The sequence below is a fragment of the Pseudarcicella hirudinis genome (genome assembly GCF_900115665.1).
Lineage (GTDB): Bacteria > Bacteroidota > Bacteroidia > Cytophagales > Spirosomataceae > Pseudarcicella > Pseudarcicella hirudinis.
On the sequence record NZ_FOXH01000002.1, the window covers coordinates 607,369 to 657,161 of the forward strand.

38 protein-coding genes and 1 tRNA gene (1 of these 39 running past the window's edge) are annotated in these 49,793 nt (G+C 37.8%); 19 read left to right on the forward strand and 20 right to left on the reverse strand.

What is annotated here, in order from left to right:
* Positions 1-81, reverse strand: the beginning of a protein-coding gene (locus tag BM179_RS05640) for a response regulator transcription factor (protein WP_092013487.1). The gene continues 543 nt to the left of window position 1, outside the view; only the first 81 of its 624 coding nucleotides appear in the window; its start codon is at positions 79-81; its stop codon lies off the left edge, out of view.
* 58 nt (positions 82-139) lie between these two features.
* Positions 140-1,513 (reverse strand): sensor histidine kinase, encoded by a 1,374-nt coding sequence (locus BM179_RS05645; RefSeq protein WP_092013490.1) that lies wholly within the window; start codon positions 1,511-1,513, stop codon positions 140-142.
* 332 nt (positions 1,514-1,845) lie between these two features.
* Between BM179_RS05645 and BM179_RS05650 the strand changes: the two genes are divergently transcribed.
* The 6 genes from BM179_RS05650 (at position 1,846) to BM179_RS05675 (ending at position 12,449) form a co-directional block, all read left to right on the forward strand.
* Positions 1,846-3,564: a sensor histidine kinase gene (locus BM179_RS05650; RefSeq protein WP_092013493.1), complete on the forward strand. Its 1,719-nt coding sequence runs from the start codon at positions 1,846-1,848 to the stop codon at positions 3,562-3,564.
* An 82-nt stretch (positions 3,565-3,646) separates the two neighbouring features.
* Positions 3,647-7,528: a PAS domain S-box protein gene (locus BM179_RS05655; RefSeq protein ID WP_092013496.1), complete on the forward strand. Its 3,882-nt coding sequence runs from the start codon at positions 3,647-3,649 to the stop codon at positions 7,526-7,528.
* A gap of 172 nt (positions 7,529-7,700) precedes the next feature.
* The gene (locus tag BM179_RS05660; RefSeq protein ID WP_092013499.1) at positions 7,701-8,132 is read left to right on the forward strand and encodes a response regulator; all 432 of its coding nucleotides are present in this window, start codon (positions 7,701-7,703) and stop codon (positions 8,130-8,132) included.
* Between the two features lie 219 nt (positions 8,133-8,351).
* Positions 8,352-9,374 carry a sensor histidine kinase gene (locus BM179_RS05665; RefSeq protein ID WP_092013502.1) on the forward strand — a complete coding sequence of 341 codons (1,023 nt, stop codon included), beginning with the start codon at positions 8,352-8,354 and terminating at the stop codon, positions 9,372-9,374.
* A 215-nt stretch (positions 9,375-9,589) separates the two neighbouring features.
* Positions 9,590-11,623 carry a methionine--tRNA ligase gene (gene metG, locus BM179_RS05670; protein WP_092013505.1) on the forward strand — a complete coding sequence of 678 codons (2,034 nt, stop codon included), beginning with the start codon at positions 9,590-9,592 and terminating at the stop codon, positions 11,621-11,623.
* Between the two features lie 430 nt (positions 11,624-12,053).
* Positions 12,054-12,449 (forward strand): hypothetical protein, encoded by a 396-nt coding sequence (locus tag BM179_RS05675; protein WP_143095157.1) that lies wholly within the window; start codon positions 12,054-12,056, stop codon positions 12,447-12,449.
* A gap of 819 nt (positions 12,450-13,268) precedes the next feature.
* Here the strand turns inward: BM179_RS05675 and BM179_RS05680 are convergent.
* Both BM179_RS05680 and pth read right to left on the reverse strand, forming a co-directional pair.
* The gene (locus BM179_RS05680; RefSeq protein ID WP_143095158.1) at positions 13,269-13,751 is read right to left on the reverse strand and encodes a hypothetical protein; all 483 of its coding nucleotides are present in this window, start codon (positions 13,749-13,751) and stop codon (positions 13,269-13,271) included.
* Positions 13,752-14,002: 251 nt separating this feature from the next.
* On the reverse strand, positions 14,003-14,563 hold the full coding sequence (gene pth, locus BM179_RS05685; RefSeq protein ID WP_092013514.1) for an aminoacyl-tRNA hydrolase: 561 nt from the start codon (positions 14,561-14,563) through the stop codon (positions 14,003-14,005).
* Between the two features lie 152 nt (positions 14,564-14,715).
* Between pth and BM179_RS25680 the strand changes: the two genes are divergently transcribed.
* The 3 genes from BM179_RS25680 to BM179_RS05700 all read left to right on the forward strand — a co-directional run bounded on the left by BM179_RS25680 (position 14,716) and on the right by BM179_RS05700 (position 20,754).
* Positions 14,716-18,945, forward strand: a complete 4,230-nt coding sequence (locus BM179_RS25680; RefSeq protein ID WP_092013516.1) for an OmpA family protein — start codon at positions 14,716-14,718, stop codon at positions 18,943-18,945.
* A 109-nt stretch (positions 18,946-19,054) separates the two neighbouring features.
* Positions 19,055-19,828: an NIPSNAP family protein gene (locus tag BM179_RS05695; RefSeq protein ID WP_218159167.1), complete on the forward strand. Its 774-nt coding sequence runs from the start codon at positions 19,055-19,057 to the stop codon at positions 19,826-19,828.
* 173 nt (positions 19,829-20,001) lie between these two features.
* Positions 20,002-20,754: an SDR family NAD(P)-dependent oxidoreductase gene (locus BM179_RS05700; RefSeq protein ID WP_092013519.1), complete on the forward strand. Its 753-nt coding sequence runs from the start codon at positions 20,002-20,004 to the stop codon at positions 20,752-20,754.
* A 315-nt stretch (positions 20,755-21,069) separates the two neighbouring features.
* Here BM179_RS05700 and BM179_RS05710 read toward each other — a convergent pair whose 3' ends face one another.
* The 3 genes from BM179_RS05710 to BM179_RS05720 all read right to left on the reverse strand — a co-directional run bounded on the left by BM179_RS05710 (position 21,070) and on the right by BM179_RS05720 (position 24,302).
* The gene (locus BM179_RS05710; RefSeq protein ID WP_092013525.1) at positions 21,070-21,744 is read right to left on the reverse strand and encodes a TapB family protein; all 675 of its coding nucleotides are present in this window, start codon (positions 21,742-21,744) and stop codon (positions 21,070-21,072) included.
* Positions 21,745-22,001: 257 nt separating this feature from the next.
* Positions 22,002-22,805, reverse strand: coding sequence for a 23S rRNA (guanosine(2251)-2'-O)-methyltransferase RlmB (gene rlmB, locus BM179_RS05715; RefSeq protein WP_092013528.1), 804 nt, complete (start codon positions 22,803-22,805; stop codon positions 22,002-22,004).
* A 228-nt stretch (positions 22,806-23,033) separates the two neighbouring features.
* Positions 23,034-24,302: a GWxTD domain-containing protein gene (locus tag BM179_RS05720; RefSeq protein WP_177219309.1), complete on the reverse strand. Its 1,269-nt coding sequence runs from the start codon at positions 24,300-24,302 to the stop codon at positions 23,034-23,036.
* Between the two features lie 323 nt (positions 24,303-24,625).
* On the opposite strand from BM179_RS05720, the gene BM179_RS05725 reads away from it, so the two are divergent.
* Both BM179_RS05725 and BM179_RS05730 read left to right on the forward strand, forming a co-directional pair.
* Positions 24,626-25,396, forward strand: a complete 771-nt coding sequence (locus BM179_RS05725; protein ID WP_092013534.1) for a class I SAM-dependent methyltransferase — start codon at positions 24,626-24,628, stop codon at positions 25,394-25,396.
* 45 nt (positions 25,397-25,441) lie between these two features.
* Positions 25,442-26,089, forward strand: coding sequence for an O-methyltransferase (locus BM179_RS05730; RefSeq protein ID WP_092013537.1), 648 nt, complete (start codon positions 25,442-25,444; stop codon positions 26,087-26,089).
* 27 nt (positions 26,090-26,116) lie between these two features.
* On the opposite strand, the gene BM179_RS05735 is transcribed toward BM179_RS05730, so the two are convergent.
* Complete coding sequence (locus tag BM179_RS05735) at positions 26,117-28,360, reverse strand: LysM peptidoglycan-binding domain-containing protein (RefSeq protein ID WP_177219310.1); 2,244 nt, start codon at positions 28,358-28,360, stop codon at positions 26,117-26,119.
* Between the two features lie 338 nt (positions 28,361-28,698).
* Between BM179_RS05735 and BM179_RS05740 the strand changes: the two genes are divergently transcribed.
* Positions 28,699-29,265, forward strand: coding sequence for a DUF3109 family protein (locus BM179_RS05740; RefSeq protein WP_092013543.1), 567 nt, complete (start codon positions 28,699-28,701; stop codon positions 29,263-29,265).
* A gap of 67 nt (positions 29,266-29,332) precedes the next feature.
* Positions 29,333-29,653, forward strand: a complete 321-nt coding sequence (locus BM179_RS05745; protein ID WP_092013546.1) for an MGMT family protein — start codon at positions 29,333-29,335, stop codon at positions 29,651-29,653.
* A 56-nt stretch (positions 29,654-29,709) separates the two neighbouring features.
* On the opposite strand, the gene mtgA is transcribed toward BM179_RS05745, so the two are convergent.
* The 3 genes from mtgA to BM179_RS05760 form a co-directional block, all read right to left on the reverse strand.
* Positions 29,710-30,507 carry a monofunctional biosynthetic peptidoglycan transglycosylase gene (mtgA, locus tag BM179_RS05750; protein WP_092013549.1) on the reverse strand — a complete coding sequence of 266 codons (798 nt, stop codon included), beginning with the start codon at positions 30,505-30,507 and terminating at the stop codon, positions 29,710-29,712.
* An 87-nt stretch (positions 30,508-30,594) separates the two neighbouring features.
* Entirely contained in the window at positions 30,595-31,719 is a 1,125-nt protein-coding gene (gene hemW, locus BM179_RS05755) for a radical SAM family heme chaperone HemW (RefSeq protein ID WP_092013552.1), read from the reverse strand.
* A gap of 120 nt (positions 31,720-31,839) precedes the next feature.
* Positions 31,840-33,075, reverse strand: coding sequence for a M16 family metallopeptidase (locus BM179_RS05760; RefSeq protein ID WP_092013555.1), 1,236 nt, complete (start codon positions 33,073-33,075; stop codon positions 31,840-31,842).
* A 189-nt stretch (positions 33,076-33,264) separates the two neighbouring features.
* Between BM179_RS05760 and BM179_RS05765 the strand changes: the two genes are divergently transcribed.
* Both BM179_RS05765 and BM179_RS05770 read left to right on the forward strand, forming a co-directional pair.
* On the forward strand, positions 33,265-34,272 hold the full coding sequence (locus BM179_RS05765) for a glycosyltransferase family 9 protein (RefSeq protein ID WP_092013559.1): 1,008 nt from the start codon (positions 33,265-33,267) through the stop codon (positions 34,270-34,272).
* A gap of 190 nt (positions 34,273-34,462) precedes the next feature.
* Positions 34,463-35,599, forward strand: a complete 1,137-nt coding sequence (locus BM179_RS05770; protein WP_092013561.1) for a glucosaminidase domain-containing protein — start codon at positions 34,463-34,465, stop codon at positions 35,597-35,599.
* Positions 35,600-35,654: 55 nt separating this feature from the next.
* Here the strand turns inward: BM179_RS05770 and BM179_RS05775 are convergent, their stop codons facing one another.
* From BM179_RS05775 to rfbC, 4 genes are all read right to left on the reverse strand, one after another.
* The gene (locus BM179_RS05775; protein WP_092013563.1) at positions 35,655-36,572 is read right to left on the reverse strand and encodes an aspartate carbamoyltransferase catalytic subunit; all 918 of its coding nucleotides are present in this window, start codon (positions 36,570-36,572) and stop codon (positions 35,655-35,657) included.
* Between the two features lie 129 nt (positions 36,573-36,701).
* Complete coding sequence (gene pyrR / locus BM179_RS05780) at positions 36,702-37,241, reverse strand: bifunctional pyr operon transcriptional regulator/uracil phosphoribosyltransferase PyrR (protein ID WP_092013565.1); 540 nt, start codon at positions 37,239-37,241, stop codon at positions 36,702-36,704.
* 226 nt (positions 37,242-37,467) lie between these two features.
* On the reverse strand, positions 37,468-38,235 hold the full coding sequence (locus tag BM179_RS05785) for a tyrosine-protein phosphatase (RefSeq protein ID WP_092013566.1): 768 nt from the start codon (positions 38,233-38,235) through the stop codon (positions 37,468-37,470).
* Between the two features lie 224 nt (positions 38,236-38,459).
* Positions 38,460-38,990, reverse strand: coding sequence for a dTDP-4-dehydrorhamnose 3,5-epimerase (gene rfbC, locus BM179_RS05790; RefSeq protein WP_092013569.1), 531 nt, complete (start codon positions 38,988-38,990; stop codon positions 38,460-38,462).
* Between the two features lie 274 nt (positions 38,991-39,264).
* Between rfbC and pyrF the strand changes: the two genes are divergently transcribed.
* A complete protein-coding gene (gene pyrF, locus BM179_RS05795) occupies positions 39,265-40,107 on the forward strand; it encodes an orotidine-5'-phosphate decarboxylase (protein ID WP_092013572.1) in 843 nt (280 codons plus the stop codon).
* Between the two features lie 336 nt (positions 40,108-40,443).
* Here the strand turns inward: pyrF and BM179_RS05800 are convergent, their stop codons facing one another.
* The 4 genes from BM179_RS05800 to BM179_RS05815 form a co-directional block, all read right to left on the reverse strand.
* Complete coding sequence (locus BM179_RS05800; RefSeq protein WP_092013577.1) at positions 40,444-40,692, reverse strand: hypothetical protein; 249 nt, start codon at positions 40,690-40,692, stop codon at positions 40,444-40,446.
* 1,047 nt (positions 40,693-41,739) lie between these two features.
* Positions 41,740-43,785 carry a 1,4-alpha-glucan branching protein GlgB gene (glgB, locus tag BM179_RS05805; RefSeq protein ID WP_092013581.1) on the reverse strand — a complete coding sequence of 682 codons (2,046 nt, stop codon included), beginning with the start codon at positions 43,783-43,785 and terminating at the stop codon, positions 41,740-41,742.
* 143 nt (positions 43,786-43,928) lie between these two features.
* Complete coding sequence (locus BM179_RS05810; RefSeq protein WP_092013585.1) at positions 43,929-44,540, reverse strand: trimeric intracellular cation channel family protein; 612 nt, start codon at positions 44,538-44,540, stop codon at positions 43,929-43,931.
* A 219-nt stretch (positions 44,541-44,759) separates the two neighbouring features.
* The gene (locus BM179_RS05815; protein ID WP_092013588.1) at positions 44,760-45,221 is read right to left on the reverse strand and encodes an Lrp/AsnC family transcriptional regulator; all 462 of its coding nucleotides are present in this window, start codon (positions 45,219-45,221) and stop codon (positions 44,760-44,762) included.
* A gap of 203 nt (positions 45,222-45,424) precedes the next feature.
* Here BM179_RS05815 and BM179_RS05820 point away from each other — a divergent pair, with 203 nt between their 5' ends.
* Complete coding sequence (locus BM179_RS05820; RefSeq protein ID WP_092013591.1) at positions 45,425-46,381, forward strand: NAD-dependent epimerase/dehydratase family protein; 957 nt, start codon at positions 45,425-45,427, stop codon at positions 46,379-46,381.
* A 57-nt stretch (positions 46,382-46,438) separates the two neighbouring features.
* Complete coding sequence (gene kbl, locus BM179_RS05825; RefSeq protein WP_092013594.1) at positions 46,439-47,629, forward strand: glycine C-acetyltransferase; 1,191 nt, start codon at positions 46,439-46,441, stop codon at positions 47,627-47,629.
* 68 nt (positions 47,630-47,697) lie between these two features.
* Here kbl and BM179_RS05830 read toward each other — a convergent pair whose 3' ends face one another.
* A complete protein-coding gene (locus BM179_RS05830; protein ID WP_229632904.1) occupies positions 47,698-49,284 on the reverse strand; it encodes a putative maltokinase in 1,587 nt (528 codons plus the stop codon).
* A 268-nt stretch (positions 49,285-49,552) separates the two neighbouring features.
* Here BM179_RS05830 and BM179_RS05835 point away from each other — a divergent pair.
* A tRNA-Glu gene (locus BM179_RS05835) sits at positions 49,553-49,624 on the forward strand.
* The last annotated feature ends 169 nt before the right edge of the window (positions 49,625-49,793 follow it).

The following is a 49,793-nucleotide window of genomic DNA, read 5'->3' on the forward strand; positions in this document are numbered from 1 at the left end:
ACCCTCACTTCCATTAATAAGCAAAGCAAGTCCGTTCCTGATATCGGAAGTGTCTTCCACAATTGCGACTTGAATTGGCATAGAGATTTAGGTTTGTCTGATTTTAAGTAAAACTACTTTCAATATGTACAATAATCAATCACATAAAAGTAGTAAATTTCAAAAGAGTACCATTACATGGTAGTGAGCTAACCTCAAATTTTCCACCGATTTCTTCCATTCTTTTTTCCATATTCTTTAAGCCGTTGCCAAACTTCCTGGTATGAGAAGAGTCGAAACCTATGCCGTTATCCAGAATTTGTAAAGAAAAGTCATCTTTTCCAACACTCAGCTGAATTTTGACCTGCGTGGCTTTGGCATGTTTTACAATATTATTTAAAGACTCTTTGGTTACCAGAAATATATTTCTTCTGGTATGCTCAGGAAGAGAAATGGAATCTATTTTAACGGGAAAATCAAAAGAAGAGTCGATTTCAAAAGTATCCAGAAATTTGCTGGCATATTCTCTTATATAAGCAGAAAGGCTTTCAAGGTTATCATTATGCGGATTAAGTGTCCAGATAATCTGATTTAGATTGTCTACTAATTCCCTGGCTGATTCAGAAATTTTACTGAGTTGATTATCAAGTGTCTGTCCTCTTTGTCTTTTAGCTACTTCACTCAGAATAGCGATTTTTGTAAGGCCGCTTCCCAGATCATCATGCATATCTTTGGAAATTCTGTTTCTTTCCTGTTCGACGACCTGCTGTTTTTCCAGGGCAATTCTCAGGAGCTCAATTTCCCGTTGTTCCCGCTCAAGATTAAGCATTTGCTCGGTACTGATTTTCTGAATTTCAGTCCTTTTATTCTTGTAACTCAATGCAATTGAGAAAAATAGAAGTTCCAGAATAATACCGATCTGCTGATAAAAAAGAGGGGCTTCCCAAAAGTATTTCAGGTCTTGCTTCATAAAAAACGAAAAGACCATAGCCATTACGCCAAAGAAGATCAGTAAAGCTGAACCGGTTACATAAAGGTGTCCGAGCCTGTTACGTTTTTGATAGACGTTCACAATCCCGATCGTCGCCACAATCGCTAAGCTGATTCTTACAAAAGTATGAATGATTTCAAAGTAAAAAGTATAGTTAAGATCAATTGAAAAAGCACTGATAATCAGCATGAAAATGATATATACCCAAAGAAGTTTCTGGGCGAATCCGGCATATTTCCAGAAAACCGGAAACTCTTTGTGCAAATCCATCAGGGCATCGGAAAACCAGAAATAAGCAATGTAGGAAAACATCGGAAACCCTACCCGGTGGAAAATAAAAAAGAACTGAGAAAGCGGTGTGTTTTCACCAAAAAGATGGTAAACATTCGTATTATGAAACAGGAAAAAGAAAATCCACGCTAAAATGTACAGGAAATAAAACAGATAAGCCTTGTCGCGGAGAAAAAAAGATTGTAAGCCAACATACAGCATCATCATGCCTAACATACCTATAAAAATCGGAACAATTTCTTCGAAAGTCATGGAAATGAAGAGCGGATGTGTTGTGTACTCAAATATAATTTTTTTTAAGTTTCTTTCAGATTATCGTGGTGAAAATATCCCGGAAACTATAGATTATTGAATATTTGCAAATTGAGATACATTTTTAGTGCAATTTTATGCAAAAATTGAAATTGATGGACATAAATAATCTGTTAGATTTTGAGATGACAAAATAAGTACATAAACTTACCATCTAAAACGGGCTATGCATAAATCAGCAATTGATTAGGCTTCCTGTTGATAACTGCCTGACCCTTATTGATACCATTCTTTACATTAAATTACGGTTTTAAATTCTATTTTTTAATACAATGCAAAGGAGTATTCCTGCAAAGCTGGAGTCAGGCTTTTCTATTTCCGGGCGGATAAAGGAGACTTTATACCACTCTTTTGAACATCCTTACATTGTTGTCGATCATTTATTTGAGATAAAGGAAATATCAGGGGATGTTTCTCAGTTTGCTGCGGACAATTCTTTTTTTAAAGTTTCAGAAAATGTATTGAACGTAGTTCATCACCTTTTGCATGCCTCCGTCAGAATGCTGATTGAAGACCTGAAAAACGGAAAGCATGAATCCAAAACCAAAATTCTCAGAGTTGAATTTGATGATAAAACACTTTGGCTGCGTATAGCCACTAAGGCACTCATCCGGGCAGAAGACCAACCTGCCTTATACCTGATAATTTTTGAAGAATTAGAAACAGAAAATTCATTATCCGGTCAGCCGTCAGATTTATCGGATTACCTGAAATACCATTACCTGCTGCAAAAGAGAAATCCTGATTTACAAAGTCTTAATGCCAATCTGAAGGCTATCGAAACTGATATATATGCTGAAAATTTACTGGAAAACAGTGATTTATGGGGAAATATCGGAAAGTTCTGTGATGCTGATTCCAAAGAGAAAATTAAAAAACTATTGAATGAAGCGCATCTTTCAAAGAAACTGGCTGAAGAAAGCCAGGTTTTTCTGAAAGATATATTAGATAGTATTTCTGATGGTTATGTTTCCTTAGACAAAGACTGGATTTGTACGTTTGCCAATGAAAAAGGGGCTTTGCTTGTTGGTAAGAAAACAGAAGAATTAGTGGGTAAGAGAATCTGGGATCTTTTTCCGGAAGGCATTGACCAGCCTTTTTACCTCAATTACGAGAAAGTAATGAAGGATAAAATCCCCGTTGTTCTTACGGAATACTTTGCTCCATGGGACAGATGGTATGAGAACAGGATTTATCCTCTGAAAGATGGGATTTCTATTTTTTTCTCAGACCTGACGCAGCGAAAAAAATCAGAGATTTTATTGAAAGAATTGAATGAAAAGCTGGAGAAAAGAGCAGCAGAGCTGGCTTCTTCAAATGCGGAACTGGAACAATTTGCCTACGTTGCTTCACATGATCTTCAGGAGCCTTTGAGGATGGTAAACAGCTTTTTGCAGCTTTTGAACAAGAAGTATAGCGGGCAGCTTGACGAGCAGGCAGAAAAGTATATTCATTTTGCTGTAGATGGTGCTCAGAGAATGAATCAGCTCATTCTGGATTTGCTGGAATATTCGCGCGTAGGTCTTAATCGCGATACTTTTAAGGCGGTTGATATGAATGACATCGTGGCAAGGTCTTTAACAATTTTTAAGGAAAGAATTGAAGAGGATGAAGCAACTGTAATAGTTGAACAGCTTCCGGTTATAAGAGCCAATAAAATGCAGATGGAACAGTTAATCCAGAATTTAATCGGAAACGCCCTGAAATATAGAAGCGAGTATAAACCGGAACTTCATTTTGAAGTAAAGGAAGAAGATAAATACTGGAAGTTCTCTCTCAAAGACAATGGAATAGGCATTGATCCAAGGTTTTTCAGGAAAATTTTTACCATTTTTCAACGATTGCATAACAAAAAAGAATATTCAGGGACAGGGGTAGGATTGGCAATCTGTAATAAAATCATCGAAAAACACGGAGGGAAAATGTGGGTTGAAAGTGAAGCCGGAGCAGGAAGTAAATTCTTTTTTACAATATCCAGACACCTGGAATAAAAGTATTATCAGTAACCACCAGTTGATTAAAAAGGAAAAGGGAAAGTGATGTTCTGAAATGGATTATTTAGTGAAATGAATTATGATTGATTTTAACACAAAACTTAAAATACTGGTAGTTGAGGATAATCCCGGAGATTTGCTTCTTCTGGAGGAATTATTGTTTGAAACTAACATTTCAATACAGGAAATCAAAAATGTAACCTTGATTTCTGAGGCCAAAAATATATTAAACTCCTACGATTTTGATCTTATTTTTCTGGATTTGTCTCTCGCAGACAGCTCCGGACTTGACTCGTTTAAGGATTTATATTCGATAACAGAAAAGGTTCCGATAATTGTGCTGACAGGATTGAAAGATTCTTCGATTGCCATTTCTGCGATAGTAAACGGTGCACAGGACTTTTTAGTAAAAGGAGAGTTTGATGCCAAATTGCTTGCCAAAACAATGCAATACAGTATCGAACGGAAAAAGAATCTTGAAAACCTCCGGGAAAGCAATGCCAGGTATGATCTGGTAGTAGAAGCCACTCATGAAGCAGTCTGGGACTGGAATTTTGCGCAGGATGACTTATTATGGGTAGGAAAGGGCTTTAATAAGATTTTCGGATATGAATATGCAAATACCGTTATTCCTTTTCAGTTTTGGGAAGAATGCCTGCATCCTGAAGACAAAGTCAGAGTAATTGAGAAATTGCAGACTTCTATCCTGAATCTGTCAAACCATTCCTGGGAAGATGAATATCGTTTCAGAGATATAAACGGGAATTATCTCTATGTACTGGACAGAGGTTATACACTTTTTGATTCTGAAAACAATCCGGTCAGAATGATTGGTGCCATGCAGAATATTACGGCCAAAAAACTGGCGGAAGAAGAGTTGAAGAAATTGTCTCTGATTGCCAAGGAAACCGTAAATGCTGTAATTATAGCAAGTAAAAAAGGAGAAATACAATGGGTGAATGAAGCATTTACCAAACTTTCACAATTTACAGTAAAAGAGTCAATCGGGAGTTTTGTGCAGGAAATGATCTTTTCCGAAGATACTGATAAGGAAACCATTTCCTATCTGTTGGAAAAAGTGGAAAAAGACCTGTCTTTTGAATGTGTGCTGCTTACCAGAGCCAAGGATGGGCAGAACTTTTGGATGAAAGTGCTCGGGCAACCGATTGTTGATGAAAAAGGGAAAGTTTTGCGGTATTTTGCCATCGGAACAGATATTACCAGGCAGAAGGAGGCGGAAGAAACTATTATCAATAATGAAAGGCGATACAGAGCTCTCATTGAAAAAAGTGCAGATGGTATCTTTCTGGTAAACAAAGATGGTCAGATTTATGATATCAGTTCTACCGGAAAAGAGATTCTCGGATATGAGAAAGACCAGGATTCTACTTCAAAAGTAGGAATCGAATGGATTCATCCGGACGATATTGAAGAGATAAAGAATGTTATTAAGGAAGTTGCTTCTCAGATAAAAGCAGTCAGACATACAGAATGCCGCTATCGGATGCCTGACGGGTCATATAAATGGATTGAAGTTACGTTTAATAACTTAACTCATGAACCATTTATCCAGGCGATTGTAGGTAATTTCAGAGACATTACCACCCGGAAAAAAGCGGAAGAATTACAAAAAAAATCAGAAGAAAATTATCGGCAGATATTTTACAATAATCCCTATCCCATGTGGGTTTTTGATCAGGAAACCCGTGCTTTTCTGGATGTAAATGCTGCCGCAATTGATAAATACGGATTCAGTCGTGAAGAATTTTTATCAATGACAATTCTGGATATCAGGCCAGAGGAGGAAATACCAAAGCTGCTTGAAGTGCTGGATGTGCATTATCAGAGTGGGGGAGCAAGGAAAGAAGTGATGAAGCACAGGGATAAAAGCGGGAAGATAATATTGATGGAAGTAACAACTTACCTGATTGATTTTAATGGAAGAAAGGCCATGCAGACACAGGTTAATGATGTAACGGAAATCGTAAAGATTCAGAATGAAAGAGAGATTATCCTTAACGCAATTGATAAGTTAAGAATGTCTGAAAATCTCATCGACGGACTTACTGCCATGCTGCTTTGTGCACGTGAATACATAGGCTGGGAATATGGAGAAATCTGGATTTCGGATTATACAAATGAGTATTTTACCCTGGCGGCCTGCGATTATCTGCAAGGAGAACCTGGTTTTCAGGAAATGGCTGATCGGGCGCCAAAAGTAAAACAACAGACCAATAAGAGCATTTTTGATACGAAGGAAAAACAGGAACAAGCCTACTGGGTTGAAGATATCAACAAAGATCCATTGTTTCAGAGAGGAGATATTACTGCTAAATTAGGCCTTTATTCTGCTTTTTCAGTACCAATCCGTTATCAGGGTAAACCTATTTCAAGAATTGCCTTTTTCTCCAGAAAAATACTTAAAAAAGATCCTTCCACGATCAATTTTATCGAAAATATCTGCATGCAGCTAGCTGCAGAGATAGAAAAGAAAAATACAGAGAGGGTATTGAATCTTTTCTTTAAACAAAGCAACGATTTATTAGGTCTGGCTACTTTTGATGGTGTTTTCAGAAGAATCAATAATGCTTTTGTGGAAGTGCTGGGTTATACGGAAGAACAAATAACCAGTCAGCATTTTATCAATTTTGTCCATCCCAATGATGTTACCAAAACGATGGAAAAAATGGATGAACTGACTCAGGGGAAATTAATCAGCTATTTTGAAAACCGCTTTATTACCGGTAACGGGGATATAAAATGGTTCTCCTGGTCTTGTACACCAACTGTTTATGAAAATATATTCTTCGCCTCCGGGAGAGATATTACCAGGCAGAAAAAAGAAGAAGAGCAGCTGCGTCTCTGGGAATTTGTTATAACAAATTCAAACGATGCAGTCATGATTACAGATGCAAGCCTTTTCCTTTCTCAGGAACCTGAAATTTTATATGTAAACGAAGCATTTACTGAAATTACAGGATACCTGCCGGAAGATGTAATTGGCAAATCACCGTTAATTTTGGGCGGAATCCATTCCGATCAGAATGAATTGAATACCTTGATCGAAACTCTTCAGAATCGCAAAAATTATGAGATAGAAGTACTTGGGCATAAAAAGAACGGGGAAGAATTATGGTCAGATTTTACCTTCGTTCCCATTTCGGATAATACCGGGATTCTTACGCATTTGATTTATATTCAGCGGGATATTACTGCCCGCAAGAAAAACGAGGCAGAGAAGGAATTGCTTATTAAGGAGCTTACACAGAATAATACCGACCTTAAGCAATTTTCGTTTATTACCTCTCATAACCTTCGTTCTCCTTTGTCGAATCTGATGGGGATTGTTGATCTGATTGATACAGATTCACTCGAAAATTCGACCAATGCCTTATTGTTTGAGAAATTTAAAGAATCTACATTTCAGCTGAATGAGACAATAAATGATTTGCTGAGCGTTTTAATCATTAAAGATAAAGTCAACATTGTTAAAGGATTTATCGGTTTTGAAAATGAATTTCAGAAAGCACTGGCATCTGTTTCGTTCATGATGAAACAGGCAAATGCCAGTTTGCAGATCGATTTTTCTGAAGCACCGGTGGTTGAGTTTAACAGAGCCTATCTGGAAAGTATCATCCTGAATTTACTTACCAATTCGATAAAATATCGTTCTCCCGACAGAAATTTAGCATTAAAAATCAAAACCACTAACGAAAGAGATTTTATAAAGCTCTATTTTAGTGACAATGGTATTGGTATGGATATGGAAAGGTATAAAGACCGGATTTTTGGATTGTATCAGCGTTTTCATGATCTGCCTGACAGTAAAGGACTTGGACTGTATATTGTACATTCGCAGGTGAATGCTTTAGGGGGACATATCGCTGTGGAAAGTGAAGTTGGAGTCGGGACTACTTTTATCATTTCCTTTAAAAAGTTCTTAAAATCAAAGAGACATTAATTAGGCAAAATTCTTTTTTTCAACTTTCTTTGCTAAAAAAAGATATAATACGCCTAGTTAGGCGTAATTTTTGTAGTAAAAAAAGCGAAACGTTGATTTGCTTTTTTATTTTGTGAAAAAGTATTGAAAAATACTGCTGAGCCACATACTATTTTTGAAATAAATAGGAATTATGATTGAGAAGGTTTTACTTGTAGAGGATGATAATATTACCATCACATTATGTGAGTTGGCTATAAAGAAATTTGATTTTGCGAAAGAGGTGCATTCTTCCAGGAATGGCAAAGAGGCTTTGGATTACTTCTCAGATTGTTTGAAAAGAAAGAAAAAAGGCGAAGAAAGCGAAGCGCCACCCCTCATCTTTCTTGATTTGAATATGCCCGTTCTGAATGGCTGGGATTTTTTGGATGAATACCTGAAAAAATTTGCAAAAGATTTTCCGAAAACCAGAGTCGCTATTCTCTCTTCTACAATAGATCCCAATGATTTTTCGAGGGCCAGCAAATATGATATTGTTGTGGAATTTATCAGTAAACCTCTTACCATGAGAGTGTTGACTGAATTGAAAAAGAATTCCAGCATAAGCCAATATTTTCCGGAATAATTTACTGATTTTTATAATTAAGCATCTTCTTAACCAGATTTTGAAAAACTAATGGCTGATTTGGTACATTAAGTTTTATGAACATTGTCCTACATTATCTATTTTAACGTATGTGTTATGAACAAATCATCTGCCTGGAAATGAAAGCTGATTCAGCTTCAGGACTATGGAAGGTAATCAGGGTCTTGTGGTTTTAAAGTAGTATTTAAGAATTTCGAAATGAATAAAAATCAGTTGTACTGGACTTCTCAGTTTTTGTGGTGGTTTTGCTTTAGTTTGTGCCTGGCTGTGATTGTCGGGGAGAGGGATGCGTCAGTTTTCAATTTTGCAATATGTATTTTTTTTAACACTTTTCTGGGCATTTCTTTTACACATATTTTTAAGTCGTTCTTTAATAAAAACATATTTGAAACGACTCAGATAAAGACATTTCTAAGCTACGGTTTTATTGGTATTCTGGGAGGCATATTGCTTTCTCTTACCTTCAACAGTCTTATTCTCGGTTGTACAGCCGGTCTGACATTTCCGAAAGATTCTTTTCATTACCTGAAACTTGCCTTAGTCAGTTTTCTCGGATACGCACCCTGGTTTATACTCTATTACTACAACCAGTATATTCATCAATTTCACCAGGAACAGAAAGTAATAGTTGAATCAGAAAATCTTATTCAGAATGCCGAACTGGAAAATCTGAAGAGTCAGCTGAATCCCCATTTTCTGTTCAATTCCCTCAATTGTATCAAAGCATTGGTCCGTACCGACCCGCCGCTGGCCCAGAAGTCGATCATACAACTTTCAGATATCCTCAGAAGGTCATTAACACTCAGTGAATCCCATACTGTAAATCTGATAGATGAACTATCCATGATGCAGCAGTATCTGGAACTGGAAACAATACGTTTTGATAAAAGGCTCCAGTATCATTTCCAGTTGGAAAATAAAACTTTAAACTTTAAGATTCCGTCTATGTCCCTGCATTTGCTGGTGGATAATGCTATCAAACATGGAATCAGCAGGCAGCGTAACGGAGGCGAGATTTATATCCATACCCGCATGCATCAGCAAATGCTGACTATCACGGTCAGAAATACCGGAAAACTTGATAAAAACTTTTCTGATACCGGACTGAGTCTGAAAAATCTCCGGAAAAGGCTTCAATTACGATATTCCGGAAAAGCTTCCCTGCATATCGAAGAAGATGAAGACCACGTGGTAGCCTCTTTAAAAATACCAATCATTTAGTCAATAATAATTGTAGTAACAATACAGCGAAACACACTGAAATTTCTCCCGACCTCTGAAGAATTCTTCAGAAAATCTCCTTTATCAGAAAATCTGACTCTTCTTAAAAAGCTAAAAATAAAATTTAGCAAGGCCACGCCAATTTTGTACTTTTGCGTTATTGAAAATCAGAAAGAGATTTTGTCAGGTGCTACTGCCCAAATAATCATAATTTTATGAGCAAACAATTTAAAAGAACTACCGTTACCGCTGCCTTAATCTATGCCAACGGTCCTATTCATATCGGCCATATTGCCGGATGTTATCTTCCTGCCGATATCTACGTTCGTTACCTGAGAGCAAGCGGCCAGGATGTGAAATTTATTTCAGGAACTGATGAGCACGGTGTGCCCATTACCATTAAAGCAAAAAAAGAAGGTATAACTCCACAGGAGGTTGTTGATAAATATTACAAAATCATCAAAGAGTCTTTTGAAGAGTTTGGAATTTCCTTTGATATATACTCAAGAACTTCAAATACAGTTCACCACGAAATGTCTCAGGATGTTTTCAGGAACCTGTACGAAAAAGGACAGTTTATTGAGGAAACTACTGAGCAATACTACGATGAAAAAGCTCAGACATTTTTGGCTGACCGCTATATCATAGGAACCTGCCCGAAATGCGGTAATGAAAATGCATATGGCGATCAATGCGAAAGATGCGGTTCTACTTTGTCTCCGACTGAGTTAATTAACCCGAGATCTGCGTTGAGTGGTGTGCAGCCTGTAATGAGGCCAACTAAAAACTGGTACCTGCCTTTGGATAAAATGCAGCCAATGCTTGAAAAATACGTAGAAAGCCATCCGGAATGGAAAACGAATGTATTAGGCCAGGTAAAATCATGGTTGAATGACGGACTGAAACCACGTGCCATGACCCGTGACCTGGACTGGGGTATTAAAGTGCCATTGCCTGATACAGAAGGAAAAGTTCTCTATGTATGGTTTGATGCACCGATCGGTTATATTTCCATGACCAAGGAATTGACCGAAGACTGGGAAAAATATTGGAAAGACGAAGAAACCCGTTTGGTGAACTTTATCGGTAAAGACAATATTGTTTTCCATTGTCTGATTTTCCCGGCGATGTGTATGGCAGATGGCCGGTTCATTGTGGCGGATAATGTTCCTGCCAATGAATTTATGAACCTTGAGGGAGATAAAATTTCTACTTCGAGAAACTGGGCGGTCTGGTTACATGAATACCTTCGAGAATTTGAGGGAAAACAGGATGTTTTAAGATATGCCTTAGCGGCTTCAGCGCCTGAAAATAAGGATTCTGATTTTACATGGGGTGATTTCCAGACCAGAAATAACTCTGAATTGGTAGGGATTTTAGGCAATTTTGTAAACCGTGCTGTGGTACTTACCCAAAAGAATTTTGATTCAAAAGTACCGAAACAGGGTGAATTAACCGATTTTGATCGACAGACTCTGGCCACTCTGGCTGAAATGCCTGCTAAAATTGCTGAGTCTGTTGAAAATTACCGATTGCGTGAAGCATTGGCACTTATGATGGATGTTGCACGCCTTGGTAATAAGTATTTGGCAGATACCGAGCCCTGGAAAGTAATTAAACAGGATAGAGAACGTACGGCAACTATTCTCAATATCGGTTTGCAGATTACAGCCAATCTGTCAATCCTTTGCGAGCCATTTATGCCATTTACTTCTGAGCGTTTACTGAAAGGCCTTAACCTTGAAAAATTCTCATGGAAAGATGCCGGAAGAGCGGATTTAATAGCAGAAGGACATGAACTGGCTGAAATGGGACTGTTATTTGAAAAAATTGAAGATGCAACTATTCAGGCACAGATACAGAAGCTGGAAGATGCCAAGAAAACAAATGAGCTGGCTGGCAAGACCGTTCCGGTGCTGAAAGAAGAGATTCAGTATGATGATTTTGCCAAAATGGATATTCGTATCGGAACAATCATTGAGGCAGAAAAAATGCCTAAGAGTAAAAAGCTGCTTAAATTGAAAATTGATGATGGCCTGGAACAGAGAACAATCCTGAGTGGTATTGCTGAGCATTTTGAACCGGAGGCTATCATAGGAAAACAGGTAACTTTCCTGGCAAATCTTGCTCCGAGAAAAATGATGGGAATGGAATCTCAGGGAATGATATTGATGGCTGAAGATAAGGACGGTTCGCTGGCTTTTGTGCAGCCCGGTAAGGCTGTCTGGAACGGAGCCCCGGTTGCCTGATAATTTCGCGAAAAACGGCTTGTTTAAGCCTTTATATGAATTGACTGATCCTGCTTTTGCAATAGTTCGTCTGTTGGAAAAGCAGGATCAGTCAGTTTTTGTTTACGGAGAGGCATGTTTCCTGTTTTGAACAGCTTATGAGTTATCATAAGTTAATAAAAGCAAAAATGTAATATTTTCTGAAAAAAGCCATATCAGGAAATCAGGGTAAAAAGACAACAGGTCTTTCAGGATAGTTTGTAAAACCCTGAAATATGGCTGTCAGAATTTTCCTTCTCTCATATTCTTTCCCCTTAATGCCATAAAACAGGTTCGAAATTCAATGGATTAGCTTTCTTTTTAAACATTTTTCATATGAAATACTTTTCTGAAATAGGTGTTATATTGAGTATATATACTTATTCAATCAAAATACTAAAAAGTTATGGGTATGAAAAAGGTTCTTAGTATAGCCGTTTTAATAGGAGCTTCTGTAAGCTCACTGTTCGCACAGGAAGTGCCAAAAAATGATCCGGGTTTTTCGGTCAATAATTATAAACATCCAAATAAAGCAAAGGCTGCTCAGAAAGCCAAGACTGAAGGAACCTCTGTGGAGGTAACAACCTTCAAAGGTTTGGAAGGACAGCTGGTTGATGCAAATTATCATCATCCGAAATATGCACCCAGACCAAAACTTTTGGTAGCAGAATCGGAGGCAATCGATAAAGAACACAATAATCCGCTTAATTCTTCAAGAAACTATAAGCTGGCTTATGTGAAGTCGAAAAAAGGAGAAATACAGAAGAATGCAGACAGTCTGGCTTTGAATACTGACAAGGCTGAATAAAGCAGGAAATTCCGGAAGAAAGCTCGCTGAAAGGCGGGCTTTTTTTGTCCGGGCAATACGCGATAAATGCAGGTATCAGAAATGGTTAAAATCCCCGGAAAATAAGAAATATGATATCCGGAACTACAGATTTGAAATTTTGAGATAAAGTGCTGAGGCAGAAGATTCTACTATGAAAGTATGCTTGCAGAGTATTTTAGTAAACTTTGCGGAATAAAATGCAGTACAAATGCTCAAAAATGAAATAAGGACAGGAGAACCTCCCGCCCTTATCTGTTTAACCTCTAAACCTATTTAACTATGAAAATTGATACAAATATACTGCTTTTTTTGAAAAAATCTGAGTTTAGTACAAATTTTTTTATAAGCATTTGATAAGGGTATTTATTCGGTGATGAGTTTCGAAAACAATGTATATACATGTATTTCTTGAAAAAAGGACATAAAAAAAAGACATCGTTATAAACAATGTCTTTTCCGTCTTACCTCTAAACCTATTTAACTATGAAAAAAGATTTTGCAATCTTGTCTCGACTGAATCATTATCTAAAACGATTTTCCTCGATTCTGCAATGTCTGTATATACATCGTTTTAGCTAATACAAATTTGCAACAAAAATTAATATTGTGCAATAGCCAAAGCCGTTATTTATTACGAAAATTTAACAAAAACTTTAAATATCTTAATTTTAAAAAAGACACCACCATTGATGGTGTCCTTTCCGTCTTACCTCTAAACCTATTTAACTATGAAAAAATAACTGCACCTTCTCTAAATTCATAAGTCTGATTCAGATAGAATCCTTACAGACTTTTTGATTACAAAGAAGAGATCTCTGTACTCACCTCTATTCTCTCTACACTCTCTTCAGTAACATTTGTGGATGGAGTAAAGTTCCATAAGAAGTTGATAGTCTTGGCTGTAAAGCTTAACTTCTCGTTCCATGCACTTGCTTCTTCTCCTTTAACTTTCGCTAATTTTTCCTGCAATTTAGCTACACCTTCGTTGAATTTATTTTTCTGCTCATCAGAAAGTTTCATCAATGAAGGAGAGTTCTGATTGTAAGAATTAAGGACTGTCAGAACATCATTCCATTCTGCTTTTTTGGTAAACTTATGAGCATTTTCACTCATAAATCCTACAAAATTATTAATGCCTTCTTTTGCTATTAATTTAGAGGACTGAACTTTGTTTGCACCTGCAACTGTTCCTTCTTCATTTCTTACTCCTGCTTTTACTTGTACCGCTGTAGTAGCTGCTAATACCATTAGAATCGCTACTTTTAAAATTTGCCGCTTCATGTTTTTTTACAATTTTGTTTTATCTTATTGACACTACAAAATTATAGTACATTTCCGTGATTTCCAAATCTTGATTTTTCACAATACAGAATAATATTCTATGAAAATTTCAAATTGCCAGATAAAAATGAAAGAAAGTCTAATATTATGAAAATATTTCGAAATATAATTTTCATTTATTCCTGATAAGTTTATGAATATTTTTATTTTTAATTTTTTCAAAAAATGCAAATATTCTTTAAAAAGTACAATTATTGATTGAATTTATTCATCGTTGGCTGTATCCCCTGAGTACAAAAACTCAGGATCATCTCACCCGCACGGTCTAAATACTCAGGAAGTTGCTCATATTCAGCTCCTTCAAAGTTTCCTAAAACATATTCTACCTGCCTTCCTTTTGCAAATTCATCTCCTACGCCAAACCTTAATCTTGCATAACTGTTACCACCAAGTACTTCTTCAATATTTCTTAAGCCGTTATGGCCGCCATGAGAGCCTTTGGGCTTTAAACGCAGCTTTCCGTAAGGTAATGCAATATCATCAGTTACAATCAGAATGTTTTCCGTTTCAATCTTCAGATCTTTCATCCAGTAATTGACTGCCTTCCCGCTTAAATTCATATAAGTAGTGGGCTTAATGAGATGAATTTGTCGCCCTTTGTGTTTTATTTCCGCATGATAGGCGAGTCTTTCCATTGAAAATTTAGTCTCATAGGTACCGGCAAGCCGGTCTGCTACCAAAAAGCCAACATTGTGGCGGGTTAAAAGGTATTCAGGACCGATGTTTCCAAGACAGGCGATTAAGTATTTCATAAAAAAAGTGTGATTATGGCTACGAATAGACTAAAGTTTCGTTATTAGACTTTAGCGTTTTGAAAATTTTAATTTAGTGACTTTCCAATTGATCGGAGAGTATAAACAAAAACAGACGCAAATTACTAATTTTGTGTGTGACTATTCCTTTTATGATGCCCCGAATCCTTTTAAATCGTTTTATAATTGTGGTTGCCCTTTTAGGTTTGGGAACCTCTTCCGTTTTTTCTCAGGAAAAGAGAAAACTACCTCCTCCTGTTAATACTTCAAAGTTTATCGAATTTGCCCCTTCTGTGAGTGCAGACGGGAAAACCCTCATTTTTGAATCTGACCGTCAGGGAGACTGGAAATTATTTGAGTCGAAAAGAAACGGAAATCTTTGGTCTGTTCCGGTTGCCATACCCAAAATCAGCAATACATTTTTTGAAAAAGCCCCTTTGGGTGGCCCTTGCCTCAGTTATGATGGAAATTATCTGTTTTTCTCTGCCAGTAATAAGGATTCAGAAGGAAAGGAAGATATTTACTTTTCAGTAAGAGAAAAAAACGGCTGGTCAGCTCCCAGAAGCATTGGTGCTCCGATTAACTCTGCTGATTATGAAGGCTATCCTTCTGTTTCTCCGGATGGAAAGAAATTATATTTCGCCAGAGGAAAGCTGTTAGGAGAAATGAAGAAAGACCTGCAGCAGATGTGTTATAAAATAATGGTTTCGGAAAAGGGGAGTAACGGCAACTGGGGAACTCCTGTTGAATTACCAGCACCTGTCAATATCGAATGTGAAAAAGCCCCGAGAATTATGCCTGATGGAAAAACATTAATTTTTTCATCAATCAGAAAAGAAGGACTTGGTGATTTTGACCTTTACAAGACTGAATTGCAGGCAAATGGAAGCTGGAGTAATCCTGAAAACCTGAAATTCGCCAATACCAGAGGATTGGATCAGTATGCTTCTGTTCCGGCTTGCGGAGATGTAATGTATTTTGTGCAGGATGGAGATATTTATACTTCTGCTGTTCCTTTTAATGTAACACTTGTTGTACAGGGATGGGTTACGGATTCTACAACCGGAAAAAGTCTGAGTGCTAAAATTAAAATATATGACGCAGACCAGCCTGACAGATTAAGTGCTGAGATTGAAAGCAGCGGCGCAGAAGGACAATATACTTTTGTCGGTAAACCCAATAAAAAATATATTTTTGACATCAGTGAACCGGGATATCATCGCAAAAAAAGGGTAGTGGATCTGACTATTCTGAAATCATGCGAAGGACTTGAAATTCCGTTGAGATTAAGACCTTTGGCAGAGAAAGAGCCGGAGGCTGTTGATTATCACCTTGCTTTTGAAGCGGTAGATGCCCAGACTAATTTGAAAATCCCTGCGGTTTTTGAAACCTCTGATACCAAAACAGGGCAAAAAACAGTGTTCAGAAATGATGCACAGACTTTACAAAGTAGCGGAACATTCAGGTTAAAGCAAAAATATGCAGTTAATGCTTCACTTAAAGGATATAAATCCGAGAGTATAGCTTTGCAGGTGGATGAAGTAAAAGGACTGGATCCGGTAAGAACAATTCGTTTACAGCCTTCTTCCTACAATTTTAAAATAAGGGCTTATAATAGTGAAATTAAAAATGAAGCGCTGAAAGACATTAAGGTTAAAATCACCGACATCGCTTCAAATCAGTCATTTGAGCTTGAGGCTCCCAAAGGTGGATTATTAGTTGAAACTAATCTCCAGAATGACAGGCAATATAAAGTTGAGATTTCAGCGGATCTCATGCTGTCCAATGAGCAGATTATTCGTAAAACACCTAATCTTGAGATGTTTCAGCTGTTATTGGCACCGAAACAGGGAGCTGTGTTTCTTTTTACGGCCATAGATGCTAAAACTTCAGAGGTTATCGGAGCAAGCTTTAAGGTAACTTCCTCAAAAACCGGAAAAGAATTTAAAGGGACGACTACTGCCACAAATTCACAATTTGGCGTAAGTCTTTATAAAAGTGACAGCCTGAAAGTAGAATTGAATGCTAAGGGCTATCAGCCGACAATTCAGACTTTTGGTGTAGGCAACTTTTCATTGGGAGAAAGAAGAGAATATTCTGTTAAAATGATCCCCGAAAAATTCAGTCTTACCATTTTAGTGTTAGAAGAAGGTAGCCAGAAAGTGATCAAATCAGCCCTGGTAAAATTAAAAGACCTGAGTGATGAAAGTCAGATTCCGGTAACCAACAGAGCAGAGGCAGATGGTTTTATAGCAAATATTAAACGTAAGGGACAATATGAACTCGCTCTTGAATCACCGGAGTATGCTTCCAAAACTCAGAAAATAGATCAGATTCCTGAAAATGGTATTTTGAAAGTATATCTGTCCCGTCAGAAAAACTTGTCCGTTACCTTTAACGTAATTGATGCCCAGACCGGAAAACCGGTAAAAGCTGATATGCATATAAAACTGGAAAAGTCTAACAAGATATTTACAGCTGAGAAAGTTTCGGATTACGAGGTGAAGATTACGGCATTGGAAGTATTTACGATTGAAACTTCTTCAACAGGGTATAAGTCGAAGATCAGCACTTATAACATGTCAGATTTTAATCCCAACAAGAAATATGATTATGAAGTAAGGTTGGAAAAAGCTCCTTTTGTCTTAGAAATTAAGGCAATAAATATTCTGACTAAAGCACCTTTAAAAGAAGCTCAGTATAAAATTACGGATTTGTCAACCAACCAAAGCCTGAAAGCATTACCGGAAATGAAAGAAGGTATTGCCAGTGTAGGATTGAACCAGGATGTGAAATATTCACTTGAAATTACGGCGGATGGTTTTGAGCCTTTTCAGGAAAATTTATCAAAACTGAGCCAGAATCAAATGACTTTCGGCTTAAAACCGAAAACAGGAGAATCGGCAGTTATTCTTGAATTGAAAGATGCGGTTAGCGGGAAAAAATTAGCAGGGACTTTCAAGCTTACGCACCAAAAGAGTCAGAAGACCATCAATAGCAAGACTAACGAAGGCACGATGGATGTAAAAGTACCTCTGACCCAGATTGAAAACTATAAAATAGAAGTTTCAGTAAAGGGATATCCTGTTAAAGTTGAGAATTTTGATTATCCTCAGCTTGGTAAAATTGTAAGTAAATTAATTGTTTTGGTAAAAGAAGCTTCCGTATTGGGTTTGAAAGCAGTTGATGAAGCCACTAAAAAACCGGTAAAGGATGTGGTTTATTCAGTACTTGAAATGCCGAATAGTATTTTGGCAGGTTCTTCTGTTAAAGTTCCTGCCGGGATTACAGGCTTTAATGTAAAACCTGGTAAAGAATACCTTATTAAAGCCAAAGCTCAGGGTTTTATAGACTATGAAGAAAAATATCTTGTAGGTTCTGAGGATACCGTTAAAACGATTCTGTTGAAAACAATCCAGAAATCGGCTTTGTCATTTTATGTTATTGATGCCCAGATCCAGAATCGGATTCCTGCCCTTGTAAGCGTTATTGCTCCTTCAGGAGAGACTATTGCAAAAGGGAATACAGATGCGCTTAAAACAGATTTAAAGACAGTTCTGCAACATGGAATGAGCTACACAATCAGGGCTTCATCAAAAGGATACAAGAGTTTTGAAGGAAAAATAAAAGCAGATAGTTCAACCACCGGCAAAGAAGCAGTTTCTGTAATTGCACTTTCCAGAGAAACAGAACCTTTCACTTTCAGAGTACTTGATAATCAGACAAAAAAGGCTGTATTGAATAGCAATGTGAAAATTTCGGATCTCAAATCAGGACAACTTATAGCTTTTTCTCAAAATGGAGAATCTTATGCAGCACAATTGGTAGCTTCTGCAAATTATAAGATTGAGGTTGATGCGGAAGGTTATGCCTCTGCCGTTGAGCGGATAGAGCCTGCTAAACTTACGGGTAAAAAAGATATTTTTCTGGAAAAGAAAAAGGCTGCAATTGTAGCTCAGACGCCTGTGCTTTCTTCCGCAACAGAATCTCCTAAAGTTGAATTACCCGAAAGTAAAAGTTCTTTTGATAAAATTGAAAAAGGTAAATCAATTGTTCTGGATAATGTATATTTCTTACAGGGAAGTTTTATTCTGCAAACAGAATCATATCCTCAGCTGGAAAAAGTAACTAATATGCTGAAAGCCAATCCGGGAGTAAAGATTCAGATTTCAGGTCATACCGATAATGTGGGAGATCCCAGATTAAACGTTGCACTTTCAGAAAACAGGGCAAAAGTTATTCTGAACTATCTGGTAAGTAAGGGAATTGATGACAGCAGATTATTTTATAAAGGATACGGAGGAGCCAATCCGGTAGCTCCGAATGATACAGAAGATAACAAGAAGAAAAACCGCAGGGTTGAAATTACCGGAATAGAGTAGGAGCTGAAAGCGTAAAAACCAAGCATATCCTTTGAATTCAGGGTAGATAATTTCAAGAGATTTCCCAAATTGAAGGTTATTACCTGAAAACAATAAAAAACGCGCAACTATGAAAATAAAGAGTCAGATTATCAGTGCTTTAGCCATAATTCTTGTTTGCATGCTTCAATTTCAGACGCAGGCTCACAGCAAAGATCCTAATTCAAGGCTTTTTGAACTTCGGACTTATTATGCAAGCGAAGGGAAATTCGAAGATTTAATGTCCCGCTTCAGAAATCATACCCTAAAGTATTTCAAAAAGCATAAAATGAAACTTGAAGGGTTCTGGATACCGATTGACAATAAAGAGAATAAACTGGTGTATGTACTTTCATATCCTGACAGGGAAGCCAGAGAAAAGTCATGGAAGGATTTTATGGCGGATAAAGGTTGGATTGAAGTCATGAAGGCAAGTGCCGTAAATGGTGAAATTGTTGCTAAAGTTGAGGCAACCTTTTTAAAAACTACCGATTTTTCAGCCAATAACCTGAAATCATCGGGAGACAGGGTTTTTGAACTGCGCACGTATAAAACTACGCTTAACCACCTTCCTAATTTGTTGGAGCGTTTCAGAGATCATACCTGTAAATTGTTTGAAAATCATGGAATGACCAACATTATTTACTGGACACCAACCGATAAAGACCAGGGAGCAGATGATACCCTGATTTATTTTCTGACTCATAAAAGTAAGGAGGCAGGTTTACAATCCTTTAAAGAGTTTGGTGCAGATCCTCAGTGGCAGGCAGTCAGAAAAGCCTCAGAAGAAAAAGCTGGAGGTTCTCTGACCGTTTCAGTAAAATCTGAGTATATGATTCCAGCTGATTTTTCTCCTTTGAAATAAAAATTGAACCTTAGTGACTAACTTGCGGAAATTTGAATGTTTATGCTTCAGGCAGAATGTTCAGATCTCCGCAAGTTTAGTTTTATATGAATTGTAAAAGATTCTTTTTTGCGTTTATCAAATTCAGAACCTCTTGAAATTGAGAAGAGGGTTGATACAAAAACTTAGAAAATATGTCAAAATTAGCTTTTATTACAGGCGCAACTTCAGGAATAGGTTTAGCAACGGCAGAAGCATTTGCCGATTTGGGAATTAACCTGATTCTTTGTGGAAGAAGAATCGAGCGTCTTTATGAAATTCAGCAGCAGCTTTCAGAAAAGGTAAATGTGAATATCCTGACTTTCGATGTAAGAAATAAAGAAGAAGTTGAAAAAGCAATTGCTACCCTTCCGGAAGATTTACGGAATATTGATATTTTATTGAATAATGCCGGAAATGCACATGGACTGGGACCGATTCAGGATGGGCATCTGGAGGATTGGGATGCAATGATCGATGGTAATGTAAAAGGTCTGTTATATGTTTCCAAAGCGATAATGCCTTTTATGATTGCGAGAAAGAAAGGTCATATTATAAACCTCAGTTCGATTGCCGGAAAGCAGACTTATCCGAATGGAAATGTCTATTGTGCTTCTAAAGCGGCCGTTGAAGCTATCTCAGAGGGAATGAGACTTGATCTGAACCCTTATGGTATCAAAGTAACAAATGTAGCACCCGGAGCAGTAGAAACTGAATTCTCACTGGTAAGGTTTAAAGGAGATGAAAGCCGTGCTGAAGCAGTTTATAAAGGTTTTACTCCATTGAGTCCTCAGGATGTAGCAGAAATTATTGCCTTCGCCGTCACCAGACCCGCTCATGTGGTAATGGCTGATATTACCTTATTCCCAACCGCCCAGGCATCAGCAATGCTTTTGAAGAAAGAATAGACACAACCTTTTTTTTCTATGTGCCCTATATGCCTATGTGATTACAATATGAGGAAGTAAAACCTCTATGTGCTCTATATGCCTATGTGGTTACAATGTTTCTATATTCCCTTTATGCCTATGTGGTTGCAATATGAGGAACTAAAACCCCTATGTGCCCTATATGTCTATGTGGTTACAATGTTTCTATGTTTCCTTTATGCCTATGTGGTTGCAATGTGGACATACAAAGTAAAAAAGCCCGGAGCTGAGAACTCCGGGCTTTAATGGAATGAGGGGTTTTTGACGAGACAAATAACGGCAAATCTGTCAAAATCATTTAGAAAGCTTCGTTACAAGTGAAGAACCCATTGGCTTTTCTCCTTTGAAAGATTCACTTTTAATTACCCCTACATTGGGACAAAACCATTCATTGACAGTAAATGTCATATTAAAAATGGTTTTTAACGACTCCGTACTCGTAATTTTATAACAGTCAAAAGTTCCGGCAGGAGTAGTGACTGATTCTTTTCCGGTCACTTTTCTGTCGGTAATTTTTAGCAGAATAGTCATGATTTTCATCCCTCCGGAATAAGCTTCCGCTGTGAACTCATTTTCGGGAAGTGTTGCACCTACACTCAGATCAGAAGGATAATTAAGATAAGTATCGGCACTTTTAATTTCCATATCTTTCATGCCGGACATTTGCTCCTGAGGTAACATTGTTTTCATACTCATAGAAAACACACCCCCTGAACATTTATAAGTACCTTCTCCGGCAAGAGTTTCCTTCCCTTTTTTATCCGTTATTCTGGTACTTACTTTCGATTCGTTTCCGGTGGAAGAAATCACTTTGTACGAGATCTTCCCGATAGGCTCTCCTTTTTTATCATAATTGGTCATTTCCATCTCGGTATTGTTTGTCAGCAAAGCAAATCCGCAGTTTTGTGCAAAACTGTGAGCCGTTGCCGATACTGAGAGTACAAGAGCAATAAGTAAAGACTTTTTCATTGTAGTTAATTATTTAGAATATAAGATATTGAGAACCAGTATTCTTTAGATATTTTTCTGAAGAAAAGTTAAAAACAGAGACGCTTCAAATTTAAATAGAAGGTAAATAGAAAGAAACGGATAAAAGCGTTTTTTAGTAAGTGGTAAAGACGGAAGAAGTTACGAAAAAATAATAATTTTCTCAATATTCTGAAGGAGGGAAACAAAAAAGAACTACCCGTGGATAGTTCTTTTGGACTGTCAGTAATTAAAAGAATTTACACCAGTGATCTCTGACGGATAGCTTCATACAGAATGACCCCGTTTGCTACAGAAACGTTCAGAGAACCAACTCTTCCTGCCATTGGAATATTTGCCAGCTGATCTGCTCTTCGCATTAAATCATCAGAGATACCGTCCTCTTCCGAGCCCATAATAATGGCGGTAGGAATGGTAAAATCTACATCGTAAATCGTTTTTTCTACTTTTTCCGAACAGGCAACCACCTGAATACCAGAATCCTGAAGATACTTTACCGTTTCAGACAGACTATTTTCTCTGCAAACAGGAAGGAAATTCAGTGCGCCGGAAGAAGTCTTCATCGCATCCGCATTAATCTGGGCAGCACCACGCGTCGGGACAACGATTGCCTGTACTCCCGCACATTCTGCAGTACGTGCAATGGCACCAAAATTTCTTACATCGGTAACTCTGTCCAAAATCAGAATAAATGGTGTTTTTCCCTGCTCATACACATCTGCCACAACATTTTCAAGTTTTACGTAATTGATAGCTGAAACAAACGCAATGACGCCCTGATGGTTTTTTCTGGTAATTCTGTCTAATTTCTCAGAAGGAACTTTCTGAACCGGAACACCTCTCATTCTGGCAAATTCCAGAATTTCAATGCTTCCCAGTTCTCTCTGGACTAATATCTTTTCAATTTCCTTTCCGGCTCTCAAAGATTCAAGAACAGGCTGAATCCCGAAAACCAGATCTTTATTGTCTGCCTTGGGAGTAGTAAAATGCCTGAATTGTTTTTTGCCGTCCGGACGGCTATTAAAGTTGTCTTTGTTTTCCATATATTGTATTGATCAATGCAAGCCCCGGTAAAAGCCAGATTCGGCAATCAGGATTTCAATTGAGATATTACTGATTTTTTGGCGACAGGGATTGAAAACACAAAGGTCGGAAAGATTTCGGCAGGAAACAAAAACAAGCCCGGAATCTGACGTTTATATGCAAAAAAGGGTGGTGAAATTAATCTTTTCACCACCCTTTTCATCTTTGTGAAAAATATTGATATTCAATTAATTCTGTTTGGATAATAAATCACCGTTTCTCCATTGTTCAACTACCGGAAACCAGATTGACTGATATTCTGCATACCGCTGCAATTCATAATGATCTTCTACAAACTGATTAGCTCTCTTATTGAAGGTGAAATTGATTTCTGAAAACTGCCCGTTTCTGGTGTAAGACCATACTTCACGATCTTTGGTTCTTGTGATTTTTGTAGGATCTCCCATAATTATCCAAACCATACCTTTATCAGTTTTCCAGCCTTCTTTATAGGTAGTAAAAAGACGATTCGCTTTCTCAACTCTCTGGTAGAAATTCTTTATGGTTCTTTTGGCAGCTCCCTGATTCCCGTTCATAAGGTTCAGCCAGTAATTATCCATCGATTTCTTGGCCTCTTTGGTATTATAAAGGTCCGTTGCTTCTGTATTGGTACTCATATATACCAAAGGTTTTACAAGTTTTTCCGGTCTTGTAATTTTTGGATAGCGGTTATCCACGGCAATTATTCCGATTCCGTAAGACTCTGTGGTATCTCTGGTAAAATAATAAAGTGCCTCCTGTTTCAGGATAATCGGTGTACCGCTGGTTACTGTAAAAGAAGAATCAACAAATAACTGTTTTGAAACCTGTCGCGGAGCTGTTGCCATTGGTGACATGGCCGGATCAAATTCATATTTATAACGGTAAACCTGGAATTTCTGACCATTATCTGCCAGGCTCTTCAGCTGAATCGTATCCTGTGCATAAAAGTAATTTCTGGCAAGTGGTTTCTGACCGGATTTATCGAAAAACATATAATAATCACCTACTTTGCCAGATTGAAAACGTAGAAAAATATCGTTTGCAAATTTATTTCCGGTAGAATTGTCTCTGATTTCCGAAATCCCCATAGCTGTCAGCATATCTTTAGGTTTTGGTAAATCGAAAGAGACCGTAAACCAGTTTCCATCTAAAGTGACATTTTCCGGAGTCAGCATCAGGGCGGTACTTGAAATAACCTGACGGGAAGTATAATCAGGATAAAGCGAGAACGAGATAGACAAATCTTTGATAAACTGCGTAACGTTTGTCTGTTTGTCGGTATCAATACTTAAATAAACCCTTACCGAATTGCCGTTATTGAGAAACCTGCTTTTGCAGATTAATTGCTGTGAAGGAGACTTACTGGTAGCCGAAGTGTTATTTTGCTTGCCTGTGCCATATTTACCGGGAGTGTTGGAAACCATACAACTGCTCAGTAAGCAGGCAGATACAAAGAAGTATAACAATCGTTTCATAATAGAACCTGATTTTAAGTGTTCAGACTTAAATATAGTTTGAATAAGTTTTGTGAATTCATGATGGTAATAATTATACATTGGTTTCTCATGAATCCATTTCCTGTTCCCCTCATTCTCATTCAGCAGAATTTTGCTGTATTTTGCCTGAAAAGGAAACTTTGCTAAAGATACAAAGTTTAAGAAAGTTTAAATGGATAACGAATCAAATCACATAGTATTTTTTTCATGTCAATCAAAAGCGGTAATTTTGGTAATAATTCTGTAAAATTTGGAGAAATAAAAGTCTTTAGGCTTTCTTTGTCTGAAATACTTATTAAGAAATGTACAAAACTACTGAAATTGCCTCATCGGAAATCATCTCCGATAACCCGGTTCACCAGCGCCTGCTGTTCCCTTATGTAGAAGCTGCAAGAATGGTTTCCGGAAATCTTTTGGAAATCGGTTGCGGAACAGGCCGCGGGGTAGCTGTTTTAGGAAATTCAGTTACAAACTATACTGGAGTTGACAAAAACGAGCCGTTGATGACAAAATTAACGCAGGAATATCCTGATTTTAAATTCATCGATATGTTTCTGCCTCCGTTAAAAGGCCTGGAAGATAACAGCTTTGATTTTATTGTTACCTTTCAGGTGATTGAACATATTGAGGATGACAACGAATTTATCAAAGAAGCACACAGGGTTTTAAAACCAGGTGGAAAATTGATTCTGACTACGGTCAATCGTAAATATTCTTTAAGCCGTAATCCCTGGCATGTAAGAGAATACCTTGCCGGAGAATTAAAAGGGCTGATTCTGAAACATTTCTCAGCAATCCAGACAAAGGGTGTTCACGGAAATGAAAAGGTAATGGCCTATTATGAGGAAAATAAGAAATCTGTTCAAAGAATAACCCGTTTTGACATTTTTAATCTCCAGTACAGATTGCCGAGATGGATGCTTCAGATTCCTTATGATATTGCCAACAGATTGAGCCGAAATATGCTGCAAAAAACAGATAATAAACTGGTTACAGGAATTACCTATCAGGATTATTTCCTCAATGACGATGCAGAGGAATGTCTGGACTTTTTCTACATTGCTACCAAATAAAGCGTTCTGATACACTTTTTTAATACGTTGTAAAACCTGAAATCCATGGACTTTCTACCAAAAGACATTAGCCTTTATGCAGAGGAACATACAACTTCTGAAAGTGAGGTTTTAGCCCGTTTGAACCGGGAAACGCATTCGAAAATTATGCAGCCCAGAATGCTCTCAGGGCATATTCAGGGACGAACTTTGTCGATGTTTTCCCATATGATTCGGCCCGGGCGGATTTTGGAGATTGGAACTTATACAGGATATTCAGCTCTGTGTCTGGCGGAAGGACTGGCAGAGGATGGTAAACTGATTACCCTTGATATTAATGAGGAACTGGAAGCTTTTACAAGGTCTTTCTTTGCTGACTCCGGTTTAGATTCAAAAATCGATTATCGTATTGGAAATGCAATTGAAATCATTCCTGATTTAGAGGAAGTATTTGACATTGTATTTATTGATGCTGATAAACTGAATTACCACAATTATTATCACCTGGTTTTTGATAAAGTAAGAACCGGAGGGTACATTATTTCAGACAATGTACTCTGGAGTGGAAAAGTTACTCAGATTGAAGAAGGAAAAAAGGTTGATAAGGATACGCAGGCCATTCTTGATTTTAATAAAATGTGCCATGAAGATTCAAGAACAGAAAATGTACTTTTACCCATCAGAGATGGTTTACTGATTTCCAGAAAGCTGTAACATATTGTTTAATAATCAGGCGATAAACTATCGTCTGATTATTAATTTTTGTCCGGCCAATACATTATAATTCCTGATATTGTTCCATTTTACTACATCTTCCACCGATACACCATATAATTGAGAAACCCTGAACACAGTCTCGCCGGTTTTCAGAATATGGTATTTGGTTTTAATGTCTTTCGTACCTGAATCGTTCTGATTCTTTACAATTAATTCCTGTCCGATTTCAATAGTATAATTATTCAGGCCATTCCACTGCATCAGCTTGTCAACCGAAACGCCGTAAATCTTAGAAACCCTGAAAAGTGTTTCTCCGGCCTGTACCACATGAGTTGAGGAGTTGTTATTACCGGAAATATATTTGTTAACAACCGGATTTTCGGTTTTGGTTACGATCTCTCTGCCTGAATTTTCTTCTGTAAGACCTTGTTTGGGAAAGGCAGCAATATTGTTATCAGAATTAATTCCCACACTCTGGCTGACCAAAATTACCTGACCCGATCTGAGAGGTGTTCCGGGCTGTGTTTTATTAATCCGATACAATTCATCCAGACTCATTCCGTACATTTTAGCAATACTGAAAAAGGTCTGTTTAATCTGAACCGTATGGTTGATTATTTTTCTGATTTCATTGCCTGAACTTTTAGGAGTGGATGCTGATTCCTCAGCAGGCTCTACTACGGTAACAACTGGTGCTGAAACTTTAGGCTCCTCGGTTTTAGGAGGAGTCTCAACAATTGTAGTTTTAGGTATTACTGGTTCTGCTGCAGGTTTCTGAACCGGTTCGATAACCACTTTTTCCGTGTTATCAATGACGGTAGTAGTTACATTTGGTTTTGACGGGTTATCGGTATTTTTAGCAGGTAAATCGCTTTGTTCAGGACGGGAATAGAATTCTGATTTTTCATCTCTGGAATAAATCTCTCTCGTCAGAATGGTAGGAGCAGAGGGTGGAGCATCATTGGTATTAACAAATTCTACAGGCTGATTATTTGGTCTGGTATCGACTAACCAGATCAATCTTCCTTTTTGAAGTCGCTGAATGGTTTGCAATCTGTTTTTAGATAGCAATTCCTCTAACTGAACGCCATACATCTGGGATATTTTCCAGAGTGTTTCATTTCCCTGAACAGTATGGAAGGCTACAACGGCTTTTTTATCTTTCTTTCTTAAATAATAAATCTCATTTGGAATTATTCTGTCATTTTCATCCAGGTCATTATATTTCAGGAATTTTTTCTTATTGATTCCTCCACGATCGGCAATTGTCTCAGGTGTATCACCTGCGAAGGCAAGAATCCCCTTTTTACCATTGATTTCATACAAAACCGCATCACCTTTTTTAGAACTTTGAGAAACCAGATTGAGTACCGGGAAGCCTAAATCATTTTTAACAACTTCCTGGCTTTCAATAGTGTTTTGCTGAGAAGAGCGGTCTTTCAGTTTTTTAATCTGATCAGAATTAACCGGAAAGTAAACAATATAGTCTTTGTCGTCAGGTACGCTGGTGGATTGCAGCCATGAATTATTCTTACGGATCTCCACTAAATCTACATTTAATTCTCTGGAAATATCCGAAAGGTTTTTTCCCCGGCTATTCGGGTATTCAAAAAGGTAACTACCACTTGAATCTTTGAAAGATTTATATTCTCTTTCCAGAAAATGCTTGTAAGCCAGAAATCTTAAAACATACCAATCTGTTGAAGAATTGACAGAAATGTCATTTTTGGCAGCCCAGTCGAGGGAATTATTTCTGCGGACAGCCCCTAAACCCAGGCGATAGGAGAGAAGAGTTGCGACCCAGTTTCTTAAAATCAGGTTATTTCTTGACAGATAGACCGCTGCTCCACGTGTAGCAGCAACAATGTGTTTTCTTTCATCCACAACACCGTCAACTCTTAAACCGACTTCCTGAGCAGTTTCCCTTTTAAATTGCCAGAAACCATAAGCATTTGAGGTTGAAATAGCTTCCGGATTCAAAGCACTTTCCTGTACGCATAAATATTTGAAATCATCAGGAATTCCTTCTTCGGCCAGGATTCTTTCAATCACCGGAAAATACAGAACCATTTTGGATAAAACCGCATCAAGGTATTTCCGGTTATTGTTCAAATTGTCAATTTCATTCTGGATAATAGATTTGGCACTTCCATCAATTCTGACATTGACAGATCCGACTATAATACTGCGGGGGAGTTCCTGAGCTTTGACAAGGGCAAAGGGGAAAAACAGCATAAATATATACGACAGCGAAAAACGCTTTCTCATTAGCAAGGAATTAGGGTGACTACTTTTGGGGTAAATGGATTTTATTGTATATAAAGCCTGAAAATAGAGGATTTTAGTAAACATAACAAGGAGTCTTTTAAAATTACACACCATTTTGATGAAATAATACCTTCCTTTTGTTAGATTTTGGCTGAACTAAAAATACAATTAATCTTTCATTAAACAAATGCCGGTCAACAATTAAAGTGCTGTAAAAACTAAAGTATATGCTGCATTTATAATTATTTTGTAGCAGGTAATAAGTAGTGAACTGGATTTTTTAAGACATTATTATACTAAATTTGCAATAATTTTAAAAAATTTGACTCAAGAGGACCATGATTTTAATTGAAGATACCGTAATAAGTGATGATATCGCTGACAAGTTTTTTGTTTGTGATATCTCAAAATGTAAGGGGGCCTGCTGTGTTGAAGGTGATCTGGGAGCACCTTTGGAAGATGCTGAATTGCCAGTCATGGAAGAAATTTATGAAAAGGTGAAACCATATCTTTCTGCCGAAGGAATCAAAGCCATTGAGGAAGAAGGCGTTTATGTAAAAGACTGGGAGGGGGATTATTCAACACCGGTGATTAAAGGGAGAGAGTGCGCGTTTGCGATTTATGATGAGAAAAATATATTGAAATGCGGCATTGAACAGGCTTATTTCGATAAAAAAATTGATTTCAGAAAACCTATTTCCTGTCATTTATATCCTATCAGAATTACGAAGTACGACCATTACGAAGCATTAAATTACGATCGCTGGCATATTTGTTCTGATGCCTGTTCTCATGGTGAACAATTAGGTGTGGAATTGTATAAATTCCTCAGGGAACCACTTATTCGTAAATATGGCGAAAAATGGTATGAAGAGCTGGAGAGGGAGATATCGGAAAATAAGTAATTACATAGGCATATAGTGCACATAGAATGCAACCCATACATAGGGGCCTGTTTTGAATACATTGATAATGGAGAATAAATTTCAACATGTTTATGAGGTAGTCAAGCTAATTCCGTATGGGAGAGTAACTTCATATGGTGCTATTGCTGAATATCTTGGAACGAAGAACGGGGCAAGATTTGTGGGTTGGGCGATGAATGCCTGTCATGGTGATGCAGAGGTTCCGGCTCATCGGGTAGTAAACAGAAACGGGATGCTGAGCGGAAAAGCTTTCTTTGGAGGAAACAGAATGCAGGAATTGCTGGAAGCAGAAGGAATAAAAGTTGAAAATGATAAAATCCGGGGTTTTGACCAGGTTTTCTGGTCGCCTTCCAAAGAGTTGTTATAAAATAAATATTAAGGAACGGGTCAGAATTTCACAAATTCTGACCCGTTCCTTATTTTCTATAAATTAGCGATGTAGGCTTTACCTCCTAATCCCCGCATTTGACGCATAATAAAGTTGCTTCTTCTTTGCACATATGCTGAAGGGTTTTTGATTGAAAAACGGATAGGATTTGGTAAAACTGCCGCAATTCTGGCAGCTTCGGCTCTGGACAAGGAATTGGCAGAATGACCATAATATCTTAAGGAGGCAGCCTCTACTCCGAAAGTCATCTTGCCTGTTTCAGCGATATTCAGGTAAACTTCCAGAATTCTTTCTTTTCCCCAGATTAATTCAATCATAAAAGTAAAATACGCTTCCAATACCTTTCTGATATAACTTCTTCCTTGCCAAAGAAACACGTTTTTAGCTACCTGCTGAGAGATTGTACTGGCTCCTTTGATGTGTTTTCCTCTCAGATTATGTCTGAAAGCACCCCACATCGCATCGAAGTCGAATCCGTGGTGATCAGGGAAAAGTTGGTCTTCAGAGGCTACAACAGCTAAAGCAGCTTCCTTGGAAATATTTTCATAAGGTTCCCAGTCTGAATATATTTCTGAGTCTCTTCCTTCAGCAATGGCTGTAAATTTTCTGTCCAGCATAGTAGGAGTCCACCAGATCGGAATAAACTTCAGTAGGATGATCCAGGTTATTGTAATACCAAAGAAATAGAGGAGTCCTTTTAGGAATTTTCTAAGAATGAATCTCAGGAGACCATACCTTTTCCGGCCTTCCCAAAAGCTTTTCCACCAGCCGGATGGATTCTTTTTTTCAGGTTCTTCTTCCGGGATTATTGTTCTAAAGGTATTCTTAGCCATAAAAATATTGAAAAATCAGGAGTTTAATCGGTCATTGAAATTCAGAACCTCAAAGGTACAAATTTCAGCTGTTCAGACGTGCAAAAATTATACTAAAAATAAATCTGAAGCGATTCTGTCGGCAAAGAGTTTGCCTTTGGAGGTCAATTTGATCGTTCCTTCATGGATTTGCAGAAAATTACTCTCCCGGAATGCAGACAAAGTTTCTTTTTGGATTTCCTGAAAGTTTTTACCTGAAATAGAGTCTATTTTACTGAGATTAACTCCCCATTTTGTCCTGAGACCGGTAAGAAGGTATTCATTAACTTTATCCTCAATACTCAGCATTTCAACTTCCGCAGGGATCTCATTCCTGAAAATGGATTTTACATAGAGAGCGTTATTTGAAATATTGTATTGGCGGGAGCTTCCGTTAAAACTATGAGCGGACGGGCCTACCCCTAAATACTCTTCCTGTTTCCAGTAACTGGTATTATGCCGGGAATAAAGGCTTTCTGAAGCAAAGTTTGAAATTTCATACTGCTCGTAACCTTTTGCAGCAAGTGTATCAATCAGCATTTCAAACTGTCTGGCCGCGAATTCATCGTCAATAGCCTGGATTTTACCTTGTTTTAACCACTTGCCAAACACGGTTTGCGGCTCAATGGTAAGGCTGTAGGCTGAGATGTGATTAATGCCCAAGGATGTTGCTTTGGCTAAGTCGTCTTCCCAAATCAGGTGATCCGGTGCAGGTATTGCGTAAATCAGATCGATACTTATATTTTCAATCCCAAGATCCTGAGAATACTTTACACAACTTTCAGCTTCGTGTGCGTTGTGGACCCTGTTGAGGCTTTTAAGGTGGTTTTCATTGAAAGACTGAATTCCAATGCTCAGGCGGTTTATCTGATATTTTTTGAATAACTGAAGTTTTTCTTTCGTCAGATCATCAGGATTCGCTTCGAGGGTAATTTCTGCATCTTTTTTGATGTTAAAATGATGCGAAATCGTTTCAAAAATCATGGCAAGGTCTTCTTCATTTAAAATTGAAGGCGTTCCTCCTCCAAAATAAACCGTTTCCAGATTCTTGTCTGCCAGATAATCTTTCTGAAGCCTGATTTCATTACAAATTGAAGTAATAATCTCTTTTTTGGCTTTCAGACTGGTTGAAAAATGGAAGTCGCAATAATGACAGGCTTGTTTGCAAAATGGTATGTGAATGTATAAATGCAAATTTTTTGATTTAATGTTTTAGATTATCAGAAAAGAGACTCCCTCTATGTGCCCTATGTGCCTATGTGGTTGCAACATAGGGCACATAGAAACAGGTTTAGTTTTCATTGTCTGAAATCTTTAGTTTTCGGGAAGAAATGTCAGGGTACTTAATTGATCTTCAATAAACATTTCATTGGCAAGGTCTTTTAACTGATCAGCGGAAACGGCTGAAATCTGGCTGAAAATACTTTCCAGAGAATCGATTCTGTTGATATCTAAAAGGCTTTTTGCCATCATAAGCATAAAACTCATATTTCCTTCTTCAGACATGGCAAGCTGACCCATCAGCTGTTCTTTCGTATTATGAAGCTGGGTGGTCGTCAGAGCAGTTTCTCTCAGAATCTTCAACTCTTTCATAATCAGAGAAAGTGCCTTATTGAGTTGTTTAGGTTCTGTCCCGAAATATATTCCCAGAAAACCGGTATCAATGTAGGGTGTATAACCTGCATCGATAGAATATACCAAACCATATTTTTCACGCACCGACAGATTCAATCTTGAATTCATACCAGGTCCGCCCAGAAGGTTTGTCAGCATGAAAAATGGTAATCTTTTTTCATGAATAAGCGAATAGGCAGGTCTTCCGATTGCCACGTGTGCCTGTGTAATGCCACGATTTACTTTCACATTCTGAGGTAAATAAAGTGTAGGTGCCACTCTTTTTAAATCAGATTTTTTATGTGGAATATCTTTGAAATATTTCTCGGCTAATTTAATGACTTCTTTGAACGACATTTTTCCGATTGAGGAGAAAATGATCCTTTCAGTATCCAGGTTTTCATCAATAAAAGCAAATAAATCCTCTCTTTTAAAGTTTTTGACACTATCCTGGTTTCCCAGAATGTTCCTGCCCAACTGATGGTCTGCAAAGACAATTTCATCAAAATCATCCTGAATAGCATCTTCCGGAGAATCATAATACATAGACATTTCTTCAAGAATAACTCCTCTTTCTTTGTCAAGCTGTTTATCCGGAAAAATGGAATTGAAAGTAATATCTGCCAGCAATTCCAGTCCTCTCTCGTAATGAGGAGTCAGCATTGAGGCGTGGAAACAGATTTTCTCTTTTGTGGTATAAGCATTTAATTCACCTCCAACTACTTCAAGCCGGTTAATGATATTTAAACTGCTTCTTTTGGACGTACCCTTGAAAGCCATATGCTCCCAAAAATGAGCAAGTCCTTGCTGGTGTGGTTTTTCGTCGCGGCTTCCCATGTCAAGCATGAGTCCGATGTGTGAAATCTGAGTATGTAAAACCTGTCTGTGAACGATTCTTATACCGTTAGGCAGGGTATAGATCTGGATGTCTTCCATGCTAAACTATGCAGTCGAAATATCCGGGGAGATACCGGAAAAGCAATATAATACACTGGCTTTTATCGACTATTATCTTTATACTTTAAAAATGTGAATACAAAATTAACTAATTTTATCCTCTAAAGATTCAAAATAATTAGTCTTAGTTGTACAAACTACGGATTCCTGCTTTACTTATTCTGCTTCATGCGTATTCTTGTCATTCAAACAGCCTTTATCGGAGATGCTATTCTGGCAACAGCTTTGCTGGAAAAACTTCATGCACAGATGCCTGATTGTCAGATAGATTATCTGGTCAGGAAGGGGAATGAAGGACTTTTTAAAGGCCATCCGTTTTTGAACGAAGTGTTAATCTGGGATAAAAAAAGGAAATATAAATCACTGTGGAGCTTACTTGGAAAGGTAAGAAAGACCCGCTATGATAAATTAATCTGTATTCAAAGATTTGGAACAATGGGATTTTTTACCATGCTTTCAAATGCAAAAGAAACGATTGGTTTTGAAAAGAACCCTTTTTCTGCCTTTTTTTCTGTAAAGGTAAAACATGAAATAGAACCCGGGATTCATGAAGTAAACCGGAATACACGACTCATCAGTTTTTTTACAGATGACAAAGTTTTTCGGCCTAAGCTATATCCCGCAAACGCAGATTTCAGCAAAGTTTCCATTTATCAGGAAAAGCCATATCTCGTTATGGCACCTACTTCGGTATGGTTCACGAAACAATTTCCTGAAAGTCAATGGGTAAATCTGATTAATTCGCTTGGCGCAAAATATAAAATTTACCTGCTGGGAGCACCGACTGATTTTGATGCCTGCGAAAGAATTATTAATCAGGTGAAAGAAAAAGAGGCTGTTGTGAATTTATCCGGGAAACTTTCTCTGTTAGAATCATCTGCTTTGATGAAAGGTGCTGTTCTGAACTTTGTCAATGATTCTGCCCCTATGCACCTGGCTTCTTCTATGAATGCTCCTGTCTGTGCCATTTATTGCTCCACTATTCCCGGGTTTGGTTTTGGTCCGCTGTCTGATTTTGCAAGAATTGTAGCATTTGAGGGAGAACTTGATTGCCGTCCATGTGGCTTACATGGAAAAAAAGAATGTCCGGAAGGTCATTTTCGTTGTGGATTTGATATCCGGACTGCGCAGTTATTGAAAGTGCTTGAGGAGGCTACAGATATGACCGTTTACTAAGTAGATGTGATAAAGGCATGATTCTTGTTAAACATTTATAGGCGTTATCACGTTATATTCTTTACGATCACGGTTGTTTTCGTAGAAATAAAATGATAAATTGAGAAAATCAATGATTTGAAATTTTCTCATTGATCTATTCGCCAGCAGATAAACAGATTGAATCGACAAGACCTTAACACATTTCATCATGAATCCCTTCTTTTACATAAGCAAACGATTTAAACTAACATTTTTGGGATCAGGAATTTTATTGCTATGTATTGTTTTTGCATTTAATAGTGCGAGCCGTTCCAATCGGAACGGATTAATTGCGGAGTTTCCAAAAGTCGCTAAAACAGGAGAACAGATACTTTTTCATTTTGCTTCGGAAGGAGAGGTGAGTAAAGTAAGGGTTCTGGCTAATTCAAATAGTCTGGGGATTGTTCAAATCGGGCAAAATAAAGCTTTATTGAGTTTTAAGTTTAATTTTAACGGAGTTAAAAAACTGAGATTTATTGGTTTAAATTCCCAGAATGATACAGTTGCCATTGTTTTGGGAGAGCTTGTGGTAGGCGAAATCAATAAAAAGACTTCCTTAAAAACAGAAACGATTAATCCTCCCTTGTACTCTTCTACTAAATCTACAATTTCTGAGCCTGTTTTTAAAAACCCTGTTTTATTGAACAATTCTAATTTGAAATTTCCTCCTACGCCCGAAGAAGATCAGGTTAACGGCAGAAATGAAAATGTTTATGCAAAGGCGATCGGACATCCCGGTGCTGAAGAAATTACAGAGTTTTTTGAGGATATTGAAGACGATGCAATGGAACTTTCAAAGAAATATACTGTTCCTGCCAGTGTAATTATGGGAATGGCGGCTTTAGAAAGTGGTTATGGTTTTAGCAGACCTGCCGTTTATGCGAATAATATATTTGGCATAAAATATTGGGGAGGAAATACCGGAATTGCTTATCAGTTGAGAGGGCAGCCGGATGAGAAAGACGGAACTTTGAAAATCATCAGGAAAACCGCAGACGGGCAGTTTATCTATGATGAATCAAACAGAATGGACAATTGGTATCGTGTTTATAAATCCAGAAGAGAATGCCTTTTTTTCCTGGTTGAAGAAATATTTTTGCATAAAACAGGACAATGGAAGAAAGATTATAGCGATATAGCTCAGGTTTATAAAAATCAGATTTCCACAGGAATTTCTAAAAAGGAAGCAGCATATGATTTTCTGTATGCAATTGGTAAAAGGGGCTATACACACAAAGGAGGGGCTTATTATGCAGACCGGGTAATGAAAGTAATAGATAAATGGAAACTAAACCAATACGATTAAAAAAGAAAGAATTTTGGTCAGAAACTAAATAAGCGAGGGAATTTCCCCCGCTTATTTAGTTTTGAGCGGCAAGCAGATATAAAACTGCCATTCTTACGGCAACTCCGTTTTCAACCTGATCGAGGATGATGGAATGATGAGAATCTGCGGCATCCGAGGTTAATTCTACACCACGGTTAATAGGACCGGGGTGCATTAATACGATTTCTTTATCCAGCTCGTCCAGCATTTGTTTGCTGATTCCAAAGTATAGAGAATATTCTCTCAGAGAAGGAAAATATTTAATCTGCTGGCGTTCCAGCTGTATTCTCAGAACGTTTGCGACATCGCACCACTTCAAGGTTTCCTTAACGTTATGAGACACTTTTACGCCCAGTTCGGTAATATGTCTGGGAATGAGTGTAGTCGGACCACAAAGTGTAATTTCAGCTCCCTGTTTCTGAAGGGCAAAAATGTTGGAAAGTGCTACCCTTGAATGCAGAATGTCTCCGATAATTGCGATTTTTTTGCCTGCCAGGTCTCCTAATTTTTCCCGCATTGAGAAAGAATCAAGAAGTGCCTGTGTCGGATGCTCATGTGTACCGTCTCCGGCATTGACAATATTTGCTTTAATATGTTTCGATAAAAAGTGCGGTGCTCCCGGACTGGCATGACGCATCACAATCATGTCAACCTTCATAGCAAGAATATTATTTACAGTATCCAGCAAGGTTTCTCCCTTTTTCACAGAACTTCCTGAGGCTGAAAAGTTTATGGTATCAGCAGATAATCTTTTCTCAGCCAGTTCAAAAGAAAGTCTTGTCCGGGTTGAATTCTCGAAAAATACATTAGCAATGGTTACATCACGAAGAGAAGGCACTTTTTTAATCGGACGGTTCAGGACATCCTTAAATTCCTGAGCTGTTTTCATAATAAGTTCAATGTCTTCTAATGTAAGGTCTTTGATACCTAAAAGATGTCTGGTACTGAGCATAAAATATCTATGAATGATGAAGGTTAGCCATGAATTGACGGAGTACTCCGCCGGCCGACTTTCAGGTAAATTATAAAAAGAATATTCTGAGTATTCGGGTAAAAAAATACACGACCCTAATGAATCGTGTTATTTAACTGGAATTAACCAAATTCTGTCTTCATCGTGACCTTGTTCTTTCCACTCAACCAATACTTTTTCGGTTTCAAGGGTATTTACCTTTTTTCCGATGTAATCAGGATTTATAGGAAGATCACGGCTATAAATTCTGTCAATTAGTACGCACAATTCTACTTTTTCAGGTCTCCCGAAAGCAGTCATGGCATCAAGTGCTGCACGCACCATCCTTCCGGTTGCTAAAACATCATCGACTAAAATGACTTTTTTCCCTTCAATCAGAAAGGGAACTTTCGTTGCATTCGGTGACACAGGGTCACGCCTGCGATAGTCGTCACGGTAAAAAGTTGCGTCTAAACGCCCAAGTGGAATGTTTACTCCGGTAGCTTTAAGTAATTCCTGATGAATTCGCTCGGCAAATAATATACCTCTTGGTTGCAGGCCAAGGATAACTGAATCAGTAAAATCCTGATGATTTTCAATTAATTCCTGACACAACCGACTAATGGTTATCTCTAAAAGAGGACTGGCAAGGATGAGTTTTCGTTGCATTTGTTGCAAAGATAATTAGATTTCGGCTTTCGGATTTCAGATTTTGGAATAATTTTTAATTTCAGGCCTGAATTTTCCGAAAACCGTTTTTAGAGAACATCTGTTTTTCCTTTAGATTTTTAGGGTTATTCTCCGGTTAAAACCGTTTGTTCCGGATAAAATCCTGACGAAATCAGTGATGAAACCGGGAATATATGAGTGGCTGTTGAAATGAATAAAATGCTGATTATTTGTTAATCAATGAATTGTTGAGTAGAGATTCTTTTTTCAAAGTCGATTGAAAACTTTGTTTTTGCATAGATTCTTTTAAAACAGGCAAATTGCCGGGACTATGGCAATCGGTGCCCATAAAACTAATCAACATGGTATTTGACAAATATTCAGCAAACTCTCTTATATCTTTTGGCGATTCTCCTGAAAAGGAAGTGATATTGACCTGAAAAAGCACGCCTTTGGCATGCATCTCAAAAAGAAGTTTAACATTTTTATGGAGATAGGGATACTTTTCCGGATGAGCTAAAACCGGAATAAAACCTTTTCCGATCATGATTCTGATCGCTTCAAAAAAGAAAACCGGAAGTTTGACATGTGCTGTTTCAAATAGCAGGTATTTTTTATTTTGAGCACCTGAAAAGTAAAGCAGTTCATTGGTACTCATCAACTCTCTGAGGAAAGCGTCATCCAGATAATATTCAGCAGCAATGTCAAGCGTTATTGGAATCTGGTTTAAGATAACAGCTTCCTTAAGGATATTAAATCGCTGTTGAATTTTATGAATAGAATTAGGATAATAGCGATCCATGACATGGGGTGTCAGGATTAATTTCTGAAAACCTAATTGAGAAAGTTCTGAGATAATTTTAAGACTTTCATCCAAATCTTTTGCGCCATCATCTATATTGGGCAGAAGATGGGTGTGAACATCAACTTTTAAGGAAGAAACCTGACCTTTAGGAGGTTGACGCAGAATATTTTTCAGAAACGGGAAATGCATCGCTAACTATATTTGACTTTATTATTCAGCATAAAAATACAGTTGGCGGACCTATTGGAGAAGCCACAAAAAACATGCCATTTGCATATTTTAATTAGTGCCAAAGAAGAAAAGATTGATTTGTTATGCAGCAGAAGCTGCCATGAAGAGGAGGGATAAATGCGGTGGATTACCGGGAAAATGAAAGAGAGAACCACATTTATGCGGCTCTCTCTTTTTATCTTTTATAACAAAGTCTTAAATAACGGCAGGATCGCATCTTTTTCTGAAATAATCGGATTGCTGACTTCCCAGTCAATATTCAGATCCGGATCATTCCAGATAATTCCTGACTCAGCTGCTTTATTCCAGAAGTCAGTACATTTGTATACAAAAATAGTATCTTCCAGTGCCGAAAAGCCATGGGCAAAACCAGCAGGTACATAAAGCATATTACCGATTTCTGCATCCAGAAGGACTTTAGCATACTGACCGAAGGTTGCAGAATCTTTACGAAGATCAACTACCACATCAAGTGCTTTGCCAGTCATACAACGTACAAGTTTACCCTGTGCGTGCGGAGCATTCTGAAAATGTAAACCTCTTACAACCCCTTTTTTAGATTTGGAATAGTTATCCTGAACGAAATCAAACGGGATCCCATTATCTCCAAATTTAATTTTGTTGTATGATTCGTAAAAAAGACCTCTATCGTCTTCAAAAATAGTTGGGAAGCACTCGATAAGTCCTTCGATGTGATTTGTTTTGAATTGCATTATTTAAAGATTCAGGTTCGATAATATGAAGGTTTACCAAATAAGATTAGTACAAAAGTAGTGAATTTGGTATAAATGATGAAAAATTGAATGGCTTTTTACTGGGAATTTTCGGAAATTGCGATCGAATTAAGGAATTCTGGGAGATCTTTTGCTTTTAAACAAAGAATGAGGAACGGGTCGGAAAAAAATCCAAAATACCTGATAGTATCTTTTTAATATTTAATAAAATCAAACCAAGATTGCCAGTCTGGTAGCTTGTCCGGGAAACGAAATGACGAAGCAAGAGCTTTTTGAACAAATTCAATTAAAAAAATCTTATTTGTGTGTTGGTCTTGATACTGATATCCAAAAAATCCCTGAACATTTATTGGCAGGAGAAGATCCCGTTTTTGAATTTAATCGCCAGATTATCGATGCAACTCATCAATATGCAGTGGCTTATAAACCTAATATCGCTTTTTATGAGGCGTTAGGTGCTAAAGGCTGGATAAGTTTGCAGAAAACACTCGAGTATATCCCCAAAGAATGTTTTACAATTGCTGATGCAAAAAGAGGAGATATCGGAAATACATCAGGATTATATGCCAGGGCTTTTTTCGATAAGGAAAATTCAGGTCTTGATTTTGACTCAGTTACAGTTGCGCCATATATGGGAGAGGATTCAGTAACTCCTTTTCTTGATTTTCCCGGAAAATGGGTGATTTTACTGGCTTTAACCTCAAATACAGGAAGCAAAGATTTTCAGCAGCTCGTTTTGGCAGGATCTGATAATAAGGAAGAATTTTTATTTGAGAAAGTGATTAAAAAATCCCGGGAATGGGCTGATACCGAACAGCTGATGTATGTTGTGGGAGCAACAAAAGCTGAATCGCTTACCAAAATCAGAGAACTGGCACCTGAGCATTTTTTATTGGTGCCTGGTGTAGGAGCGCAGGGAGGAAGCCTTCAGGAAGTTTCTGAATTTGGTATGAATAAACATTGCGGTTTATTGGTAAATTCTTCGAGGGCAATTATTTATGCTTCAAATGGAGAAGATTTTGCTCAAAAAGCGAAAGAAGAAGCCTTGAAAGTGCAGACTGAGATGGCTCAATACTTGGCAATGTACCTGAAATAATATAGAATAAACAGCTTTATCGCAAAGATTCCGGAAGGCTCTGTTTTTGAAAAGACAGGTTTTTCCGGAATCTTTATTTACACCCTTTTCAAAAAAACCTTATTTTCTGCCGGAATCCTGAAACCCTGACGTCAGAGTGCCTGGAAGCTGACACTGGAGGATTATCGACAAAATTATCACCTTGATTTGATCAGGTTTAGCCGTTCCTCTTTCCATAAAAGTTTTAAATTAAGGTTATCAGAGATAGATTTTAAAAATTTTAGATGAAAGTAGTGACCCGTTTGGATTTCATCCGTATAAAGAGAGGTTATTAGGTAATAATAACTTTGTTACGAACTAGATATTTATGGCGGTAAAATTCTTTTTCGGATACAATTTAAAGATGGACTTCAATGGTGCACCTGAATATTTTGGTTGTATCGTTGAGGTCTTCTTTAATACAACTGGCATGAAACTTGTGCGAAACCGGATAATCTCTCTTAAATCCCTGATAATCGTTTTTCTGCCTGATTGTGATGCCCCGACAACAATTATCTGAGTTATAATTGCATTAATGTTAAGCAACGCTACATTTTTTTTATTCATGGCATAATTTTTGCAGTAACTCTTCTGGTTCAAAACTGCATTCCGCCAGATGAGAGTAATGACTAAAAATGGGTAGATTTTACTTCATTTTGTAATCCACTTCTTCTATTTACCATCCGGCGCAGATTCCTGGCTATTTGAACTCCCCTTATTGAGGTAATGATTACTTTGGATATAAAAGTGTTTCCAAAATCGAAAATACACAAAACCGCCAAAAGGTGATCTTGTGGAGCAGTTGAAATACACTGCTGTGGCAACTGGTCCGCCAACCAGTTGCCATTTTTGTAATTCCGGATGAAAATGACATGTTCAGAAATACACAGAATATTAAAGCGGTTTCAGCTTAAAAGATAACTACTTAGGCGGATTGCGTAAAGGCTCGAAGCAATTGCTTTGGGTCTTTATTATTTTAAAGCCCACCGAAAAACAAAATAGACTCAGTTTTCTGAAAAATCCCTTTTCTGACTAAATAGAAGCATATTTCTGCATTTTTGAGTATTTGTACTTATTGAATGGTTAGGTATTATTTACAAGTATCCAGAAAAAATGATGAAAGAAGAAAATATATTATGTATTTAGCAGAAGAGTTCTTGGAAAAGTACAAGGAGTTTTGTGGATAAATAAATGTTGATTTCGGTCAGATTTACAGGTTTGGAAATCCTAAATATAGATGAATAGCCGTTTTTATGTTTTAAACATGCTCTTTTACAAAATGAAAACCATTGTTCGGGAATTTTAACATCAAATTTACAATACTGGTGTAAGCCTAATTTACGCTCATGTAATTCTTGGAAAAATTCTAAGCCACTTCTATTGCCTTTTAATGCGACAATCTTAACTTTGTTATGTAGATCAGCAGTAATTATGGCGGTAATTAATGTTGATCAACCGATTCCTGAAAAACTTTAGATTTCTTTTCTATGGCGGTAGATTAATAAATCTAAAGTTTTTACAAAGGGGTCAAAACCTAGCAAACTATAAGGATTTTCAATAATCCTAACCCATTAAAAACAAAACCCTAAGTTGGCGGACTTAGGGTTTTTGTTTTTACTTTACTTTCAGTATCACTGCACCTAATGGCGGCAGTGTCAGGGCTATTGAATAAGCTTTGCCCTGCCAGGAAATTTCCTCGGCAATTAATGCGTCTTTATTCGTTTTTCCACTTCCGTAAAACTCCTCACTGTCTGAATTGAAAATCTCTGTCCATATACCCTGCATAGGTACTCCTACTCTGTAATTTGAATGAGGAACAGGAGTCATATTAAGGACTACAATGAGCTGGTTCTTACGTTCGTTGCCCTTTCTTGAATAAACCAAAACTGAATTATTGCGGTCGGAAGTATCAATCCACTCAAAACCTTCCTGAGCGAATTGCTTGTCGTATAGTGCTGGCTGTGATTTGTATAAAGCATTTAAGGCAGAGATACATTTTTGCATTCCCTGGTGAGGAGCAAACTCAAGTAAGTGCCAGTCAAGACTTTGAGCGTAATTCCATTCCGCAGTCTGGCCAAACTCTGAGCCCATAAAAATCAGTTTCGAACCCGGATGGGTGAACATATAAGAAAACAGTAATCTTAAATTAGCAAATCTCTGCCATTCATCTCCAGGCATTTTGCTGACCAGGGATTTTTTGCCGTAAACTACCTCATCATGTGAAAGAGGGAGCATGAAATTTTCAGAGAAAGCATAAACAGTTGAAAAAGTGATCTGATCCTGATGATACTTTCGATACATCGGATCTTTTTCAAAGTATTTTAAGGTATCATTCATCCATCCCATCATCCATTTCTGTCCGAAGCCTAAACCTCCCATATAAATCGGACGGGAAACCCCGGTAAATGATGTTGACTCTTCAGCAATGGCCTGAACATCAGGGAAATTTGAATATAATACTTCATTAAGCTCGCGGAATAAAGAAATGGCTTCAAGGTGATGATTACCTCCAAATTCATTTGGTTCCCATTCTCCAGCATTTCTGGAATAGTCAAGATAAAGCATAGAAGCAACAGCATCAACCCTTAAACCATCAGCGTGGAAGCGATCCAGCCAGTAAAGAGCATTGGAAATCAGGAAGCTTCTTACCTCGTTTCTTCCATAGTTAAAAATATATGATTTCCAGTCAGGATGATAGCCTTTACGCATATCCGGATGCTCATATAAATGTGTGCCATCGTATTCGAATAGGGCATGTGCATCCCCAGGGAAATGCGATGGTACCCAGTCTAAAATAACACCAATTCCATTTTTATGTAATTCATCTACCAGGTACATAAAATCCTGAGGATTGCCGAAGCGGGAGCTTGGTGCAAAAAAACCGGTTACCTGATAACCCCAGGAAGGAGCGTAAGGATGTTCCATTACCGGCATAAACTCAACGTGGGTAAACCCGGTCTGTTTGACATGATTTACCAGACGCTCAGCAATTTCTCCGTAAGAAAGCACATTGTTGTCAAGCGTTTTTTGCCAGGATCCTAAATGAACTTCATAAACCGACATTGGAGCAGATAAAGAATTTTTCTCCCATCGGTTTTTCATCCAGTCTTTATCGTTCCACTCATACCAGTTATCCCAGACAATAGAAGCAGTTTTAGGAGGTTCTTCAAAATAATGGGCATAAGGGTCGATTTTTTCCAATTGCCTTCCATCCTGTGTACCTATGCAAAACTTATAGGCTTCACCTTTTCCGATATGCGGAATAAAGCCTTCCCAGATTCCGGATTCATCCCAGCGAACAAACAATGGATGAGAATCTCTGTTCCAATAATTAAAATTCCCGATTACAGATACGTACTTGGCTGCCGGGGCCCATACCGCAAAATATGTTCCTGTAACGCCCAGATATTCAACCACATGGGAGCCCAGTTTTTCATAAAGTCTGAAATGTTTTCCTGATTTGAAAAGGTTGATATCAAAGTCAGTAAATCGGCTGTATACTTCTACGTTTTTCAATTGAGGTGGGTTTACGTTGATTGGTTCATTCTCCTGTTTGTTGTCAGCATTGCCTTTCTTTTTTGTAGTTTTGGGTTTTGCTGTAGCTTTTTCTTCCTGCTGAAGTTCTTCGGATTGACTGTTAGCTTTGGAGGTCTTCGCCATAATATTTAAGATGGTTATTGGATTTTTTTCTTAGAAATATAAGTATTAGTATCCTGTAAAGATAAAAATTCTGATGATAGAAACAAATCCTGTTTCGGTAACATTTGACAGTAAAAATGCTATTTGGATTGATTTGAAATGGTTTAGTTATCCAACTTGATTTTTGGTAAAGAAATGTTATTTCTTATCGACAAAATCCGGACAGCAAAAATGAAAAGCAGGGTGATTACCTTGGCATATTCATGTAATTCCGAAAAAAATCCTAATCCATAGTGAAGCGTCCCGCCAAGAATGCAGGCTGTAGCATATATTTCTTTTCTGAATAAAACCGGAATCTCATTAAGCAGAATATCTCTGATTACTCCGCCAAAGCAGGCAGTAATTGTACCGATTATGACACATGTCGCTGCCGGAAGGCTCATCAGACTAGCTTGTTCATAGCCAGTTACGAAAAAACAACCCAAACCTAATGCATCAAACAGCAGCAGGGGGCTATCTATTTTTTTAATATAGTTTTTCCCAAAAACGCTAAGAAGCGTAGCGAAAATAATGAGATAAATGACAGGGGTATCGATTACCCATCTGACAGGTTTAGTACCAATCAGTACATCTCTGATTGTACCACCTCCGATAGAGGTAACAAATGCGATAACGATGATTCCAAATAGATCCAGTCTTTTCTGCATACCCGCATAAGCTCCCGAAATAGTGAAAGCCAGCGTTCCGCAAATATTGATAACTGAGAGAACGGTCATTGAATGATTGTTTTAGTTTTACCAGGGCCTTAAAAAAAATCTATGTGCCCTATGTTCCTATGTGGTTGTAAATGCTGCTATTTGGTTCAGAAACATTGCACTTAAATTTTCTATGTGCCCTATGTTCCTACGTGGTTACAAATGCGGCAATGTGGTTCAAAACAGAAACTACACACTTAAATTTTCTATGTGCCCTATGTTCCTATGTGGTTGCAAATGCTAGAAATGATAAGCAATAGTATGTTTAATCTCCTTAAGGACAAAAGTACTGTTGAGTACACCGATATTATCAATTTTAGAAAGTTTGTATTTGACAAAATCATGGTATTCATCGAGGCTTCGGATATTGATTTTTAACAAAAAATCTACTTGTCCGCCCATATGATAGCATTCCTGAACTTCTTCAAGCTCCTGAACTTCCTGTTCAAACTTTTCAATGAAAGCTTCATTGTGGTATCGCATAGAAACCTGACAAAAAGTAGTGATTGGCTTATCGATGAGAGATTTATCAAGAACGGCCACATATTGTTTGATAAAACCGACACTTTCCAGCCTTCTTATGCGTTCATATACGGGGGAAATAGTCAATCCGAGATGGTTGGCAATTTCCTTGGTAGTAACCTTTGCATCGTGCTGCAACATGCGCAAAATAGTCTTGTCGATTTCGTCTAAAGTTTCCATGGAGTAATTTTTTCTGTTTAACAATAAAATTGAAATGCAATAAAAGTAAAAATTATTGTAAAATAATCTGCCTGTGGGAATTTTTATGGATTTTTATGGAAGTTATTGTGTGAATTAATGGTGTTTATAACTTTGTACCGTTATTATTACTTTTTAAGGGAGGGTAATAATTGACAATCTCAAATTTACACTTCATCAACAATATGCCAAAAGATAAAATTTTAGTTATCGGTGCCAACGGACAAATTGGCACCGCTTTGGTAGATTCACTTCGGGAAATGTATGGTGATAATCAGGTTGTTGCATCCGATTTGTTTCCTGCCGCAGAAGATAAAGGACTTTTCGTCACTTTAGATGCTACAAATGTTTTGGCTTTGGTCGAAACGGTTCACAAGCATAATATCACCCAGATTTATCATTTAGCCGCAGTTCTTTCAGCCAAAGGTGAATTGGATCCCTTGAGAGCCTGGGATTTGAATATGAAAACACTTTTTAACGTATTTGAAGTATCCAGAGAACTTCAGCTTGACAAAGTGTTCTTCCCGAGTTCTATTGCGGCCTTCGGAGACAGTGCACCGCATTATCAGACTCCTCAGGAGACTTTTCTGGACCCGACTACCGTTTATGGTATCAGTAAAGTGGCCGGAGAGAACTGGGCAGGTTATTACCATAAAAGATATAACCTGGATATCCGCTCGGTACGTTACCCCGGAGTAATCAGTTATCAGTCGATGCCGGGTGGAGGAACTACGGATTACGCTGTAGAGATTTATCATAAAGCAGTTTTGGGAGAAGAATTCACCTGTTTTTTGAAAGAAGATACACTTCTGCCTATGATTTACATGGATGATGCCATCAGAGCTACGCTGGAATTGATGGAAGCTCCTGCTGAAAAAATAAAAGTAAGAAGCGCTTATAACCTTTCAGGGATCAGTTTCACACCCGAAGAACTTACCCGTTCTATTCAGGAATATTACCCGCATTTTGAAACGATTTACAAGCCCGATTATCGTCAGGCGATAGCTGATTCATGGCCTAAGTCGATCGACGATTCTGCCGCAAGAGAAGACTGGGGCTGGAAACCAAGTTATGATTTGAAAAGCATGACGAAGGTTATGATTGAAAAGTTGACGGAAAAGTATCATTTGCACATCGCTTAATCCTTACAAAAAGGAGGGATTATAAGTATTGATTACCATTCAAAAAACAGAAATTTTATGTACGGAAAGATCAAAGAAGCCTTACAGGAAGAGATTTCCAATATCAGGGAATCCGGTCTGTATAAAAATGAAAGAATAATTGTTTCACCGCAGTCTGCCGAGATTCTGATCAATAATGGCAAAGAAGTGCTGAATTTTTGTGCCAACAATTACCTCGGATTATCTTCAAATAAGTATGTAATTGAAGCGGCTCATGAAGCAATTGATTCTCATGGTTTCGGGATGTCCTCGGTTCGTTTTATCTGTGGAACTCAGGATATTCACAAAGAACTGGAGCAAAAGACTGCGGCTTTTTTGGGAATGGAAGACTGTATATTGTATGCAGCTGCATTTGATGCCAACGGTGGAATTTTTGAGCCTATTTTAGGAGAAGAAGATGCCATAATCTCTGATGAACTTAACCATGCTTCTATAATTGATGGAATCCGTTTGTGTAAAGCCAAACGTTTCAGATATAAAAACAATAATATGGAGGACCTTGAAGCGCAGTTAAAGGCTGCTTCAGGAAGTCGTCGTAAATTGATTGTAACTGACGGCGTTTTTTCTATGGATGGAACAATTGCCCGCCTGGATGAAATCTGTGATCTTGCCGATAAATATGAAGCCATGGTAATGATTGACGAATGTCATGCGAGTGGTTTTATGGGCCCGACAGGAAGAGGAACGCATGAATTGAAAAAAGTGATGGGTAGAATTGATATTATTACCGGAACATATGGAAAAGCCCTGGGAGGAGCTTCCGGTGGTTTTACGGCTGCAAGAAAAGAGATCGTTGACATATTAAGACAGCGTTCAAGACCTTATTTGTTTTCCAATACCCTGGCTCCGTCTATTGTTGGTGCTTCAATAAAAGTGCTTGATCTGTTAAGTTCATCTACGGCTTTGAGGGACAAATTGGAAAGAAATACCACATATTTCAGAAAAGCCATGACTGAAGCCGGATTTGATATAGTGCCAGGAGAGCATCCGATTGTACCGATTATGCTTTATGAGGCAAATCTGGCACAGGAATTTGCTGCACAGCTGCTGGAAGAAGGTATTTATGTAATCGGATTCTTTTATCCGGTTGTACCACAAAATAAAGCCAGAATCAGAGTACAGGTTTCGGCAGGACATGAGCAGGAACATCTTGAAAAAGCGGTTGCTGCTTTCACGAAAGTTGGTAAAAGATTGGGTGTGATTAAGTAAATCTCACTTGACGTATTGGTTTACTCCGTAAAAGCTTTTGCTCTTACGGAGTTTTTTTTTGTTAATATTTACATTTTTAACTTCTCTATTTCCCTGATAACATTTACGATGCCTTTAAGCGGGATTTTGACCCAGTCGGGACGATAACAGATTTCATATCCCAATTCATAAACTGCTTTTTCCAGTAAATAAATAAGCATCAGAAAATTGATTTCATTATTATTTTTAAACAAAGGATGAGGTTTCCCGAACGTATCAAGGTATTTTTCCATGAAAGTAATCAATACAAGTCTGTACCATCTGTCAGCTGCCGTCTGAACCCTTTTTATATCCAGCTCCTTAGTTTCCTCACTATTGAACATCTTCGATGAAATGGCATAATGGTAGCTCCGGATCATTCCGGCAGCGTCTTTGAGCGGAGAATGTTTGATTTTTCGTTCACTGATCGAGCTTTCAGGTTCCCCCTCAAAATCTATGATAATGTAATCATTGCCTGTAGCAAGCACCTGTCCGAGGTGATAGTCCCCATGTATTCTTACCCTGAGAGATTCAATGTCTTTATGCAGAATTTCTCTGGCAAATTCTTCAATCAATTCCCGCGATTCCATAAAATCCCAGGCAAGTTTTTGTGTAACAGGATCTGTGATAGAAGTATAGCTGTCTATCAGCATGTTATAACGTTTATCCAAAAGGTCGGTTAAACGTTTATAAAGGAAGGTACGGTATTCCTCATCAAAAGGTTCAGGAGAGAAACCTTCTTCAGAGTCCGGAGAATATAGCGCCAGATGCATTTCTGCCGTTCTTTGAGCCAGTAATTCCACCTGCTGAAAAACGTCTTCCTTTATGGCAAAAGTCTGATCCGTAAATGACTCCACAAAAGCATCCACATACGTTCCGGTAACAGTCCAGCTATCCTGCTGATTTTCCACCATTCTTTGCATCATCCCCAAAGTAATATCGGGAGCGTCTTTTTGTTTCCAAACCACACTTCCGGCGAAAGCGGGAATAAAAGCAAAATCTGAATTTTCGGTGAGAAATGAAACCATATCTACTTCAGGATTGGTTTCTTCGAACAACTTCCGGTAAAGTTTCATAAAGTACTTTTCTCCGAAAACCATGGCCGAATTAGAAGAATCTACCGGAAGTACTCTTGAGGAGATCGGTGCATTTATATCTTCTCCTGACAGGCCTTTTCCTCTTGAAAAAAGGATTTTATCATTTTTCAGGAAAATTTCTTCGGTATGAGCCAGGTTTTTGAAAAGAGCCTGCTGAAATCTTTCATCATAAATAGCATCAACAATCAGTCCTCTTTTTTTGTTGATAATGGCAATAGAAATAATGCCTTTCGGGAGAATCTCCCTGGCGTTTGAAGAAGCGGCATCAATAAAGGAGACAGGAAGCAGATAACTTTCGGGTTCTCCGTAATCATAGGAAACTTTAACGATAAGAAGAAAGGCCACAGAATCGGATAGCGGAATTTCAAGGATGTTTGTAATCTGAAAAAGCGTTTGTTTTCTGGCCTTACCGGCAAACCAGCGGCAGGTATTAATGTAAGGAGGGAGGATCAGTTCTTCCAGCGATCTTACAAAGTCCTTATCTTCATGGATTGATTCCCAGGGAAGTTTAGGATTCAGATTAATGGCAATTTCGTTCATAGGAATGGTTAATGATATATATAAGGAGAAGTCTTTGTCTTTTGAGAACGGAAAATAAAAATTCGGAGAAAGAAATGCAAAAAATGAAGACTTTTTAGAAAAAAGAAAATATTTTCAAAAAGACATGAATTGTAAAATATTGATAATCAAACAGCTGTATTTTTATTGCAAAAAAACTTTAACTATTTTTTAACCTATGCTTTATTATTTAAAATAATAGCTATACCTTTGCACCACGAAAAACGAAGATAGGTTCTTCAGTTCTAACGGTCCGTTCGTCTAGGGGTTAGGACACGTCCCTTTCACGGATGAAACACGGGTTCGATTCCCGTACGGACTACAAAATACATTTAAGGCTCTGATTTATTAAGAATCAGAGCCTTATTGTTTTTCAATGGATATCTCTAATTTTTCCGATTGATTCAATTTCTGTCTTCGACAAGTCTATGGAGTGTATGGCATTCAGCTTTCCGGTTGTGAATTGCTTTCAAATTTCTAACTTCGACAAG

Excerpts from the sequence above, each read along its gene's own strand:
- BM179_RS05645 (WP_092013490.1), bottom strand. The coding sequence starts at position 1,513 with ATGACTTTCGAAGAAATTGTTCCGATTTTTATAGGTATGTTAGGCATG.
- BM179_RS05650 (WP_092013493.1), top strand. The coding sequence starts at position 1,846 with ATGCAAAGGAGTATTCCTGCAAAGCTGGAGTCAGGCTTTTCTATTTCC.
- BM179_RS05655 (WP_092013496.1), top strand. The coding sequence starts at position 3,647 with ATGATTGATTTTAACACAAAACTTAAAATACTGGTAGTTGAGGATAAT.
- BM179_RS05660 (WP_092013499.1), top strand. The coding sequence starts at position 7,701 with ATGATTGAGAAGGTTTTACTTGTAGAGGATGATAATATTACCATCACA.
- BM179_RS05665 (WP_092013502.1), top strand. The coding sequence starts at position 8,352 with ATGAATAAAAATCAGTTGTACTGGACTTCTCAGTTTTTGTGGTGGTTT.
- metG (WP_092013505.1), top strand. The coding sequence starts at position 9,590 with ATGAGCAAACAATTTAAAAGAACTACCGTTACCGCTGCCTTAATCTAT.
- BM179_RS05675 (WP_143095157.1), top strand. The coding sequence starts at position 12,054 with ATGAAAAAGGTTCTTAGTATAGCCGTTTTAATAGGAGCTTCTGTAAGC.
- BM179_RS05680 (WP_143095158.1), bottom strand. The coding sequence starts at position 13,751 with ATGAAGCGGCAAATTTTAAAAGTAGCGATTCTAATGGTATTAGCAGCT.
- pth (WP_092013514.1), bottom strand. The coding sequence starts at position 14,563 with ATGAAATACTTAATCGCCTGTCTTGGAAACATCGGTCCTGAATACCTT.
- BM179_RS25680 (WP_092013516.1), top strand. The coding sequence starts at position 14,716 with ATGATGCCCCGAATCCTTTTAAATCGTTTTATAATTGTGGTTGCCCTT.
- BM179_RS05695 (WP_218159167.1), top strand. The coding sequence starts at position 19,055 with ATGAAAATAAAGAGTCAGATTATCAGTGCTTTAGCCATAATTCTTGTT.
- BM179_RS05700 (WP_092013519.1), top strand. The coding sequence starts at position 20,002 with ATGTCAAAATTAGCTTTTATTACAGGCGCAACTTCAGGAATAGGTTTA.
- BM179_RS05710 (WP_092013525.1), bottom strand. The coding sequence starts at position 21,744 with ATGAAAAAGTCTTTACTTATTGCTCTTGTACTCTCAGTATCGGCAACG.
- rlmB (WP_092013528.1), bottom strand. The coding sequence starts at position 22,805 with ATGGAAAACAAAGACAACTTTAATAGCCGTCCGGACGGCAAAAAACAA.
- BM179_RS05720 (WP_177219309.1), bottom strand. The coding sequence starts at position 24,302 with ATGAAACGATTGTTATACTTCTTTGTATCTGCCTGCTTACTGAGCAGT.
- BM179_RS05725 (WP_092013534.1), top strand. The coding sequence starts at position 24,626 with ATGTACAAAACTACTGAAATTGCCTCATCGGAAATCATCTCCGATAAC.
- BM179_RS05730 (WP_092013537.1), top strand. The coding sequence starts at position 25,442 with ATGGACTTTCTACCAAAAGACATTAGCCTTTATGCAGAGGAACATACA.
- BM179_RS05735 (WP_177219310.1), bottom strand. The coding sequence starts at position 28,360 with ATGAGAAAGCGTTTTTCGCTGTCGTATATATTTATGCTGTTTTTCCCC.
- BM179_RS05740 (WP_092013543.1), top strand. The coding sequence starts at position 28,699 with ATGATTTTAATTGAAGATACCGTAATAAGTGATGATATCGCTGACAAG.
- BM179_RS05745 (WP_092013546.1), top strand. The coding sequence starts at position 29,333 with ATGGAGAATAAATTTCAACATGTTTATGAGGTAGTCAAGCTAATTCCG.
- mtgA (WP_092013549.1), bottom strand. The coding sequence starts at position 30,507 with ATGGCTAAGAATACCTTTAGAACAATAATCCCGGAAGAAGAACCTGAA.
- BM179_RS05760 (WP_092013555.1), bottom strand. The coding sequence starts at position 33,075 with ATGGAAGACATCCAGATCTATACCCTGCCTAACGGTATAAGAATCGTT.
- BM179_RS05765 (WP_092013559.1), top strand. The coding sequence starts at position 33,265 with ATGCGTATTCTTGTCATTCAAACAGCCTTTATCGGAGATGCTATTCTG.
- BM179_RS05770 (WP_092013561.1), top strand. The coding sequence starts at position 34,463 with ATGAATCCCTTCTTTTACATAAGCAAACGATTTAAACTAACATTTTTG.
- BM179_RS05775 (WP_092013563.1), bottom strand. The coding sequence starts at position 36,572 with ATGCTCAGTACCAGACATCTTTTAGGTATCAAAGACCTTACATTAGAA.
- pyrR (WP_092013565.1), bottom strand. The coding sequence starts at position 37,241 with ATGCAACGAAAACTCATCCTTGCCAGTCCTCTTTTAGAGATAACCATT.
- BM179_RS05785 (WP_092013566.1), bottom strand. The coding sequence starts at position 38,235 with ATGCATTTCCCGTTTCTGAAAAATATTCTGCGTCAACCTCCTAAAGGT.
- rfbC (WP_092013569.1), bottom strand. The coding sequence starts at position 38,990 with ATGCAATTCAAAACAAATCACATCGAAGGACTTATCGAGTGCTTCCCA.
- pyrF (WP_092013572.1), top strand. The coding sequence starts at position 39,265 with ATGACGAAGCAAGAGCTTTTTGAACAAATTCAATTAAAAAAATCTTAT.
- BM179_RS05800 (WP_092013577.1), bottom strand. The coding sequence starts at position 40,692 with ATGAATAAAAAAAATGTAGCGTTGCTTAACATTAATGCAATTATAACT.
- glgB (WP_092013581.1), bottom strand. The coding sequence starts at position 43,785 with ATGGCGAAGACCTCCAAAGCTAACAGTCAATCCGAAGAACTTCAGCAG.
- BM179_RS05810 (WP_092013585.1), bottom strand. The coding sequence starts at position 44,540 with ATGACCGTTCTCTCAGTTATCAATATTTGCGGAACGCTGGCTTTCACT.
- BM179_RS05815 (WP_092013588.1), bottom strand. The coding sequence starts at position 45,221 with ATGGAAACTTTAGACGAAATCGACAAGACTATTTTGCGCATGTTGCAG.
- BM179_RS05820 (WP_092013591.1), top strand. The coding sequence starts at position 45,425 with ATGCCAAAAGATAAAATTTTAGTTATCGGTGCCAACGGACAAATTGGC.
- kbl (WP_092013594.1), top strand. The coding sequence starts at position 46,439 with ATGTACGGAAAGATCAAAGAAGCCTTACAGGAAGAGATTTCCAATATC.
- BM179_RS05830 (WP_229632904.1), bottom strand. The coding sequence starts at position 49,284 with ATGAACGAAATTGCCATTAATCTGAATCCTAAACTTCCCTGGGAATCA.